The sequence below is a fragment of the Nocardia sp. NPDC051981 genome, from assembly GCF_040680715.1.
Taxonomy (GTDB): Bacteria; Actinomycetota; Actinomycetes; order Mycobacteriales; family Mycobacteriaceae; genus Nocardia.
Window position 1 is genome coordinate 343,015 of record NZ_JBFAXK010000003.1, and the last position, 56,930, is coordinate 399,944.

The following is a 56,930-nucleotide window of genomic DNA, read 5'->3' on the forward strand; positions in this document are numbered from 1 at the left end:
TTCACGCCAGATGTTGCAGCGCAGAAAAAGCGCTTCGCCGTCTTTCCATTCATTGGTATTACGGTCGAACACGCGGGGAGTCGACGCGACGGTGAAATTCGCGACGGCCGCTCCCGCGGGCGTGAATCGAAGCTCGGGGTCAGCCGTCAGATTGCCGATGACGGTGATGACCGTGTCGCCTTGGGCCATGGTTCCTCCTGCTTTCCGGTGCAGTCCGCAATGCGCTCGCCCGTGCACGCCCGATCATGGGCTCGGTGCACGGTTTGCCAGTCAGCCTAGAGATAGGCACCGACGGTTACGAGCGACGTTGCGGGAGGACTGGACTACTTCTTGTCGAGGCGCAGCACCTTGGTGCGCAGCACCGACTCGTTCAGGCCCAGCTGGCGATCGAGTTCGCTGACGGTCTCGGACTTGGCGGTCAGGGTGACGACCGCGTAGATGCCCTCGGCCTGCTTGGCGATCTCGTAGGCGAGACGACGGCGGCCCCAGATGTCGACGTTGTCGACCTTGCCGCCCTCGGCACCGACAACACCCAACATGTTGTTCAGGTTCGGGCCGACGGTGCGCTCGTCCATTTGCGGATCGAGAATAACCATCACTTCATAATGACGCACGGACCTCATCACCTCCTGTGGACTGTGAACGGCCCACGGACTGTCCGTGGGCAGGAGGGTTCGTTGCGTCAGCAACCCGACAAGGCTACATGAGGGACTGCGGTGCCCAACGCCGGGGTATCGCGGCTCTTGCTCGCGTGTTCACGCCGGCGGCGGCCGGACGATAGATAGGCATGGCCTGCGAAATCGGGCCAGTCCCGAGCTTGAACACGCGGACACGCCGAAGAGAGTCCTATGGTGGTGCGCATGCCGAACCGACCCGTCGCCAGCGCAGCGGTCGCTCGCCGCCGCGAGGCGGGCCGGTCGATGATCGCGGTCACATCGACGCTGGTGTGCGGGGTCACTTTGCTGATCGCGTATGTGAACAAGGCGCGATGTGCCGGTGGGCCGTTCGAGGAGTCGGGTCGCAGCGCCATTTTCGATGTCATCAAGGACTCGAATGTCTGCTATTCCGATATTCAGTACCTGTGGCTGGGCCGCGGCATCAATGAACACGTCTTTCCGTATATAACGGGCGGCATCACACCCGACGGCCAGTTGACCGGCGGCGCGGTCGAGTATCCGGTGCTGAGCGGTCTGTTCATGTGGATCGGCGGCATCGGCGCGCGCACCGATGCGGACTTCCTGCTGCGCTCGGCGTTGCTGCTGGCCCCGTTCGCGTTGCTCACCGCGTATCTGCTGGCCCGGATGGCGGGTCCGGCGGCGCTGCTGTGGGCGGCCGGTCCGCCCCTGGTGCTCTACGCCTTTCACAATTGGGAACTGCCGGTGGTGGCCACCGCGGTGGCCGCGTTCTACGTGATGACCGTGCTGACGCGATATTCCCTGCGGGACCGGGCGATAGCCGCGGCGGTATTCCTGGCGATCGGCTTCTGTTTCAAGCTGTATCCCGGAATCTTCGTGCTGCCCTTGCTGATCTACGTGCTGCTCGGTGAGAACCCGCTGCGGGAGCGGCGATTCGATGTGCGCGGCGCGCTCATGGTGGCCGGCACCGCTGTCGGCACGGTGGTCGCGATCAATCTGCCGTTCGCGCTGGCGGGTTATGACGGCTGGCGGGCGTCGATCACCTTCCAGCAGCTGCGGCAGGCCGACATCACCACGAATTCCATCTGGTACTGGGGCTTACGCCCGTTGTTCGCCCAGACCAGCGAGGGCGAGTCGACGTTCCAGGCCGTGGTGTCGGCGGCCTCGCCGCTGCTGGTGCTGGGCTCCTTCGGGCTGGCCTGCTGGCTGGGCTGGCGGCGGTATCAGCTGGCGGGGGTGTATCCGTGGATCGGTGTCAGCGGCGCCATGCTGTGTGGATTCCTGTTGTTCCACAAGGTGCATTCGCCGCAGTACACGCTGTGGCTGATCCCGTTCCTGGTGCTGCTGGAGGTGCCGTGGAGCTTGACCGTCACCTACTTGATGGCGGACGCGTGTATCGGGATCGGTGTCTTCCGCTACTTCTATGCCCTGGGCGCGGGCCGTGATGCCGGATTCGAGCAGAACATCGTGCAGATCGGCGTATGGGGCCGGGCCGCGCTGCTGGTGGCGTTCTTCTTCCTGTTCGTGACGGCGCGGGCGCGGTCAGCCGGCCGGCTCGGTGTTCCGGGCGCGGAACGCCTTGCTCTTGGCCCGGTTTCCGCAGACCGCCATATCGCACCAGCGGCGCGAACCGCCGCGTGAGGTGTCGATGTAGAGGCGGGTGCAGGCGTCTCGCCCGCATTCCTTGATGCGGTCCCGATCGGGGCTGCCGAGCAGTTCGATGGCGGAGCGCGCGACGGCCGCGAGCGCGGAATCGATTGTCCCGCTACGGTGCACGCTGCCGTCGGCGCGCAGGGTCAGCTCTGGCGGGGTGTCATGAGCGTGCCGGTTGACGAGTCGCCGATCTGCGTCGGCGGCGGGTTCGCCGTCGAGGGTGGCAAGCATCAGCCGCCAGGCGGCCTCACGTAGCTTCATGGCCCGCGTGAGGGCGCCGGTGCAGTCCGGCGCGGTGTCGAGGATGCCTGCCGCCGTTACCCATTCGCCGAGTTCGTCGTCGGTGCTGAGCCGGTCGATGAAGGTGGTGCGTCGTTCCTGAGCCGTACCGATGAAGTTCAGCGCGAGATTGCCGCTGACGAACAGGTGCGGATCGGCGAAGGTGGACATGTCCTCATAGTAACCCCCTTGACAGGTTATTCAAGCAGGTGCCACGGTATAACCACCTGAACCGGTTAGCGGCGTGGAGGAATCATGGACAACCGGCTTTTCGAAGTGGCGGGCCCGCCGGCCCTCATCCTCATGTGGAGCAGCGCCTTCATCGCCGGCATCATCGGCGTGGGCGCCGCGCCGCCCATGCTGGTGCTGTTCGCCCGCTTCGGCATCGCCGGCCTGCTGCTCATCGCGTATGCCCTACTGGCGCGGGCGGTCTGGCCGCGCGGCAAGGTCCTCGCGCACACCCTGGTGGCGGGCCTGCTCATGCAGATGGTGCAGTTCGGCGCCTTCTACACCGCCATGCACGAGCACGTCACCGCCGCCGTCATCTCCCTGATGCAGGGCCTGAGCCCGGTGGTGATCGCCGTATTCGCCGGTGGCCTGGGCGAATCCGTGAGTGCCCGGCAGTGGCTGGGCTTCGGGGTCGGCGGTCTGGGGGTGGGCCTGGCGGTGGTCGATCAGTCCAGCTTCTCGCTGGTGGGCCTGCTGCTCTGCGTGGTCGGCCTGCTCGGCCTCAGCCTCGGCACCGTGTACCAGAAGCGCTTCACCCCCGCGATCGATCCGCGCGCCGGCACCGCCCTGCACGTGGCGGTCAGCGCGCCCTTCGCGGGCGCGATGGCCGTGGCGGGCGGCGGCTTCCACATCGCGGATCCGGCCCGCTTCGCCGGTTCCATGGTCTGGATGGTGCTGGTGAATTCCATGGGAGCGTTCCTGCTGCTGAACACCATGCTGCAGCGCTGGGACACCACCCGCGTCAGCCGCTTCTTCTTCGCCATTCCGGCGGTGACCGCGGTGATGGCCTGGCTGGTCATCGGTCAGCCGTTGCGCCCGTTGACAGTCGCGGGCCTGGGCGTAGGACTGGTCGGCATGGTCCTGGCCTCCCGTCGCGCCACCCCGAATCCCACCCCGGCCGAGCCCGAGACTGCCCGTCGACTCTCGATGCCGCAGCCTGCGCGGGTGTGACCACCGGCAGACTGGGCGCATGCTGCATCTGCGGATTCTCTCCCCCGCCACCATGACCGACGAGGTCCTCGAGGTTCTCGGGACCGATGACGCCGTGACCGGGCTGGTCGCCCTCCGCGGTGCGGCGCTGCGCCCGCCCGGCGACCTGATCACTGCGCAGATCGCCCGCGAGGCCGCCAACGACCTGGTGCAGAAGCTGCGCGAGATGCGGGTGCACCAGCAGGGCAGCATCGAGATCGAGCAGGTGGGAACCTGGTTGTCGCGCAGCGGCTTCGAGGCCGAGATGCGCACGCCGGGCAGCAGTGCCGACGCGGTGGTCTGGGCGGAGGTGGCGCAGCGGGCGTATGACGACACCGAGCTGAACTGGACCTATCTCAGCTTTCTCACGCTGGCCACCGTGATCGCCGGCATCGCCATCATCACCGACTCGCAGATCCTCACCGTCGGCGCGATGGTGCTCGGCCCCGAGTTCGGCCCCATCGCCGCGCTCGGGATCGCGCTGGTGCGCCGGCGTTTCGTACTGCTGCGACTGGCCTTGCGCACCTTGGTGATCGGTTTCGCGACGGCCATCGGTATCACCATCCTGCTGGCGCTCGCCGCCCGGGCGCTGGGCTGGCTCACGCTGGCCCAGGTGACCGGTCCCCGTCCGGCCACCCAATTCATCTACACGCCGGACAAGTGGTCGTTCATCGTCGCGGTGGTGGCGGGCGCGGCCGGGGTGCTGTCCATCACCTCCGCGAAGTCGGTGGGCCTGGCGGGTGTGTTCATCTCGGTGACCACGGTGCCCGCGGCGGGCAATATCGCCCTCGGCGTGGCCGTCGCCGACAGCGGGACGGTGTGGGGCAGTACGGCGCAGCTGCTGGTGAACATCGCCGGGATGGCGTTCGCGGGCTGGCTGACCTTGGCTTTGCAGCAGAAGCTCTGGTCCCGCGTCTCGGTGCGGCGCGCCAAGCACATGTCCGTGCCGCGCCGCATGCTGTGACTCCCGGCTGGTGACAGGAAAAGCCCGCCACACGCTCTGGTGTGTGGCGGGCTTTCGGTTTCGGTGGATCAGCCGACGGGGGTGGGCTCCTCCAACCCCGCGGGTTCGTCGTCCTCGTCCTCGTCGGACTCGGCCTTCTCGCGCCGGTTGCGGATCACGCTGGTGATGAACGCCGCTCCGATGAAGGCCACGCCGACCAGGCCGCTGATCACCTCGTTGACGTGCACGCCGATGGTGATGAGCAGGATGACCGCCAGTGCGCCGATGGCCCAGAACGCGCCGTGCTCGAGGTACACGTACTCCGAGAGGGTGCCCTTGCGCACCAGGTAGACGGTGATGGACCGGACGAACATGGCGCCGATCAGGCCCAGGCCCAGGGCGATCAGGATCGGGTCGGAGGTGATGGCGAACGCGCCGATCACGCCGTCGAAGGAGAACGAGGCGTCGAGCACTTCCAGATACAGGAACAGGAAGAACGCCGCCTTGCCGGTCGCCTTGATGACGGCCGAGGGCCCCGCCGCGGCCTGTTCTTCGGCGTGCTCCTCGGCATGGAACAGGGAGCCGAGCCCGTCGACCAGGATGTAGGTCATCACGCCGAGGATGCCGGCCAGCAGCACGGTGGACCGGTCGTCGTCGGCCGCGATGAATTCCGCCGCGATGACGATGCCGCCCAGGGTGAGCACCACCGCGAGCATGTCGAGTTTGCCGAGCTTGGCCAGCGGGCGTTCGATCCAGCCCAGCCAGGTGACCTCGCGCTCCTCGAGGATGAAGTTGAAGAACAGCAGCAGCAGGAACGCGCCGCCGAAGGCCGCGATCTGCGGGTGCGCGTCGGTGAGCAGCTTCTCGTAGGAGGGGCTGCCGTCGGCGAAGGTGAGGGCCCCGTCGGCGGGCGGGTTCATGGCCAGGTCGAAGGCACGAACCGGGTTGAGGCCCGCGGTGATCCACACGATGGCCAGCGGAAACACCAGGCGCATACCGAAAACCGCGATGACGACGCCGACGGTGAGGAAGATCCGTTGCCAGAACTCGCTCATCCGCTGCAGGATGCTGGCGTTGATCACCGCGTTGTCGAAGGACAGCGAGACCTCGAGGACGCCGAGGATGGCGCACAGCAGCAGGGCCGTGGGACCGCCGTACACGAGGGCCGCGAGCAGCGACAGTACGGTGACGATGATGGAGAGGCCGAATATTCGCACCGCAGCGGGCCTTTCGTTGTGCCGGGTCGTGGACGGGGGTGGGCGGACACACGAAGAGGGCTCGTGCGACCGAGCCCTCTTCGTGTCGCTAGTTGTTCGATTCAGACATTGACGCCGAAGTCGCGAGCGATGCCCGCGAGGCCGGAGGCATAGCCCTGGCCGATCGCACGGAACTTCCACTCACCATTGTTGCGGTAGAGCTCGCCGAACACCATGGCGGTCTCGGTGGACGCGTCCTCGGAGAGGTCGTAGCGGGCCAGTTCGGCGCCGTTGGCGCGGTCCACGACCCGGATGTAGGCGTTGCGGACCTGGCCGAAGCTCTGGCCGCGCGAGTCGGCGTCGTAGATCGACACCGGGAAGAAGATGGACTCGATGGCCGGCGGGGTGTTCGCCAGGTCGACATTGATGACCTCGTCGTCGCCCTCGCCCTCACCGGTCAGGTTGTCGCCGGTGTGCACGATGGTGCCCTCCGGGGACTGCAGGTTGTTGAAGAAGATGAAGTGCTTGTCCGACAGCGCCTTCTTCTCCGCGCCGGTCGCGATGGCGCTGGCGTCCAGGTCGAAGTCGGTGCCGGTGGTGGTCCGGACGTCCCAGCCGAGGCCGACGGCCACCTGGGTCAGGTTCGGAGCCTGCTTGGTCAGTGAAACGTTGCCGCCCTTGGACAAACTGACACCCATTGCGGGAATCCTTCCGTTGTAGCGCGTTTGAAGTGTTTCTTGGCTAACGGCGTGTCCTGCGTGTCGGTTCCGCCGCCTCGACAGTAATGGTTTTCCCAAGTCTTCGGTAGGGAAGGGTCAACTCTGGCGTGCGGAAGCAACTGTCATATGACAGATTTTCACAACCCCTCGCCGTTGTCGCCCCGACGAGCCGCTTCTCCTACCATCGGGGGCGTGGCAGGCCGTCGACGCGGATGGTTCCGGGCACCCCGGAACAACGAATGGGTGCAGCAGGCCCGGCAGGTACTGACGACCGCATTCCTGGATATGGACCAGCGGCAGACCATTGCCGAGGCCGCCGTCACGGCATCCGCCGCGCTGTTCCCCGAGCGCGGCATGGCCGCGCGCTGGGAACCGGTGCGCGCCCGCTGCTATGACGCCTCGGGCGCCTATCTCGCCCTCAACGACCGCCTGGAGCAGGCCGAACGCGAGGACGGCGGCCCGGTCGCCCAGCCCGAGATCGACACCGTCATCCGCAGACTCGCCGACGCCGCGCGCGGGGTCGACGAGTTCTACCGGGGCAATCAGCCCCACCTCGAGCATGCGGTCGCGGTGTACGGCTCGGTGCCGCAACTGGTCTCGCAGGTGCGGGCACAGGCCGCACAGCTGCGGCAGGCCGCCGACGCCTCACCCCAGGCCACCTATCCCTCGATCCGGCAATGCGCGGCCGCCGTGGATGAGGGACTGCTCACACTCGAGGCCGCGGTGGCCACCGGCGCCGGCGGCGCCACCCGCGACGCCGCCACCCGGCTCGAGACGCTGAACCGCGACCTGTCCACCGCCCTGGAAGCCGCACCCGGCAAACAGCATTCGGCCACCACCGCCCTCGCCTCCGCCGCCACCCGGCTCGATGCCGCTCGCAACCGCCTGGACCGCGTCGCTCCGGCCATGTCGGCGCTGCTGCGGGAATTCGCGGCTGCGTCGTCGAACGATTTGGCCAACAATGAGCGACAAGCCCGGGAGGCCGTCGCGGCCGCCGACGCGGATCTGGCCCGCGCCCGGGCCGCCCTGGCCAACCACGACCCGGAGGACGCTCTCGACCTGACCACCACCGCCCGCGCCCACCTCGCCACCGCCGAGGAGCGCGCCGAGACCGTGACCGATCGGCTCGCCCTGCTGCGCGCGGTCCGCGACCAGCCGGCCGAGCGCGCCAAGGCCGTTCGCTTCAAGCTGCGCGACGCGCAGATGCTCGCGGTCAACAAAGGCGTGGTCCCGCAATGGGGTTCGGTACTCGACGCCCAGGCCGAACGCCTGGATCGCGCGAGCGCGGGCCTGACCGGACGCCACCCCGACTACTGGGCCTACGTGTCCGAACTCGACGCCATCTCCGCGTTCGTCGCCGGAGTGGTCGAGCGCATGCGAAATACCGACAGATAGACCGAAAGTCAGCAGGAGGACGACCGCGACGATGACCGCGATGATCACCAGCGATCCGGATGTCGCCCCGGTCTCCCTGCGGAAACGCTTTCCGCTGCGGCATTTCCGGCAGGTGCCGGGCCCGGAGCTGCGGCGGCTGTTCCACCGGCTGCCCGAACCCTTCGGCGGCTCCGTCGACCGCCACCTGCTGGCCATGGCGCTGGGCGCGACCCTGTACGTGCCCGCCACCCGGCCCGATCTGACCGCCACCATCCTGCGCCGCGCCGAACGCGGCGTGTGCTCGATGGTCATCGACCTCGAGGACGCGGTCGCCGACCACGCCGTCGAAGCCGCGAAATGGCGGGCCGCCCGGACCGTCGACGAACTGGCCGGCAGCGGCGAGGCCTACCCGCTGCTGTTCGTGCGGGTCCGCGACCCGCACAGCATCGGCGAGATCGCCGACCGGCTCGGGCCCGGGGCGGCGGCGCTCACCGGCTTCGTGCTGCCCAAATTCGACAGCTCCTGCGCGGCCGACTATCTGCACGCGCTGGCCCTGGCCGCACAGCGCCTGGGCCGCACCGTCTTCGGGATGCCGGTGCTGGAATCCCCCGCCCTGGTCCATCGCGAGACCCGCGACCGTGAACTCCGCCGCATCGGCGCGCTGCTCGCCGAGCACCGCGAACGGATTCTCGCCGTGCGGATCGGGGCCACGGACATGTGCTCCACCTTCGGGATTCGCCGCGACCGCGACCTCACCATCTACGACGTGCGCGTGGTCGCCGACGTCATCGCCGACATCGTCAACTACCTGGGTCGCGCCGACGGCACCGGCTTCACCATCACCGGACCGGTCTGGGAGTACTTCGCCGACCACGCGCGCATGTTCCGGCCGCTGCTGCGCACCTCGCCGTTCGCCGAGGTGGACGCCGTCCCCTTCCGGCAGTCGCTGGTCAGCCGCGACATGGACGGACTGCTGCGGGAGATCACCCTGGACCGCGCCAACGGGATCCAGGGCAAGACCGTCATCCACCCCTCGCATGTGGCCGTCGTGCACGCCCTCTCGATCGTCACGCACGAGGAATACGCCGATGCCGTCGACATCCTGAGCACCGCCGCGGGCGGTGTCGCCGCCTCCGAGTACCGGAACAAGATGAACGAAATGCGCCCGCACCGCAGCTGGGCGCACCAGATCATGCTGCGCGCCAAGGTCTTCGGCGTCGCCAATCAAGGAGTCTCCTTCGTGGACCTGCTCAAGGCCCTGGTCGAATCGTGACCGCCGATCCCGCCCTACCCTGGGCCACCCGGCACCTCGGGCTCGCCCTCCGCCACACCGATTCGGCACTGCTGGAACCCGACTGGCGCATCGACACGCTCGTCGAACCCGGTCTGCGCCGCAATCCCCGCCGCGCGCACCTGCTGGTCTCGACCGTGCTGGGGAAACACCTCCCGACCGACCCGCATCGCGTGCTCGACGCCGGCAACCGGCTCGGCGACCTGGTGCGCGAGCTGCTCGCGGGAGCTGCTGCGCCGCAGCCGAATCGGCCGGTCACCGCCGCGGTGGTGCTGGGGTTCGCCGAAACCGCGACCGGACTCGGCCACACCGTGGCGGCCCGCCTCGGCGCGCGCTGCTACCTGCACTCCACCCGTCGCGACGTGCCCACCGCCGAGACCCTCGCCGGTTTCGAGGAGGGCCACTCGCACGCCACCTCCCACCTGCTGCAGCCGATGCCGGCCGCGATCTTCCGCAACGACCTGCCCATGGTGCTCGTCGACGACGAGATCTCCACCGGCGCAACCGCTCTGGACGCCATCCGGGCCCTGCATGCGCACACTCCCCGCGGCCACTACATCCTGGCCTCGCTGGTGGACATGCGCACCGAGGCCGACCGCCGCGCCTTCGACACGGCGGCCGCCGGACTCGGCGTCCGCATCGACACCGTCTGCCTGGCCAGCGGCAGCACCCGCCTGCCGGCGGGCCTGATCGACGCCGTCACCGCGCTGCCCGAACCGGTACTCAACCCCGTCGCGCACCGGACCGGCGCCTGCCACCGCATCGAACTGCCCTGGCCGCACCGGGTTCCCGAGGGCGGCCGCCACGGCTTCCTCGACACCGACGCCGCACCCTTCGACACGGCGCTCGACCGCACGGTGGCCGACCTGACGCGGGCGCTCGCGGCCATGACCGAGGACGCGGACCCCCGACGCCCGGTGATCGTCATCGCCCACGAAGAACTCATGTACCTGCCGCTGCGCATCGCCGCGGCTCTGGCCGACAGCGGAATCCCCACCCGGTACCAGACCACCACCCGCTCCCCCGCCTATGTCCTGGACGTAGCCGGTTACCCGCTGCGCCGCGGATTCCGTTTCACCGCACCGGAACTCGGTGAGGAAGCCCCGCGCTACCTGTACAACGCGCGCTGGCCCGAAACCCGGCCCGGGTGGGACCCGATCCTGCTCGTCATCATCGACCGACCCGCGGACACCGAAATGCTCACGGCTGCAGGTGGACTCGTCGACGTGCTGACCGCGTCGGGCGCAGACGTGCTGCTGGCCGTGCTCCCCGGCGCGGACCCACGCGCCCTCGCCGCCGCTCGATCGGACACTACGAAGATTCCGCCTCATGCCCGGACCGCAGTATCGCCCTCCGTTGACCGCCTTGGGAGGGAACCCCGCCACCCCATCGGATTCGAAGTCGGTACGGCTCTGCCGGGCGGAGAGAGGCTGCCGGAACCGCTGCACGGGACCGAATTCGGGTCGTACGCGCGGGACGAGGTGGCGTGGTTGCTCACCGATCTGTCCGGGGTGGCGCTGGAAGCCGATGTGGCGGAACGCGAGCGGCGGATTCAGGCCGGAGTGGCGCATTACGCGGAGTCGCTGCCGGTGGAGTATCAGCCGGACGCGGAGTACCGGGAGCTGTTCGAGCGGGTGCTGGCCGAGAGTGCCGAGCGGCTGGCGCTCGCTGTAGCAACGGTGTCGGAGTTGGTGATCGCCGAGCGCGGCAGCGAGGCGGTACTGGTGTCACTGGCCCGGGCGGGGACGCCGGTGGGGGCACTCATGCGGCGGTGGCTGGCGACTCGGGGCATCGAGGTGCCGCACTACGCGGTGTCGATCGTGCGGGATCGGGGGATCGATACGGTCGCACTGGATTACCTTGCCCGGCACCATGATCCGGCGCAGATCGTGTTCGTGGACGGGTGGACGGGCAAGGGCGCGATCACCAAGGAGCTCGCTGCCGCGCTGGACGCGTACGCGGCCGCGGGCGGGGCGCGGTTCGACGCCGATCTCGCGGTGCTCGCCGATCCCGGCGGCAGCGTGCGGACCTACGGCACCCGGGACGACTTCCTCATCGCCTCCGCCTGCCTGAATTCGACTGTGTCGGGGCTGGTTTCCCGGACCGTGCTCAATGCCGACCTGATCGGGCCGGGGCAGTTCCACGGGGCCAAGTTCTATCGCGAGCTCGCCGATCAGGACGTGTCCAACCACCTGCTGGACGCGGTCAGCGCGTGTTTCGACCGGGTGCGGCCGCTGGTGGACGCCCGGGTCCAGGCCCTGCTGAACGCCGACCGGACCCCCACCTGGGCGGGCTGGGCGTCGGTGGAGAAGGTGCGCGCCGAATACGGGATCTCCAGCGTGAATTTCGTGAAACCCGGTGTGGGAGAGACGACCCGGGTGCTGTTGCGCCGGGTGCCGTGGCGGGTGCTGGTGCGGGATCCGCACGCGGCGGAACACGGCCACATCCGCCTGCTCGCCGCGGCACGCGGCGTGCCGGTCGAGACGGTGCCGGATTTGGCGTATGCCTGTATGGGCTTGATCAAGGAAGTGAAGGGGTAGCCGGTGCGGCAGCACGGGATGATGGTGGCGACGGATCTGGATCGCACGGTGATCTACACACGGGCGGCCTTCGGGAACACCGAACCGGACACGGTGTGCGTGGAACACCATGAGGGACAGCCGCTGTCGTACATGACGGTCGTCGCGGCGCAGCGGCTGAGCAGGCTCGCCTCGGCGGCGGCCGTGGTTCCGGTCACCACCCGCACCATCGAGCAGTACCACCGGGTCCGGCTGCCCGGCGGGCCGCTGCCCTACGCGGTCACCAGCAATGGCGGCACCATTCTGCGCAACGGGCTCCCCGACCGGCGCTGGCGTTCCGCGCTGGATGCGCGGGTGCGCGCCGAATGCGCCACCCTGGTCGAGGTGCGCACCGAACTGCGTGCGCGCGTGGACGAATCCTTCGCCCTGCGCCTGCGCGAGGCCGACGACCTGTTCTGCTACCTGGTGGTGGACCCGCAGCGGGTGCCCGCCGGCTTCCTCGCCGACTGGGACGCCTGGTGCCGCCCGCGCGGCTGGACGGTCTCCCAGCAGGGCCGCAAGATCTACACCATGCCCGCACCGGTCTGTAAGAGCCGCGCGGTGCAGGAGGTGCGCCGCCGCCTGCTCGACGCCGGCGAACTGCATCCCGAATCGCGCCTGCTGGCCGCGGGCGACGGTGCGCTCGATGCCGAGATGCTGCGCACCGCCGACGTCGCCATCCGGCCCCGCCACGGTGAACTGGAACAGCGGAACTGGAACCACCCGCGTGTGGCCGTCACCGCGGCGTCGGGCATCCGCGCCGCGGAGGAGATCCTCGACTACTTCCTGCGGGTCCGGTCCTGATCAGCGCCAGCCGGCCAGCAGGGTGTTCGCCGCCTCGGTGAGGGCGCGCTGCAGGAACGGGCCGAAACTGACTCGCGCCACGCCGAGTTCGGCGAAGTAGGCGGGCGAACCCTGATCGGGCAGGCCGATCGCATTGACCGGCAGCGGCAGTTCCGAGGTCAGCGTGCGCTGCACGTCCGGCTCGTGCCGGCCCACCGGGTACAGCACGTCCGCACCCGCCTCGGCGGCCAGCCGCAGCCGGGTGAGGGCGCTCTCCAGCCGCTCCTCCGGAGCGCCGGTGTCCGGGCGCAGGAACACGTCGGTGCGGGCGTTGATCACCACGTGCACGCCGGTGGCGTCCGCGGCGGCGCGCAGCTCGGCGACCAGGTCGGCATGTTCCTGTGGGGTGCGCAGCCGCCCGCCCTCGCTGTGCACGGAGTCCTCGAGGTTGAAGCCGATCGCGCCCGCCTCGAGCAGGCCCTCGATGATCCGGGAGGGCTTCTCGGCGTAGCCGGACTCCAGGTCGACCGAGACCGGAATGTCTACGGTGGCGGTGATCTCCCGTACCCGGCCCAGCACATCGGCGAAGGTCATGCCCTCCTGGTCGGGCTTGCCCATGGAATCGGCGAGCGGGTGGCTGCCGATGGTGAGCGCCCCGAATCCGGCGTCCTGCACCAGCTTCGCGGACCAGGAATCCCAGACCGTCGGCAGGATCACCGGATTTCCGGGCTGGTGCAGGGAGAGGAACGTCGTGGCTTTCTCAGCGAGGCTGGTCATGATCTCGATTCTCGGTCAGGGCGCGGACTTTGGCGACCGCCCGCGCCGCTTCGGGCCCGGTCGCGCTGACTTCCAGCCGCTGGCCGGGATGCACGCCGAGGGTGAGCACCCGGGTCAGGCTGTCGCCCGGGACCGGACCGGCGCCGGTGGTGGCATTGCGCAGGGCCACCACCGCCTCGACCTCGCGCAGGGCCGAGACCAGCTCGGCGGCCGGGCGGGCGTGCAGGCCGTGTTCGTTCGTGACCTCGATGATTTCGGTGATCGCCGAATCATCCACAGGCTGCACAGCTGTGGATGACTGTGGATCGCCGGCCGGACCGGTGCCGACGGAGTCGCCGAGCTGCGCGCGTTTGGCAGCCAGCGCGTTCCCGGCCTCCCGCGCGACCGCGTCCAGATCGCCGCCACCACCGGCCGCGGCCAGCGCCGACACCAGGCCCTCGACCAGCGGTCCGGCGGAAAGCCGCACGGCGACGGGGGATTCGAGCAGATCCAGCGCCGTCTCGGCGGACAGCACCGCGCTGCCCAGATCCAGCAGCACCAGGACACCGTCCCCGGAATCGGCGGCGGTGATCGCCTCGGCGACAGCGACGGCGTCGGTACCGAATTCGGTATCGGACAGTCCCGCCGCGATCCGGACGGGCACACCCTGATCGGGCAGCAGCCCGGCGGCCAGCGCCACCGCCGCCTCGGCCAGCGCCCGGCTGTGCGAGACCACCACCAGGCCGATCATCGCAGCGCCTGTCCGGCGGCCCGGACCAGCAGCGCCGCACTGGTGGCACCCGGATCCTGGTGTCCCGCACTGCGTTCGCCCAGATACGAGGCCCGCCCCTTGCGCGCGACCAGCGGCGTGGTGGCGTCCCGCCCGGCCTCCGCGGCGGTCACGGCGGCATCGAGAGCCTGCTGTGCCGATCCGCCACCGGCGACTTGTTGCTCGAGGGCGTCGGCCGCGGGTCCCAGCGCGTCCACCATGGTCTTGTCGCCGGGCTCGGCCTTGCCGCGCGCGATCACACCGTCCAGCCCGGCCCGGAACGCGCGCGCGAAATCGGCTATATCGGAACCACTTTCGATCGCGGCGGCGACGCGAAGGAAGAACGTCCCGAACAGGGGACCGCTGGCGCCGCCGATGGTGCGGATCAACACCATGGCGGTCTGCTTGCAGATCTCCCCGGGGCTGCCCGGAGTCGAATCATCCAGTGCCGCAACGGCGGCCGCCATGCCGCGCTGCATATTCGTGCCGTGATCGGCATCGCCGATCGCCGCGTCCAGCGCGGTCAGCTCGGTGGCGTTCTCGTCGATCAGCGCCGCGAAATCGCGGACCCACGCGGCCGCGTCCACCGCCGCCATCAGATCCCCCACCGCAGCGCCGGAGTCCGCACGGGCGCGTCCCACAGCGCCGTCAGCTCCTCGTCCAGCCTGGTCAGCGTGATCGAACAGCCCGCCATTTCCAGCGAGGTGATGTACGGGCCGACCAACGAGCGCTCGACGTGGATCCCGTGCCCGCGCAGGATCTGCGACACCTCGTCGAACATCACATACAGCTCGATGAGCGGCGTCCCGCCCATCCCGTTGAGGAAACACAGCACCCGATCACCCTGTGCGAAGGGCAGATCCGCGAGAATCGGCTCCAGCAGCAGCTGCGCCACATCCCGCGCCGGGGCCAGCGGCAACCGCACCCGGCCGGGCTCGCCGTGGATGCCGACGCCGATCTCCATCTCGTACTCGCCCAGCTCGAAGGTCGGATGCCCGACCGCCGGGACCGTGCACGAGGTCAGCGCCATGCCCATGCTGCGCGACCGCGCGTTCACCGCCTCCGCGACGCGCGCCACCTCCGCCAGCGGCCGGCCCTGTTCGGCGGCCGCGCCCGCCATCTTCTCCAGGACCACCGTGGCGCCCACCCCGCGCCGCCCGGCGGTGTACAGACTGTCCTGCACGGCCACATCGTCGTTCACCACCACCGACCGCACCTCGGTACCGGTCTCGGCGGCCGCCAGCTCGGCGGCCATCTCGAAGTTCATGACATCGCCGGTGTAGTTCTTCACGATGTGCAGCACGCCCGCCCCGGCGTCCACCGCGGCGGTGGCGGCCTGGATCTGATCGGGCACCGGCGAGGTGAAGATCTCCCCCGGACAGGCCGCGTCCAGCATGCCGAGCCCGACGAACCCGCCGTGCAGCGGCTCGTGACCGGAACCGCCGCCCGAGACCAGGCCCACCTTGCCCGGAACCGGCGCGTCTCCGCGCACCACGATGCGCTGTTTCACATCCACCCGCAGTTCGGGATGCGCCGCGGCCAGTCCGCCCAGCGCGGCAGCCACCACCTCGGCCGGATCATTGATGAGCTTCTTCACCGAATTCTCCCCTCGGAAGGCCGGTTCGGTTCCCTGCGAGCCAGACTCCCACCGCCGGTGCGGCTTTGGTGGCATTCCGGCTAATGCTGTGGCTCGGCCGGCTCCTCCAGCGTGCGGGCCAGCTCGATATCGGTCACCAGCTGCACCATCAGATCCCGCAATTCGCAGTCGGGCAGGTGCTCGGCCGCGAACTCGAACGGCTCGGACACGTCCAGCCCGCCCCGGGTGGCGGCCAGGATCACCCAGGGAATCCCCACCTCGGCCACCCCGAGCCGCTCCCGGATCAGGTCGGTGGTGTCGTCCACCAGGTCGGCCCGGGCGGCCACCGCGGCCCTCATCTGCTCGTCCAATTCCGCTCGGCGGCGCTCCAGCAGCCCGGCATCGGCGCCCGCCTCCTGCATGGGCGTGGTGCGCACCGACCCGTCCTCGTAGACCTGGAAGCCCTCGTTCACGCAGATGGTGCCCAGCTTCACCTCGGCGTCGGCCAATTCGGGCAGGGTGCGCAGGCAATCCAGCACCGCGTCCAGGGCCGCCACCAGACGATCGCGAATATCGCGGCGGCGCACCAGCTCCCGATCGGCGTCCTCCCGCTCGGACAGCACCTGCTCGACCGCGCGGCCGATCTGAAAGGCCATGGCGGTGGACTCGGGGGCCCAGCCGCCCCTGGGGACGTACTCGCCACGTTTGGGGGTGATGGTGTCCAGGAAGGCGTTCACGGCATCGAGCAGGTCGCGCAGCTGGTCTCGGGACACGGCGGGGTGCCGGAAGGCTCGCAGATACTGTTCGTGCGCTTCCGCGGGATCGACCTCACCGTCGCTCACCCAGCCGATACTGCCACGCCGTCCGGGCATCCCCGGACACCACCGCACCCACGCCGCGGGTCCGTGTCGCCATGTTCTCGTAGAGTGGCAACGACAGCACCGACAACGAAGGGTCGATCTTGTCCGCAGTTTTGGTGAAGGGCCAGAACGGCCCTCTGAGCGTCCATGATCTGGTGATCAGCGTGCAGGTGGCCGCGCCGGCCGACCTGTCCGCACTGTTGGTCACCGCCGCCGGCACGGTGCGCTCCGATGCCGATTTCGTGTTCTTCAACCAACCCTCCGGGCCCGGCGTGACCCTGCGGCCGGGCCCGCCCGGTCAGCCCGCCGTCCTCGCCGTGTCGCTGGACGCGATTCCCGCTGATATCGAACAGCTTCGGGCCGTCATCACCCTCGACGACGCCACCGCCAGCTTCGGGCAGCTGTCCGTGCCGGTCGCGCAGATCAGCGATGCGGCCGGAAACGCGCTGTACGAGTACCGGATCGAGGGCCTCAGCAGCGAATCCATCGTCATCGCACTGGAGTTGTACCGGCGCCAGGGCGGATGGAAGGCCCGCGCCGTCGGACAGGGCTACGCGGGCGGATTCGCCGCGCTGGTCACTGACCACGGCGTCCAGGTGAACGAGGCCCCGCAATCCCCCGCGCCGTCCCCGGCCCCGCCGCCCCCGCCCGCCCCGGAGCAGGTCGCGCCCGCGCCGCAGCAATTCACGTCCCCGCCACAGCAATTCGTGCCCGCGCCCGAACAATTCGCGCCCGCGCCGAACGGATACCCGGCCCCCGCGCCCACCGGCAACTACGCGCCGACCGGCGGCTATCCGCCGCCCGCGCCGGGACAGGGTTATCCACAGCCCACCGACCAGTACCCGCCGGCCGGGGGCTATCCGCCGCCCGCGCAATACGCGCCCACCGGCGGCTATCCGCCGCCCGCACCGACCGAGCAGTACCAGCCCACGGGCGGCTACCCGCCGCCGGCGGGCACGGGGTATCCGCCTCCGGGACAGTCGTATCCGCCGCCGCCCGCCTACCAGCAGCCCGCCGGCGACTATCCCCCGCCGGCCGGCGGTTACTCGCGGCCGGCGCAGGAGGACCGCGATCTGCCGGTCGGCCACGCCGTCAGCCTGGTCAAGGGCCAGCGCATCAACCTGCGTAAAGAAGGCGGCAGCGCACTGGGTTACGTGAAGATGGGCCTGGGCTGGGATCCGGTCAAGCGCGGCGGCATCTTCGGCAATAAGTCCGTCGACGTGGACCTGGACGCCTCGGTGGTGCTCTTCGCCGACCACAGCCCCGTCGATGTCGTCTACTACGGCAGCCTCAACTCCAAGGACGGGGCCATTCGCCACCAGGGCGACAACCTGACCGGCGAGGGCGACGGCGACGACGAGGAGATCATGGTCGATCTCTCCCGCGTCCCGGCCCAGGTCACCACGCTGCTGTTCATCGTGACCTCCTACAAGGGCCACACGTTCGAGCAGATCGCCAACGCCTACTGCCGCCTGGTCGACGCCGCCACCAATGCCGAACTCGCCCGCTACACCCTCGCCGGCGGCATGTCCTTCACCGCTATGGCGATGGCCAAGGTGTATCGCCCGGCCCCGGGTGCGGACTGGAAGCTCCAGGCCCTCGGTGAGGGATTCCAGGCCAAGCACCCCGGCGAGGCGGTGCCGCAACTGGCCCGCTTCCTCTAGGGCGCCGGCATCGGCTGCCTGGGCCGCAGCAACGGCGGCAACCAGGCATGCGAAGGATCCGGGGCGCGGTCGACGATGCCGCCCCCCGGATCGTCGGCGCCGTCGCGGCGCACCGGATCCTCATCCGGCCGGTAGATCTGCCGGATCACCAGGACGCACAACCCGATCACCGCCAGATCGCGCAGCACCACCGTGCCGGTGAACCACTGCTCGGGCAGGCCCTTGTGGTCCTGGCCCAGGTAATAGAACATGCGCGGCACCCAGACCAGGGCGTCGATCGTCATCCACGCCAACAGGATTCGCCGCTCCGGCAGCGCCAGCACCGCCAGCGGCACCAGCCACAGCGAATACTGCGGGCTCCACACCTTGTTGGTCAGCAGGAACGCCGCCACCACCAGGAATGCCAACTGCGCCAGGCGCGGCCGGCGCGCCGCGGTCAGGCCGATCCAGCCGATGCCCGCGCAGGCCGCTAGGAACAGCAGCAGCGACACCGCGTTCAGCACCGTGGGCGCCTGCTGCGCGGTCAGTATCCCGTCGAAGCCGGTCCAGCCGGTGAACGAGGTGATCACGTTGTAGACCGAATCCGGGTCGGCATGCCGTTCGGTATTGAGCCGGAAGAACTCCCACCAGCCGTTCGGGTACAGCGCCGCGATGGGCGCGTTCACCGCCAGCCAGGTGATGGCCGCCGCCGCGATGGCCCCGCCCGCCGCGCGCAGCGGGCGGATGCCGCCCCACACCGCCTCGTCCTCACCGAGTCGCTCGGCGCGGGCGCACAGGATCAGGATCGGCCCCAGCAGCAGCAGCGGATACAGCTTCGCCGCCCCGCCCAGGCCCAGCAGTATGCCCGCCAGCACCGGCCGCCGCCGCGCCCAGGCCAGCAGCCCGCCCGCCGCGAAAGCCGTTGCCAGCGTGTCGAAATTGGTGAACGCATGCACCAGCACCAGCGGCGACAGCGCCATCAGCGCGGCGTCCCAGACCCGCCGCCCGGCCGTCAATGCCGTCGCCCAGATGGTCACCAGCCAGGCCAGCGACAGTCCGATGGCCACCACATCGAAGTAGATGACCACCTCGAGCGCCTTGTGCCCCGGCAGCGGAGACAGCTTCCACGCCTTGGCGATTCCCATGGACACGTACTGGTACAGGCCCGACACCACCGGATACTCCATGTACCGGACCTGCGGGCGGCCGTCGGGGAACTCCACCCACTGTTTCTTGTACGGGAAGGCGCCCTCGTTGAGATGCTCGGCCCCGTACAGCGGCACGGTGTCGGAGTAGCACATGGCGATGTACTGGCGGCCGTTGTTCCAATCCAGGCCCATCAGGCCGTTGGCGTCGGGCCGCTGCTGGATGCAGCCCGCCTTGCCGAACCAGCTGAACGCCAGGAACAGCACCGCGAACGCCATCAGCACCCGCATGGGGGTCCAGAAACGCACCCGGCCGATCACCGCGTGGTCGCCGACCGGCCCGCCGATCAGATCGCAGAGCTGCGCGGTCAGCGTATCGGTGCGACTGGGCTTGTCCCGGTCGTCGGCCGACCGCAGATCGGCCGCCAGCGGTTCCGGCGACTCGTAGACCACCGGCGTATCGCGCTGTGCGCCAGCATGTTCCACTCCAGCTGCCTCCCCCGGCTTCAGCGCGTCACCGGCCGGCGCGCCCGAGGCGCCCGGCCGGTGCAGCAGTTCCTGCTCGATCACGGCAGCAGGCTACCGAGTCTGCTGCCGTCCGTTGCCGTTGCCGGTCCCATTGCCGTTTCCATAGCCGCCATTCGGTGCGGTCGTCGGTGTCGAACCGTCGGCCGGCGCCACCGGCTGACCCGGCATCGGACCGGTCCCATTGCCGTTCCCGTTCCCGTTGCCATTGCCCTGGTCCTGGGTCTCCGGCTGGGATTGCCGCTGGTTCTGTGGATTCGGCGCCAGCCCCGGAACCGGAATCGACCACGGCAGACCCGGAATCGGCATCTGGCTGGTGGTGATCACCGGCGGCGCCACCGGCTGCTCGGTGGTCGAGGTCGCGGTGTACGGCGCCGACCACGACGGCACACCGGCCTGACCGCCGATCACGCCCGGCTTCGGGAAGTTCTCGTTGGGGGTGCCCTTGAGGGCGCCGTCCATGGTGGCCTTCCAGATGTCGGCCGGCAGACCCGAGCCGTAGATCATGCCGCCGTTGGCATTGCGCAGCGCGTCACCCTGATCGGTACCCACCCAGACCGCGGTCGACAGCGACGGGGTGAAGCCCACCATCCAGGCGTCGCGGTTCTCGTTGCTGCCGTCCTTCTGGTTGGTACCGGTCTTGGTGGCCGAGAGGCGGCCGCCGGCGAGCTGGTGGCTGCGCGACCACGCCGCGATGGGCTTCATCGCGTCGGTCACGTTGTCCGCCACCGCCGCCGAGACCCGCTGCTCACCCGCGGTCTCGCCGCGATCCAGCAGCACGGTGCCGTCGGAGGCGACGACCTTCTGCACGAAGTGCGGCGCGTGATACATGCCCGAGGCGGCCAGGGTGGCGTACGCGGAGGCCATGTCCAGCGTGCGCACCCGGTACTGGCCCAGCACGATGCCGTTGTTGGGCGGGCTGCCGTCCGGCTCGACCAGCGTCTTGCCCACGCCCGGAATGGTGTCCGGGATACCGAGCTTGTGCGCCATGTCGGCGATCTTCTGCGGGCCGTTGCCCGGCATGTCCAGCTCCATGCGGTAGAAGCTGGTGTTCAACGAGCGCTTGAGCGCCTCGGCGATGGTGCACATACCGCACTGCTCGCCCTCGACGTTGGTGATCGTGATGCCGTGCACGGTGACCGGCGAGGAGTCGTACAGCGTCGAGAGCGGCTTGCCCATCTCCAGGTTCTCGGCCAGGCCGAACACCTTGAACGAGGAGCCCGGCGGCAGACCCTGATTCGCGTAGTCCAGGCCCTGGCCGTCGGAGCCGCCGTAATAGGCGCGCACCGCACCGGTCTTCGGATCCACCGACGACAGCGCGGCGCGCAGCTTGTCGGGTTCGCCGTCCATCACCTTGGTGACCGCGTCCACCGCCGCCTGCTGTGCCTTGGGATCGATGGTCGTGGTGATCTGCAGGCCCTCGGTGTTCAGATCGTGCTCGGTGATGCCGGCGGCCTCGAGCTCCTTGAGCACCTGGGTCTTGATCAGGCCTTCCGGACCGGAGTCCAGCGTCTTGTCCTTCTGCGCCTGCACCGCGGGAATCACGGTGGGGTACTGCATGTTGGCGCGGTCCGTCGCGGGCAGGTTACCGCCGTCGACCATGCCGTCCAGCACGTACTTCCAGCGTGCCTGCGCCCCTTGCGGATTCTTCTCCGGATCCAGGTTCGACGGCTGCTGGATGGTCGCGGCCAGCACCGCGCCCTCGGCCACCGACAGGTCTTGGACCTTCTTGTCGAAGTACGCCTTGGACGCCGCGTCGATACCGTAGGCGCCGCGGCCGAAGTAGATGGTGTTCAGGTACGCGGCCAGGATCTGATCCTTGGACCACTGCTTGGCCATCTTGGCCGAGATCACCAGCTCGCGCAGCTTACGGGTCAGCGAGTGCTCGTTACCGACCATCGCGTTCTTCACGTACTGCTGGGTGATCGTCGAACCACCACCGGCGTCGGTGTTGCCGGTGAGCTGACCGACGAACGCGCGGCCGAAGCCCTGAATGGAGAAGCCCGGGTTGGTGTAGAAGGAGCGGTCCTCCGCGGCGATCACGGCATTGCGCACGTGCGGCGGAATCTGGTCGATCGTCACATCGGTGCGGTTGCCCTCCGGCGGAATGACTTTGGCCAGCACCGAACTGCCGTCGTTCATGAACATGGTGGCCACCTGATTGTTCTTCAGGTCGCCGGGCTGCGGCACGTTCACCGTCGAATACGCGTACAGGAACACCGAACTCGCCAGCCCGAGCACCAGCGCCATACCGATGTAGACCAGGCGCCGGGCCAGCCGCCAATACGAGGTCTTGCGGGAGCCCTTGCCGCCCTTGCCGCCGCCTCCGCCGGAGCCGCCACCGGGTCGCCGCGGCGGCGGACCCGAGGGGGTGCCGCCCTGCGCGCGCCGGGTCGTGGGCTGCGCGCCCGACGGCGGCCGGGTGCGGTCCTCGGCCGGGCGCGGCCGGGTCCCGGTGCCCGCGCCGGAGCGCACCGCACGATCGTCGATCCGCTGGGTGCGGTCGGAGGTGGCCGCCCGCGAGATGTGATTCGGAACCGCCTGGCGCGCTCCGGTATTCACCCGCTCGTTCGGGCCGGAATTGCCAGGATTGGGAAGCCTGCGTGCCGCATCCGGATTGCCGGGACGCTGGGGCGGCGGCCCCGGACGCCGCGGCGGCTGACCGCCCTGCGGCGCGGGTCCGCGCTGCGGCTGCCCGTTGGGTCCGCGCGGTGGCATACCACCGGGTCCGCGCTGCGGGACACCATTCCCCGGCGCGGGACGTCCCGCGGGCTGACGTGCCCCAGGCGGCGGTCCTGCCGGTCTCGCTCCACCTCCCTGCGCTTGCGGCGGGTAGCCACCGGGGCCGGGTTGCGAACCGCCACGGGGGCGGCCGCCGTGCGGTCCGTCGTCATAGGGCGATGTCACAGCCTGGCTCTCCAATAACTAGGTCGATACGGTCCGGGTGGCTCGATGCGGTCACGCGCGTGCACCGCGGCGGGCAGGCTCTGCCCGCTGTTCAGCAGTCGACGTGGCCTCTCACTCGGCGGCCGTGCGCCTGGCGCTCGTGCGCCGGCGGCGTGTCGGCGCCGGGGCCAGCCCCAGCACATAGGACTGCACCAGATGGTTCCAGCTACAGGTCCGGCACACCTCGACCACATGCACCGAGAACTCTTCCCGAGTCTCGGCCAACCGGACCAGTTCCTCCGGCGTGCGGGCGGAGCCCGCGACAGGACCGAGCCCGTCGCCGTAGACCCACGATACGAGAGTCAGCTGCTCCTTCCTGCAGATAGGGCATGTGACCTCGCTCCCCCGCCCATGGAACTTCGCCGCACGCAATAGGTACGGATTCGCATCGCACACTTCGGCGACGTCCACCCGGCCCGCGTAGACGTCGGCCAGCAGGGACCGGCGCCGGAGCGCATAGTCCACCACCTGCCGCTGTATTCGCACGGGACCCAGAGTACTTGCGGGCCCCCGGAGCCCGCACGTGCTGTTCCGCCTCCCTGGAACTGGCGCGTGCAAAATATATCGGCGCGATATAGTTTGGAACTGCATCCATCGGTTAGATCTGAACAGCACAGTCAGGAGGTGAAGCCCGTGCTCGAGTTGGCAATCCTCGGGCTGCTCCTCGAATCACCGATGCACGGCTACGAGTTGCGCAAGCGGCTCACCGGTCTGCTGGGCCCGTTCCGGGCCTTCTCCTACGGGTCGCTGTATCCGACCCTGCGGCGCATGCAGTCCGACGGCCTCATCGCGGAGGAGAGTCCGCAGGGCTTGGCAACGCGCCGTGCGCGGCGGGTCTACAACCTGACCGACACCGGGCGGGAGCGGTTCGCCGAACTGCTCGCCGACACCGGACCACAGAACTACACCGACGACGGCTTCGGCGTTCATCTGGCCTTCTTCGGCCGCACCCCCGCGGAAGCGCGGATGCGAATCCTGGAGGGGCGGCGGAGGCAGGTCGAGGAGCGCCGAGAAGGACTGCGGGAAGCGATAAAACGCGCCAGCGGGCAACTGGACCGCTATACCCGCCAGCTCCATCAACTCGGTCTCGAATCAAGCGAGCGCGAAGTGCGCTGGCTCAACGAGTTGATTGCTGCGGAGCAATCGACGAAGGCGGCACCACAGAAAGAGGGAAATATCGGCCATGAGTGAGATCAACACCGAAGTTCGGGTGGCCATCGTCGGCGTGGGTAACTGCGCATCTTCCCTGGTTCAGGGCGTGCAGTACTACAAGGACGCGGACGAGAATTCGACCGTTCCCGGGCTTATGCATGTGAAGTTCGGTCCCTACCACGTCCGCGACGTGAAGTTCGTCGCCGCGTTCGATGTCGACGCCAAGAAGGTCGGCTTCGACCTGTCCGACGCGATCTTCGCCAGCGAGAACAACACCATCAAGATCTCCGACGTGCCGCCGTCGGGCATCACCGTGCAGCGCGGTCCGACGCTGGACGGCATCGGCAAGTACTACGCGCAGACCATCGAGCTGTCCGAGGCCGAGCCGGTCGACGTCGTCAAGACGCTGAAGGATGCCAAGGTCGACGTCCTCGTCTCCTACCTCCCGGTCGGCTCCGAAGAGGCCGACAAGTTCTACGCCCAGTGCGCCATCGACGCGGGTGTGGCCTTCGTCAACGCGCTGCCGGTGTTCATCGCCTCCGATCCGGAGTGGGCCCAGAAGTTCGTCGACGCCGGCGTGCCGATCGTCGGTGACGACATCAAGTCCCAGGTCGGCGCGACCATCACCCACCGCGTGATGGCCAAGCTGTTCGAGGACCGCGGCGTCGTGCTGGACCGCACCTACCAGCTCAATGTCGGCGGCAACATGGACTTCAAGAACATGCTCGAGCGCGAGCGGCTGGAGTCCAAGAAGGTCTCCAAGACCCAGGCCGTGACCTCCAACCTCGAGGGCCCGCTCTCGGGCAAGGTGTACGACCGCAACGTGCACATCGGCCCGTCGGACTACGTCGAGTGGCTCGACGACCGCAAGTGGGCCTACGTCCGGCTCGAGGGTCGCGCCTTCGGCGACGTGCCGCTGAATCTGGAGTACAAGCTCGAGGTGTGGGACTCGCCGAACTCGGCCGGCATCATCATCGACGCCGTGCGCGCGGCCAAGATCGCCCGCGACCGCGGCATCGGCGGCCCGGTCCTCCCGGCGTCGGCCTACCTGATGAAGTCCCCGCCGAAGCAGCTCGCCGACGACGTCGCCCGGGCCCAGCTCGAGGCGTTCATCATCGGGGCCGAGTAGCAACCCCGCAACGCAAAGGGCGGCATCGCGAATCGCGATGCCGCCCTTCGTCGTTCGACGTCAGTCGAGGGAGACGTAGACCTCGACCGAGGTGGGGCCGGTGTAGCGCTCGATCTCCGCGGTGTGGGAGCGGGTGATGGTGCCCGCGTTCTCGGCCTTGGCGACCTTCGCCCACGCGGTGCGCAGCAGGTCGTAAGGCTTGTCGGAGACTACGAATTTCGCGTAGCGGCCGGACGGGATACGGGTCATCACATCGCCGGTGTCGAGGTCGGCCATGCTCGAAAGCTCGTATCCCAGAACGGCTACCGCGTGGTCGTTCTGGCCGATGTAGGCCGCGACGCGTTCGACGCTCTTCTCGCGGGCCAGGTAGCGGTCCCAGGTGAAGTTGACCAGGTCCAGGTCGCGGGCGGTGACCTCGCGGCCCGCCAGGGGAATGGTCAGCCCGCCGACCAGGAACTCATCCAGGGTGACGATTTCGAAGTCCACAGCTCCCCTACCCCTCCGCGCTCAGATCCAGCGCGACGAAAACCTCCACCGTCCGGTTGTCCGGATAGTGCTCGAAATCCCCGGTGTAGGCGCGCACCAGGGTGCCGGCCGCCTCCAGGTCCCAGACCGTGCGCCAGATCGACACGATGGTGTCGCCGAGATTGTCGCCAGTGCGATTGAAGCGGGCGAATTTTCCGGCCGGGATACGGGCGAGTACATCGCCGGGCAATAGGTCGTCCGCCTTGTTGCATTCGTAGCCCACGATATGTGTCAGATACGAACCGATCTCGGGTGCGTGATCCACATAGGCGGTCGCCGGCGGGCCGGGCAGATCGCGTGCCAGATTACGTTTCCAAGCCTCCTCGACCTTCGCGCGGCGCGGCCCTTCGACCGCGAGTGCCGGACTGCGTAGCACCGTTCCGGCTACCAGCGTTTCGTGGCGTTCAACGACATTGAATTCCACCGGCGTCGCCCCTATGTCTCGTGCTGTCTCCGACCCCACCCTGCTCCCAACCCGCATCCTGCCACCGGCATTCGGAGTCGCTGAATCCGGTGGCGGCTTCCACAATATCCGCGGCCGCACGGAGATGGGCAAGGAGGCGCGAAACATGATCAACGGGAAGCCTGCGACCCCGGGCGCGATGCCTCGCAGACGTATGCCAGGGGCGCAATTTATTTCGTGGCGGTGGGGCAGGCGGGGAAGTTCAGCCCGGGACGGGGACGCTGAGGCCGGGGAAGATTTCTACCTGTTTGGGGGTGGGGGCCGGGGGGATGACGAGGACCGGTTGCTGTTGGGGGGACGGGGTGGGTGGGTTGAGGATGTCGTAATTGCCGTTGCTGGGAGGTGTTACGGAGGTGGGGTCCGGGGGCTGGTTGGGGATCAGGTTGGGACTGGAGTTGGGGGTGGGGTTGGGGAATTGGTCGATGGGGGTGCCGTCGAGGGCGGCGTCCATGGTTTGTTTCCACAGGTCGGCGGGGAGGCCGGCGCCGTAGATGGGGGCGCCGCGGGCGGTACGGATGGGCTGGGACTGTTCGGTTCCCATCCAGACGGCGGTGGAGAGGGTGGGGGTGTAGCCGACCATCCAGGCGTCCTTGTTCTGGCCGGTGTCGCCGAGCTGGGTGGTGCCGGTCTTGGCGGCCGAGGGGCGGCCGCCGGCCAGGGTGTGGCCGTTGGAGTAGGCGGCGATGGGGAGCATGGCCTGGGTGACGGTGTCGGCGATCGAGGACTGGATGCGCTGTTCGGGTTTGTTCGGGTCGGCGCCGCGGTCGAGGAGGACGCGCCCGTCGCCGGTCACCACCTTCTGGACGAAATAGGGGGCGCGGTAGATGCCGGAGGCGGCGAGGGTGGCGTAGGCCGAGGCCATGTCGATGGGGCGCACCGAGTAGGCGCCCAGCACGATGGCGGGTAGCGGCGGGCCGCCGTCGTCCTCGGTGAGGGTCTTGCCGGGCACGCCCGGGATCTGGTCGGGGATGCCGGCCTGATGTGCCGCGTTCGCAATGGCTTTCGGGCCCTCGAACAGGGATTGGGCCAGCCGGTAGAAGCTGGTGTTGAGGGAGCGCTCGAACGCTTCGCCGAGCGAGCAGATGCCGCAGGACTCGCCGTCCACATTCTGGATCTTCTCCCCATTGACGGTCAGGGGTGCGCTGTCGAGCCGGTACGACAGGGAAATGCCCTGCTCGAGTGCGGCCAGCACGGCGAAAGTCTTGAAGGCCGAACCGGTTTGCAGCGGGGCCTGCGCGAAATCGAAGCCGGTGCCGTCGGGTCCGCCGTAGTAGGCGCGCACCGCCCCCGAGCGCGGGTCGATCGACACCACGGCGGTGCGTAGTTCGCCCGGCTGCCCGCCCAGTACCTTGCCGACCGCGTTCAGCGCGGCCTGCTGTGCTTTCGCGTCGATGGTCGTGATGATCTGCAGCGCACCGGTATTCAGCTCGCGTTCGCTGATGCCGGAGGCGCGCAGTTCGCGCAGGACCTGCGCACGGATCAGCCCCTCGGGGCCGTGCGGGGTGCTGTCGTCGACCTGGGCGACCGGGACGATGGCCGGAAACTGGGTCGCGGCGCGGTCGTCGCGGTTCAGTACCCCCATCTCGACCATGCCGTCGAGGACGTATCCCCAGCGTGCGCGCAGCTGATCGAGGTGGGTCTCCGGATCCAGCAGCGAGGGCGTGCGGATCACCGAGGCCAGGACCGCGCCCTCGGCCAGGGTCAGTTCGGGTGCGGGTTTGCCGAAGTACGCCTTGGCCGCGGCCGAGATGCCGTAGGCGCCGCGACCGTAGTAGATGGTGTTGAGGTAGGCCGCGAGGATGTCGTCCTTGCTCCATTCGCGGGCCATCTTCGCGGAGATGATGAGTTCGCGCATCTTGCGGCTCAGCGTGCGTTCCGAAGTCAGGAAGGCGTTCTTCACATACTGCTGGGTAATGGTGGAGCCGCCGCCCGCGTCGTCGCGGCCGAGCAGGTTGTCGCGGGCCGCGCGCAGGAACGCGGAGGTGGAGAAGCCCGGATTGCGGTAGAAATTGCGGTCCTCGGCCGACAGCACGGCCCGGCGCACCGGCAGTGGCACCTCGGACAGCGGCACCGGCACCCGATTTCCTTGCGGCGGAACGACCTTCGCGATCACCGTGGTGCCGTCGGAGCCGAGGACGGTGGCGATCTGGTTGGTCTGCACCGTATCCGGGTCCGGGATCTCGGCGCTCCAGTAGGCGATGCCCAGCAGGGTGGTCGGCATGATCACCAGGACCAGGAACAGCGCCAGCAGCAGCCGCCGGATGCGCTGCCCGCGGGTGCGGGGTGGTTTCGGCGCGGGTTCGGGCTGGTCGGGATCCCGGGGCGGTTTCGGGCGGCGCCGGGGCCGGCTGTGCGCGTGCGGACGCTGTCGATACGCGGCCGCGGTGGCCAGCTCGTCCCACCCTGCGGTGCTGGTCGATGACGCCCCGGCGGTGCCGGTCGATGACCCGGATCTTCCGCGCCGCCTGCTGCGGGACGAGCTCACGAGCATCTCCTTCCGGAGCGTCGACAAAGCTTTCGAGACGGCCGCGACCACCCCGCGCGGCGGGACCAATGCTAATCGACGCGCCCGGACGGAGCGGGTAAGTGATTCGGGGACAACGGCCCCGAACCACCTACCCGAACACTCAGCTCTTGACGCCGCCGGCGGTGAGTCCGGAGATGATGCGGCGCTGGAACAGCAGCACCATGATGACCAGCGGGATGGTGACGATGGTGCCCGCGGCCATGATCGCGGTGTACGGCGGCACCAGCGGATCATTGCCGGAGAAGCGGGCGATCGCCTTGGTCACGGGTTCGGTCTTGTCGCTGGAGAGCAGGGAGGCCAGCAGGTACTCGTTGACCGCGGCGATGAACGCCAGGATCGCGGTGGTGAACACCGCCGGCGCGGCCAGCGGCAGCATGATCAGCCGGAACGCCTGGAAGCGGGACGCGCCGTCGATGCGGGCGGCCTCCTCCAATTCCCATGGCAGTTCGGCGAAGAACGAGGCCAGGATGTACACCGTCATGGGCAGCACGAACGAGATGTTCGGGATGATCATGGCCTGGTACTGACCGATCCAGCCGATATTGGTGAACAGCTGGAACAGTGGCGTCACCAGCACGACGGCCGGGAACATGGAGGCCGAGAGGACCAGCCCGGACACCAGGTACTTGCCCTTGAAGGTCAGCCGCGCCAGCGCGTAGGCCGCCATCACGCCGAGGATCAGCGCGGCCGCCGTGGTGGCGCTGCCGATGATCACACTGTTGACCAGGGCCCGGCCGAAGTTGTTGCCGCGACTGGTGTCGAAGGCGTTGCGGAAGTTATCGAGGGTGACGTGGGTGGGCCAAGGGGTGTTGTCGAAGGTGTAGGCCGGATCGCGCAGGGCGGTGACGACCATCCAGTAGAAGGGGCCGAGCCCCCACACCAGCACGATCAGCGCGCCCACGTACACGCGCCCGGAGGCCAAGCGTTTGGTCCACGAAACCGACTGCCGGATCGGCTTTTTCGGCTCGGCCACGACATCCTTCGTGAGTTCGATGCTCATCAGTGCGCCTCCCGCTGCTCTTCCTGGGTGCGAACGGCGTTCGCCCCCAGCACCTTCACCAGGAAGAACGCGACGGTGAAGATGAGCAGGAAGGTGATGACCGACAGCGCGGAGGCGCTGTTGGGCAACGATTTCGATTCCGTCACCAGCATCGAGACGGTGCGGGTGGCGGCCAGGTTCCGCGTCATGATGGCGGGCAGGTCGTACAGGCGCAGCGCGTCCATGGTGCGGAACAGGATCGCCACCAGCAGAGCGGGTTTCAGCAGCGGCAGCGTGATGTTGACGAAGCGCTGCCAGGCGGACGCGCCGTCGACCCGGGCGGCCTCGTAGACGTCCTCCGGGATCACCTGCAGGCCGGCCAGAATCAGCAGCGCCATGAACGGGGTGGTCTTCCACACGTCGGCGATGATGACCGCGAAGCGGGCGGGCCAGGCGTCGGCGGTCCACAGGATGTGGGTGCCGAGCACCCGGTTCACCACGCCGTTGTACTGGAACATGAACTCCCACAACCGCGCTGTGACCGCGGTCGGGATGGCCCAGGGGATCAGCACAGCGGCGCGCAGCAGCGCGCGGCCCTTGAAGGTCTTGCCCATGATGACCGCCATGCCCAGGCCGATGGTGGTCTCGAGCGCCACCGTGACCACGGTGAACAGCAGCGTGACCCCGACGGCGGCCCAGAACTGGGAGCCGGTGTTGCCGGGCGGGCAGGACACGGTCTCGCCGAGCGAGTTGGTGCACTGCTGCAGCAGCCAGTGGCTGTAGTTGCCGAATCCGGCGCTGCCGCCTTCGACGAACATGCCGGTGGACTTGTCCAGGCCCGCGTCCTTCTGGAAGGACATCCACACCGCCCGGCCCACCGGATACCCGATGACGACCGTCAGTGCGAGCAGCACCGGCGTGACGAACAGCCACGCCCGTGCCGAAACCCCGAGGGCGGCCCCGCGGCGTTTCGGTCGTGGCTGTTCGTTTCGCATTGCTTGTTCCGTCAGGTCGGGTGGCGGCGCGACATCGGTCGCTCCCGAAGGACGTGACACCTTTTCTTCTCTCCTACGGGGCTACGCGATGGATCGTGGTGCGCGCATCGGGTGTGAGCGCGGCTCAGGATCCGGCGGTTTCGATGCCCTTCTGCATGGCATCGATCGCGGCGTCGACAGATTCCGTTCCGGTGATCGCAGCATAGGCGTTGTCCTGGATGGCCTTCGACACCGCCGGGTAGAACGGGGTCACCGGCCGCGGCACCGCGGAGGCGATGGAGTCCTTCAGCGCGGACAGGTACGGCATCTTGGCGATCAGGGCCGGATCGTCGTACACGGAGGCCCGCACCGGCGGCAGCGCGCCGGCGGCCACGATGTGCTGGGCGTCCTCGCTGATCAGGAAGCGCAGGAAGTCCAGCGCGGTGGCCTTGTTCTTGGAGAAGGCGCTGATGGCGGCGTTGTAGCCGCCGAGGGTGGACGCGCCGATGCCGTCCTTGCCGGGCAGCGGGGCGACCGCGAACTTGTCCTTGACCGCGGAGGCGTCGGAGCCCGCCTCACCGAAGGAGGACGGCCAGCCACGCATGAACATGACCTTGCCGGTGACGAAGGCGTTCTGCGACTCCGGCTCCTTGAAGGTAATGACTTCCTTCGGCATGTCGCCGTTCTTGTAGGCGTCGACCAGGGTCTGCAGGCCCTGCTTGGCCTGCGGGCTGTTCACGGTCGGGGTCTTGCCGTCGGAGCCGACGAAGCTGCCGCCGAAGGCGTTGATGACCTCCGCGGTGTTCACGGTCAGACCCTCGTACTGTGCGAACTGTCCTGCGTAGCAGCCGATTCCGGCGTCCTTGGCCTTCGGGCAGTCGGCCAGCAGCTCGGTCCAGGTCTTGGGCGCCTCGGGCACCAGGTCCTTGCGGTAGAACAGCAGGCCGCCGTTGGTGTTGCGCGGGGCCGCGTACAGGGTGCCGTTGTAGGTGGCCGACGCGACCGGCGGCGACAGCAGCGTGGAGGTGTCGATGGCGAAGGAGTCCTTCAGCGGCTGGATCCAGCCCTTGGCGGCGAACTCCGCGGTCCACGGCACGTCGAGTGCCACCACGTCGTAGTCGGATTCCTTGGCGCGCAGGTGCTGCACCAGGTCGTCGTACTGCTGGGAGGCGTCGTTGGACTGCTCCTTGAAGGTCACCTTCTCGTCCGGGTGGGCGGCGTTCCAGCGCTCGATGAGCTGCTTGACGGCGCCGGTCTCGGTGGTGTCCTTGCCCTCGACATAGGTGATCGGCCCACGGCCGGTGAGGTTTTCGGCGGTGGAGTTGCTGCCGCTGTTGCTGCTGGAGCAGCCGCTGGCGAATGTCGCCGTCAGCAATGCCGCCGAGGTCACGGCCAGCACGGCACGCGGAACCAGCGTCGATCGTAGGGACGACACCTTCTTCAAAGCCATCGCGGATACTCCAGGGTTGATGAGTGACCAGTGGCACACTCAGCCGGGGGTGCACAAGGCAAGATACATGGTGACGCTGTCGTCCGCCGGAGCTACCTTGTTGATCATCCCAAAGGTTCGCGGCCGTCTCGATTCTGGACTGACTTGGCGGGGAAGCAGGGAAGGGAAGTATCGAGACCTCCGCTACCTTGTTGATCATCCCAGTGGTTCGCGGCCCGGCTCGATTCTGGACTGACGGAGCGGGGGAGCGAAGCGGAGGAGCGGAGGAGGGAAGAATCGAGCTTGCAGGGCCGCGAACCGGCCCGGAGCGAAGCGGAGGGCAATTGAACACAGACAAGATGCTCACCCGGATCGGCGGACTGCTGAGGCAGGCCGAATCGACCGACAACGAGCACGAGGCCGAGGCCTTCCTGGCCGCCGCGCAGCGGCTCGCGACCAGCTCGTCGGTGGATCTGGCGGTGGCGCGGGCACATATCGCGAATCGGGAGCGGCGGCCCACCCCGGCGCAGCGGGTGATTCCGATCGGCGAGGCCGGAAAGCGCGGGCTGCGAACCTATGTGCAGTTGTTCGTGGCCATCGCCGCGGCCAATGACGTGCGCTGCGATGTGGCCCGATCGTCGACGACGGTGTACGCCTACGGATTCGACACCGATATCGACACCTGCGAGGCGCTCTACACCAGCCTGCTGATCCAGATGGTGCGTGCCTCCGACCAGTACATCAAGTCGGGCGCCTACCGTTCGGCCACCACCGAGAAGGTCGTGATCGAGCGCCGCTACGGCCGCACCTTCCACCGGCCGGTGGAGGTGCCGGTGGCCGCGGTGACCGCGCGCCTGAACTTCCAGATGGCCTTCGCCGCCCGCATCGGCCGCCGCCTGGCCGAGGTCAAGGCGGATGTGGAGACCGAGGCGGTGCGGGCCGACGCCGCCGAATCCGTGCCCACCGGAACGGCGCTCGCCCTGCGCGACAAGGAGCTCGCGCTCACCGACTTCTACACCCGGACCTCCGAGGCGCGCGGTACCTGGCGCGGCCCGCAGGCCTCGGCCGGGTACTCGGCGGCCGCGCGGCGGGCCGGTGACCGGGCGGGTAAGGCCGCGCGGCTGGGTGATTCGCCGGAGCTGGGCGGCGTGCGGGGGCAGCTGCCCCGCGGCGTGGGCGAATAGCGAACGCGCGCATGGCCGTCCGCGATGCGCAGCGGTCCCGGGTGTACGACGCCGAGGGGCTGGTGCGCGGAATGTTCGATCGCGCCGACGAATTCGGCGCACGGACCGTCGAAGTGCACGGGTCCCATCTCACGCTGCCGATCGAGCGGCGGTTCGCTTCGGTGGAATCGGTACAGGCGTACGTGGATCGGGTACTCGCGCTGAACTGGGTGCGCGCCCGGTGGGACGGGGCGGCGCGGCCGGTCACGGTGCGAGCGCGCGCCGGGGCGCAGGCGGCGCACTACGAGACGGCCGGGTCGGTGCTCGCGGTGCCGCTGCACGCCCATGGAACCGCCTGGGCCCTGCGCGAATTGGTGATCCTGCACGAACTCGCCCACCACCTCGAGCCGGAGCGCAGCGGGGTCGCGCCGCACGGGCCCGAATTCTGCGGTCGCTACCTCGAACTGACGGACGGGGTCATCGGGCCGGAGGCCGCGCTGTTGCTGCGCACCACCATGTATTCGTGCGGCGTGCGAATTGCCTGATCAGGGCAGAAGTTTCCGGACCCGGGCCAGGCGCTGCCGCCACCAGTCGGTCCGTTCCGGGTCGGGGTGCCGGTAGCGCTCGAGCAGGTCCGGATCGGGTGCCGGCGCGGTGCGCGGGACGGGCAGGTAGCCGTCCACCGGGCGCAGCGGCTCGGTCACCACATCGCCGGTGAGCAGCGACAGGGTGTCGAGGCCGCAGGCGAAGTCGAGGTGGGGCAGGGCGCCGGCGAGGGCGGCCTGGGCGGCCAGGCCCACACTGGTTTCCAGGGCCGAGGACACCAGGCAGGGGAGTCCGGCGGCCGCGGCGACCTCCAGTGCGCGCCGGACCCCGCCGAGCGGAGTGCATTTCAGCACCGCGACGTCGGCCGCACCCGCCACCGCCACCCGCAGCGGGTCCTCGGCGCGGCGGATGGATTCGTCGGCGGCGATGCGCACGTCCACCCGTTTGCGGACGGCGGCCAGCTCCTCGACGGTCCGGCAGGGCTGCTCGACGTACTCCAAACCGCCTGCGGCGCGGTCGATCAGCCGGATCCGGTCGACCGCGGTGTCCACATCCCAGACCGCATTGGCGTCGACGCGCACCGCGCCGTCCGGCCCGAGCGCCTCGCGGACCGCCATCACCCGCTCCAGATCCTCGGCCAGGGAATCCGGATGGTCGGCGACCTTCACTTTGGCGGTGCGGCAGCCTGATCCGGTCACGATCTCGCGCGCCCGTTCCGGGCCGACCGCGGGCACGATGCAGTTCACCGGAATCCGATCCCGGACCGGTTCCGGCCATCCGGCCGCGGCCTGCTCGACCGCGGTGGCCAGCCAGGCCGCCGCCTCGCGGTCGTCGTACTCGGGGAAGGCGCAGAACTCACCCCAGCCGGCGGGACCGGGAATCAGCATGCCCTCGCGAACAGTGATCCCGCGGAACCGGGTTCGCAGGGGAATCGCGTAGACCACCGCCGACTCGAAGTCCACCGCATCGCCGCTGTCGCTCATCCACCGCACCCTACTCACCGCCTCGGTCCGGTGAGAGGTGGCGGCGCGGCCCGGCCCCGGCGACAATGCCGAATGAAGCCGATCCCGGCTCCAGAGACCTGCGCCTTGGGGGAGAACGCAAACATGAACCCGCCCAACGAGCCCCGCCGTCCGGGCCGCGACGATCATCCTCCGTCCGATCCCGGTTTCTCCCCGGCTCCGCCGCGTGTGCCGGGCCAACCGCACGCGCCCACGCCGCCGGGGGGACCACGGAATCCCGCGGGTCCCGGATCGCCGCAGCGACCCGGACGTCCGCAGCCACCCACGCCGGGCTCGCGGTCCGGGGAACCGATCGATGCGGCGGGACCGACCCTGCCCGGCGGGAGCCGCCAGGGTCCGCCGCCACCGCCCGCGCCACCGCAGCCACCCGCCGGTGCGCCGCGGCCCGGCGCGATGGACCCGGCCGGACCCACCGTGCCGAAGGGCGGGCGGCAGAGTCCGCCGCCGCCGGTGCCGCCCCAGGCTCCCGGGAATGCCGGTGCCCCGCCGCGGCCGGGCGGCGCACCACGATCGCCCGCCGTTCCCGGCTATCCGGGCCAGGCACCCGTGAGCTCCCTTGGGCCGCAGCAGCATTCCGCTCGCCCGCCGAGCGGGAACTACTCGCCGCCCGGCGGAGTGGTCCCGCCGCCCATGGGTACCGAGGTGCTCCCGGAGCCGTGGGCTTCGGGTCCGCAGTACGTGGTCGGCGGCGGTTCCGCGCAGGCGCCCGGGGAGACCGATCGGACCATGCCCGCCGCGCTGCCCCCGGCGGAGGCGGCCGCGGCGGCGCTGCCGAGTGCAGCGCCGGAGCGTAAGCCGCTGCGCCGCAAGGACATTCTGATCTCAGCGGTGCTGTATCTGGCGGGAGTCGCCCTGGCCTTCGGCTGGGCCTACGACCTGTTCGCGAAGCTGTTCGACCTGATCCACAATCGCTGCACCGCGAAGAAGGACTTCTCGGTGCAGTGCGTGGTGATCCGCCCACCCGCATCGGCGCTGTGGGGCCTGCTGATCGGTGGTGGGGGCATGTTCCTGGCCCTGGTCGGCGCGCTGGTGCTGGCCTCGGTGGCGGCGATGACGGGCCGCCGGGGCTGGATCTGGACCGCGATCGCGCTGCCCGTGATTCTCGTCGCGGGCGGTGCGGGGCACATCCTGGTGGCCACCGCCGTCAGCTGATCTCCACCACTGCTGCCGAGCACCCGGCATCCTGGAAGGGGGGCCGGGTGGCGGCGGCCGCCGATCACGGCCGCGGATTGCATTGTCACCCTGCTGATCTACACCGCAGCGGGTGGTTCGGCCCGGGTGCTGGCGGGTTTCGTGTCCGAGTACTGCGTGCTCGCGGGCCCGGGCGATGACACCCGTTTCTCCCTTTGGCTTTCGTCGTGGCCCGGCAGGGCATCGGCCTGACCCTGCTGCTGGTGCCGCTGTGGACCCTGCGCGCCGTCCGGTTGCGGCAGCGCGCATGGTCCACGGCCCTGGCGGCCTTTCCGCTACTGGCCGAGTCGTGGGTGCTCGGCCTGCTGGCGGCGGTCGTGGCGGTCTCCTACCAGGCCGCCCGGACCGGGTCAGAGGCGCTCGTAGATGGTGGCGTTGGCGAGACCGCCTGCCTCACACATGGTTTGCAGGCCGTAGCGGGCGCCGCGCTCGTGCATGGCGTGCACGAGGGTGGTGGCCAGCCGCGCGCCGGAGGCGCCCAGGGGGTGGCCCAGGGCGATGGCGCCGCCGTTCACATTGACCTTCGACAGGTCGGCCCCGGTCTCCTGCGCCCAGGCCAGGACCACCGAGGAGAATGCCTCGTTCACCTCGAACAGGTCGATGTCGGAGAGTTCGAGTCCGGAGCGCTGCAGGACCTTCCGGGTCGCGGGGATGACCGCGGTGAGCATGAGCAGCGGGTCGTCGCCGGCGACGGAGAAGCTGTGCAGCCGGGCCAGCGGGCGCAGTCCGAGCTGGGCGGCGCGTTCACTGGTCATGATGAGGGTGGCGGCGCTGCCGTCGTTGATCTGGCTGGCGTTGGCGGCGGTGATGTTCCAGCCGATCTGCGGGAAGCGGGCCGTCATCTCCTCGCTGTAGAAGGCGGGTCGCAATCCGGCCAGCGCCTCCAGCGTGCTGCCGACGCGGATGCCCTCGTCGTGCGAGAGCCCGGCGTAGGGGGCGAGCTGGGCCTCGAACGAGCCGTTCTTGGTCGCGGCGGCGGCCTTCTCGTGGCTGGCGAGGGCGAACTCGTCGAGCTGGGTGCGGCTCAGGTCCCACTTGGCGGCGATGAGTTCGGCGCTGATGCCCTGCGGTACCAGGCCCTCCGGGTAGCGTTCGGCGAAGCCGGCACCCGCGATGTCCTCGGCCCCGATCAGGTTGGCGCCCATGGGAACCCGGCTCATGGACTCCACGCCCGCGGCGACCACGATGTCGTAGGCCCCCGCGATGACGCCCTGGGCGGCGAAGTGGATGGCCTGCTGGCTGCTGCCGCACTGCCGGTCCACGGTGGTGGCCGGGACCGATTCGGGATAGCCGGCCGCCAGGGCCGCGCGGCGGGTGAGATTGGAGCCCTGCTCGCCGACCTGGGTGACCACGCCGCCGATCACATCGTCGATCAGGGCCGGATCGATCTCGGTGCGCCGCACCACCTCCCGCAGGCTGTGGGCGAGCAGATCGGCGGGGTGCACACCGTGCAGGGCGCCGGTGGCCTTGCCCTTGCCGATGGGGGTGCGGACCGCTTCGACGATGACAGCGTCTCTCATGACGTTCCTTCCAGGCGCGCCGCCCCGGATTCGAGCCCGACAACGGCGTCTGACTTGATCGCTCTAAAGTCAAGGTAGGAGCTGACCATAGTGAAAGCAAGTCAGCGTTGTATGATGTGTGTCATGTCGGCAGTACTGGAGGGAAAACTCAGCGATCTGGGCTCGTGGAAGCCCGAGGCCTGTTCGATCGCGAAGGCGATGGACATCGTCGGGACGCGCTCGGCGATCCTCATCCTGCGCGAGTCGTACTACGGCACGACGCGGTTCGACGGCTTCGCGGCGCGGATCGGCATCACCGACGCGGCGGCCTCCAGCGCGCTGCGCAAACTGGTCGATGCGGGACTGCTGGAGAAGCGGCCCTACCAGGAAGAGGGCAAGCGCACCCGCAACGAATACGTGCTCACCCCGATGGGTCTGGACCTGCTGCCCGCGGTCGTGGCGCTGTGGCAGTGGGGTGACAAATACCTGCAGGACGGCACCGCGCCACTGGAGCGGCTCGAGGATGCCACGGGCGAACCCGTGCGCGCGGAACTGCGCAGTGCGTCGGGAAACGAAGTCCCCCTGGAGAATCTGCGCATCCGGGTGAACGACGAATGGCGGCGGAAGCAGGCGCGGAGCTCCCGGGCCCGCAAATAAGGGGCCCCGCGCCCGCAAATAAGGGGGCCCGCGCCCGTAATAAGGGGGCCCGCGCCCGTAATAAGGGGGCCCGCGCCCGTAATAAGGGGTTCCGGGGGCCTCGGCCCCCGGAACCCCTTGGAACTGACCGAAGGTCAGTGCAGGCGGCGTCCGTTCTCGGGGTGGAAGAAGTATGTGTGGTCCGAGTCCGCGACCAGCGCGAGCTTGGTGCCCTTCGCGGGCGGGTTGCGCCAATCCGCGCGCGCCACAATGGTTTCCCCGTCACCGAGGGTGCGGCCGTAGATGTAGGCGTCGGAGCCCAGCTCCTCGACCACATCCACCTCCATGGCGATCCCGGCCCCGTCGCCGACCGAGTCGAGGTGCTCGGGCCGGATGCCGACCACCACCCGCTCGCCGGTGGCCGCCGCCACCGACCGCGGCAGCGGCAGCGGGCAGCCGCCCAGCGTGACCGAGCCATTGCCGACCGGCAGCGTGAACAGGTTCATGGCGGGCGAGCCCATGAAGCCCGCGACGAACAGGTTGGCCGGGTCGCGGTACAGATCGCGCGGGGAGGCGCACTGCTGCAGCAGCCCGTCCTTGAGCACTGCCACCCGGTCGCCCATGGTCATGGCCTCGACCTGGTCGTGGGTGACGTAGACGGTGGTGGTGCCGAGCCGGCGCTGCAGCTGGGCGATCTGGGTGCGGGTCTGCACGCGCAGCTTGGCGTCCAGGTTGGACAGCGGCTCGTCCATGAGGAAGACCTGCGGCTGGCGCACGATGGCGCGGCCCATGGCCACGCGCTGGCGCTGACCGCCGGACAGGGCCTTGGGCTTGCGGTCCAGGTAGGGCTCGAGGTCGAGCAGCTTGGCGGCCTCGAGCACCCGCTGCTGCCGCTCCTCCTTGGCGACCTTGGCCATCTTCAGCGCGAAGCCCATGTTCTCCGCGACGCTCATGTGCGGGTAGAGCGCGTAGTTCTGGAACACCATGGCGATATCGCGTTCCTTGGGCTCGGCGTGCGTGACGTCCTTGTCCCCGATCAGGATTCGGCCGTCGCTCACCTCCTCGAGCCCCGCGAGCATGCGCAGCGAGGTGGATTTGCCGCAGCCGGAAGGGCCGACGAGAACCAGGAATTCGCCGTCGGCGATCTCCAGGTTCAAGGCGTCGACGGCGGGGTTGGCCGCGCCCGGGTAGAGCCGGGTGGCCTGGTCGAAAGTCACCGTTGCCACGGTTTCACACTTCCCTTCACCGGCAGGAACGTGCCGGACGATCCGTAGTAGAGGGTCGGCCCAGAGCGTAGCGGAGGGGCAGAATGGGGCGCAGTGATCACCGACGGAGGAGCACCTCATGAGCCGACCGATTCGTATCGGAGTTCAGTTGCAGCCGCAGCACGCGCCCACCTACGGATTGATCCGGGACGCGGTGCGGCGGTGTGAGGACATCGGCGTCGACATCGTCTTCAACTGGGACCACTTCTATCCGCTGTACGGAGACCCGGAGGGCGCGCACTTCGAGTGCTGGACCATGCTGGGCGCCATCGCCGAGCAGACCGAGCGGGTGGAGCTCGGCGCGCTGGTCACCGGCGGCGGTTACCGGAATCCGGATCTGCTGGCCGATATGGCCCGCACCGTGGACCACATCAGCAACGGGCGCCTCATCCTCGGTATCGGCGCGGGCTGGTTCCAGAAGGACTACGACCAGTACGGCTACGAATTCGGCACGGCCGGAAGCCGGCTGGCGCTGCTGAAGGATTCCATGGCCCGCCTCACCGACCGGCTGGCCAAGCTGAACCCGCAACCGGTGCGCGACATCCCCATCCTGATCGGTGGCGGCGGCGAGAAGAAGACGCTGCGGCTGGTCGCCCAGTACGGCGATATCTGGCACAGCTTCTCCGACATCGACGTGCTGCAGCGCAAGATCGGCATCCTGGGCGAGCACTGCGCCGAGGTCGGCACCGACCCCTCCGCCATCGAGAAGTCCGTGGCCTGGCCGGGCCTGGATCAGGTGGAGGGCTATGCGGACGCCGGCGTGACACTGTTCACCGTGAGCTCGGGCGGGCCGGACTACGACATGAGCCGGATCCAGGAGGCCGTGGCCTGGCGGGACGGCTTCAACCAGCGGTAGGGACGCGCCTGAACTGTGATTTCCGCTGTGATTTCCGCCGAATCGGGCCGAGGCTGACTCTGGCCTGGCAGACCACCCGCACTAGGGTGGTCTGCCATGGTTTCCTTCCGGCGGCGCCCAGATCGTCCCCCGCGCTTGCTGGCATTGGCGGGAGTTGTGCTGGTCGGTCTGCTCGGCATCGCGACGCTCGCGGGCAGTGCCGGTGCCGATGATCGCGATCTGTGTTCGCCGCCCGGCCAGGCCGCGGCCAGCGCCGCACCGACCAATCTGGCCTCCGGGCAGCAGAACGCGGGCGCGGACCGGTTCACCACCGCCACCACCGAGCCGCCGGCCACGATCGATATCAGCAAGCTGGGCCTGCTGACGCCCGGCAAGCTCAGCGTCGGCACCCTCTCCGACGCGCCGCCGAGCATCTGCGTCAATTCCAAGGGCGTGTTCACCGGCTTCGACAACGAGCTGCTGAAGGCCATCGGCGCGAAGCTCGGCTTGCAGGTGGAGTTCACCGGCACCGAGTTCGCCGGCCTGCTGGCCCAGGTCGCCAACGGCCGCTTCGACATCGGCTCCTCCAGCATCACCACCACCGACGCGCGGCGGCAGCTGGTCGGCTTCACCAATGGCTACGACTTCGGCTACTTCTCGCTGGTGGTGCCGAACGGCAGTGCCATCAAGGGTTTCGCGGATCTGCACCGCGGCAATCGGGTCGGCGTCGTGCAGGGCACCGTGCAGGACGAGTACGTCGTCAACGAACTGCACCTGGACCCGGTGAAGTTCCCCGACTACAACACCGCCTACGCGAATCTGAAGACCGGCCAGATCGACGCCTGGGTCGCGCCGTCGCAGCAGGCCATCGGCGCCATCAAGCCGGGTGACCCGACCTTGATCGTGCAGAACACCTTCAGCGTCAACAACTTCACCGCCTGGGCGGTGCGCAAGGGGAATCAGCCGCTCACCGACGCGCTCAATGCCGGGCTGGACGCGGTGATCGCCGACGGCACCTACGCCAAGCTGTACGAGGACTGGGTGCCGCGGGAGCTGCCGCCGGGCTGGAAGCCGGGCTCCAAAGCCGTTGCGGCGCCGCGGCTGCCGGACTTCGCCAAGATCGCGGCCGAGAACGCGGGCAACCGGCCCGACAACAGCGCGGTGCAACCGAAATCCACCGTGCAGCAGCTGAAGGACACCTTCTTCGACTGGTCGCTGTACCGCAAGTCCTTCCCGGACCTGATCAAGACCGGTCTGCCCAATACCTTGATCCTGGCGCTGGTCTCGGGCCTGCTGGGCACCGTGCTCGGCATGCTGCTCGCGGTGGCGGGCATCTCCCGCACCCGCTGGTTGCGCTGGCCCGCACGGGTTTACACCGATATCTTCCGCGGCCTGCCCGCCGTGGTGATCATCCTGATCATCGGCCTGGGCGTGGGACCGGTGGTCAAGAACGTCACCGGCAACAATCCCTACTGGCTGGGCGCGATCGCGCTGGCGCTGCTGGCCGCCGCCTACATCGGTGAGATCTTCCGCGCCGGCATCCAGTCGGTGGAAGCCGGACAGCTGGAGGCCGCCCGCGCCATCGGTTTCGGCTACCGGCAGGCCATGACGCTGGTGGTGATCCCGCAGGGCGTGCGCCGGGTGCTGCCCGCGCTGATGAACCAGTTCATCGCGCTGATCAAGGATTCCTCGCTCATCTACTTCCTGGGCCTGCTGGCCACCCAGCGCGAACTGTTCGCGGTGGGCCGGGATCTCAACGCGCAGACCGGGAATCTGTCGCCGCTGGTGGCGGCGGGCCTGATGTACCTGCTGCTCACGGTGCCGCTCACCCACCTGGTCAACTACATCGACAAGCGCATGCGCGAGGGCCGTCCCCAGGGCGGGCACGATCCCGCGGACCCCGTCGAACAGGCCGTCATCACGGAAGGGCGTGGAGCATGAGTGCCTCCCTCACCGGCACCGGCCTGCGATTGACGCTGGGCCGCAACGAGATTCTGCGCGGCGTGGACGTACACGTGGATGCCGGCAAGACCACCACGGTGATCGGGCCGTCCGGCTCCGGCAAATCCACGCTGCTGCGGGTGCTCAACCGCCTGCACGAACCCGATTCGGGCGACATTCTGCTCGGCGGTAAGTCGGTGCTGAGCGAGAACCCGGACCGGCTGCGGCAGCGGATCGGCATGGTGTTCCAGCACTTCAATCTGTTCCCGCACATGACGGTCGCGGACAATATCGCGCTCTGCCCGCGCAAACTGCACGGCCTGTCCAAGGCCCAGGCGCGCACGCTGGCGGTTCAGCAGCTGGAGGCGGTCGGCTTGGCCGGCAAGGCGGATGTGCGCCCGGCCAACCTGTCCGGCGGTCAGCAGCAGCGGGTGGCCATCGCGCGGGCGCTGGCCATGAAGCCGGACATCATGTTCTTCGACGAGGCCACCTCGGCCCTGGATCCGGAACTGGTCAAGGGCGTGCTCGCGCTCATGTCCGAGCTCGCCGGGGGCGGGATGTCCATGATCGTGGTGACCCACGAGATGAGCTTCGCCCGTTCGGTTTCCGACCAGGTGGTGTTCATGGATCACGGTCAGGTGGTCGAAACCGGCAAGCCCGAGGCGCTTTTCGAGAACGCCGAAACCCCGCGGCTGCGCCAGTTCCTGTCGCAGGTGCTGTGAACGACGCCCGGGGCGGGGATCATCCCGCCTGCGGGCGCGGCTAACCGCTGCCGCTGAAGGGCATGTTCGCGAAGCGGGCGAAATCGCCCTGGGCGCCGCTGTAGACATTGAGGTCCACGGCTCCGCCAATGCCGGGGATATTGCCCGAGCTGGAGGTTTGCCAGAACGTCCAGGTCGGCCAGCCGCCCGGCACCTCGGGCTTGTCATTACCCCGGTAGTCGGCGATCCACAGCGGGTAGTTGGTGAACTGGTTGGTGTCGGCCATGGCCGTCTGCCAGAAGCGGGGATAGGTGTAGATGATCGGCATGCGTCCGGTCAGGGCCCGGACCGTATCGAGATAGCGGTGGGTCCAGTCGATGAGCGCGGCGGGCGGCAGCCCGCCGGAGTCCTCGAGGTCCAGCACCGGCGGTAGGTCGAGCATCCCGTTCTGGCCGAGCACCATCGTCGAGTAGAAGGCGGCCTGGGGTTCCGGCGGCAGGTTCGGGCGCGCGAAATGGTATGTGCCGCGCGCGACTCCGGCCACCCGCATGGCCAGACTGTCCTGCACGAAGAACGGGTTCACGTAGCTGAGGCCCTCGGTGGCCTTGAGCATGGAGAACTCGTATCCGGCTCCGCGTACCGCGAACCAGTTGATGCCCTCGCCTCCCGGGTGTTGCCAGGAGGCCACATCCGGGCCGTCGATATCGGCGGCGGCCACCCCCACCGGGGTTGCCATGAGGATGCTTGTTGCTGCGACTGTGAGCGCTTTCATCAGGCTGCGTCCGGTCATGCCCCGAAAGGCTAGGCCGATCGCCCGCTATGACCGGGAAGGCAGGGCGGTGATGTTTGCCAATCGTTAACTCGAATCAACCCAGCCAGTCCAGCACCGACGCGGCGGTCCAGGACTGCTGCATGCTGCCCAGCGGCTCGCCGGTGAAGGGCTCGTAGTACTCCGCGAAACTGCCGTCGCTGGCCTGCCGCAGCCCCTCGGCGCGCAGCATGAACGAGCGTTCCGCCCAGCCGCGGCGGGCGAAGACCCAGGAGAACAGCCAGCTGATCACCGGCCACACCGGCCCGCGCCAGTACTCGCGTGGGCGAAAGTCCCTGGACACCGGGGAGGTCGAGGGCGGCAGCGCGTAGCGCAGGTCCGGATGCCCGCACCAGCGCGGGCCCTCGAACAGGCGCAGCAGCCGCCGTTCGGCATCGCGCGGCAGCCCGCCGCTGAGCAGCGGCGCGAAGAGGGCCAGGGTCTCGGTGTCGATCCACTGGTCCGCGCGCACATCGAAGTCGCGCGCCGCGCCGGTGCGGGCATCGGTGGTGGCGACCACGCCCGCGCGGAAGTAGTCGGCCCACTCGTAGAGCTCGCGCACATCCGCGTGCGGCTGCTTGTAGTCCTCGCCGATATTGGCCAGCACATCGCAGGCCAGCGCGAAGATGGCGGTCACGAACACGTCCTCGACCGCGAAGCTCATGGTCGAGGCCAGCTGGTAGTCGTCGTAGCCGGCCCGGCGCATCTGCTCGACCAGCCATAGGTAGCGGTCGTACTCGCGGTCCGAGGGCCGCTGTGTGGGATCGCCCACCACCTGGGTGTCGGCGCGCTCGTAGGGCGGCAGGTCCGGACCGGGAATCACGTTCTCGTAGGCGCGATCCCAGCGCGGCGAATTGTCCATGCCGGATTCCCACCCGTGGTACAGCGTGATCCGGCCGTGCTGCTTGGGGTCACGGGCGTAGGCCAGCCAGCGGTGCCAGCGCATGAGATCGGGCCAGCGCCGGTTCAGGAAGTCCTCGGCGACCGCGCGGGTGCTGCGGCCGTGCCGGCGCGAGTGATCCAGAATCCGTTGCACCGCAATGGCATGCACGGGCGGCTGGGTGATGCCCGAGGTGTCCGGGCCGTCGGGGGCGTCGGCGGCCAGGCGGCGGCATTCCCAGCGCGCGGGTCCGGGGAAGTAGCCGTCCACGCCATTGGCGAAGACGATGTGCGGGATCATCCCGTTGCGCCACTGTGCCGAGAGCAGGGTGTCGAGTTCGAGCGCGGCGCGCTCCACGCTGAGCGGGGCCAGGCCGACCGCCACGAAGGCCGCATCCCAGCTCCACATGTGCGGATACAGCTTGGGCGCGGCGCTGGTCATGGTGCCCAGGTCATTGCCGCGCAGCAGGTAGGCGGCGCGGGCCGCGAGCTGGGTGGGCGTGAACCCCGGGTGTGTCATCGCCCTATTCTGCGCCCCCACCCGCAGGTATGCGCGATGGACGGGTGGGTCCTGATCGCCAGATTGCACTTCGTTCGCCTTCTTGTGGATCAGCTAGCGGTGGTGTGCCCGACCGGAGCATCGCAGGCCGAGGTAACGCGGTTACGGTCATCACATGGCGAATTCCGCGAAATCCAGCACCGACCAGCCGACCGCGCTGATCACCGGAGCCAGCCGGGGGCTCGGCGCGGCCATTGCCCGCGAACTGGCGCCCACGCATCGGCTGCTGCTGGGTGCGCGCACGCCCGGGGCCCTGGAACCGATACTGCGTGAACTGCCCGGCAGCGCCGGATGGCCGGTGGATCTCACCGACTACACCGCGGTAGCGCGCGCTGTAGCGGGCATCGAACGGCTGGATGTACTGGTGCACAATGCCGGAATCGCCGATCTGGGAACGATAGCCGATTCCTCGGTGGCGCAGTGGCGGAATACGTTGGAAGCCAACCTGATCGCGGTCGCGGAGTTGACCAGGGTGTTGCTGCCCGCGCTGCGCGCCGCCAACGGCCATGTGGTGCTGATCAATTCGGGAGCCGGGCTGCGGGCCAATCCGGGCTGGGGCGTGTACGCGGCCAGCAAGTTCGGGCTGCGTGCCTTCGGCGACGCACTGCGCCTGGAGGAGCCCGCGCTGCGGGTGACCTCGGTGCATCCCGGGCGCATCGACACCGACATGCAGCGCGAGATCATCGCGGGGGAGGGCCGCGAGTATCGGCCGGGCGAATTCCTCAGGGCCGAAACGGTTGCCCGTGCCGTGCGGCAGGCCGTCGAGACCCCGCGTGACGCGCATCCCACCGAAATCGTGCTGCGCCCCATCCCACACTGAGAGCAGCCTTAAATTCCGTCCTGAATTTCAATCATTTCGCACAGAATTGGTGCTCAGTTCACGGCGCGTAGATATAACGGGTAGGCCTTGCGAGGGAGGCGAGGCAGAGAAATGTATATCTTCGGAGTGAACGACAGAGATGGATAGACGACAGCTGCTCGTGATGCTCGCGGCGGGCACTGCGGCGGCGCTGACCGGCTGCTCCGCGGAGTCCGGCCCCTCCCACAAGGTGACGCCACGCATCAGCGGACCCGCCGGGACGCCGTCGGCGGCACCGACTCCCAAGGCGCTCGCCGCGCCGCCGGCCGCGCAGAAATCCCGCATTCCCGCCGGGACGATAACCGGATTGCCCGGCACCGGCAACGATTTGGCACTCACCGTCGACGACGGCGCCGATCCGGCCGTGGTCGGCGCGTATATCAAATTCGCCAAGGACACCGGGGCGCGGTTCACCTTCTTCGTCACCGCGAATTACGACTCCTGGACCACGCACCGGGCCGAGCTGCGGCCGCTGGTGGACGCCGGGCAGATCCAGCTGGGCAATCACACCTGGGACCACCCGGATCTCACCAAACTGTCCGCCACCGAGGTGGCCACGCAGCTCACCCAGGCAAAGACGTTTCTGCGCAACACCTTCGGCGTGGACGGGACACCGTATTTCCGCCCTCCCTACGGCCGCCACAATGCTACGGTCGACAAGGTGGCAGCGGATCTCGGATACACCGTGCCCACCATGTGGTACGGCTCGCTGTCCGACTCCGGTGTCATTACCGAGGACTATCTGATCGAGTGTGCGCGAAAGTACTTCAACGCTCAGGCCATTGTCATCGGACATGCCAATCATCCCGCCGTGACGCACTGTTACGACCGTCTGGCCGAGATCATCCGGGAGCGCAACCTGTCCATGGTGACGCTCAACGATGTGCTGGTCTCGCCGACGTAGCCGGTTTTCGCTGGGGGAGCGGAAGTTTCAACCGTAGTGAATTGAATGAGGGTCGCAATGGACAGACGACGGCTGCTGACGATGGTGGCGGCGGGCACGGCCGCCACCCTGCTGGGCACGGGCGGATCGCGCGCCGACTTCCCCTTCGACACCGGATCCGGCAGCGGAATCATTCCCCAGCTGCCCGGGATACCGCAGGTGACACCGGATTTCGGACCCAGGACGCCGATCGGGCCGGGCACCATCACCGCGCTGCCGGGCGCCGGAAACCATATGGCGCTCACCATCGATGACGGCGCCAGTTCCGAAACCATCCGTGGCTTCATCGATTTCGCCCGGGACACCGGGGCCCGGCTGACCTTCTTCGTGACCGCCTACTATCCCGGCTGGCTCGACCACCGGGATGTGCTGCGCCCCCTGGTCGACTCGGGGCAGGTGCAGCTCGGTAACCACACCTGGGACCATCCGGACCTGACCAAGCTGTCCGGTGGCGCCATCGCCGGCCAGCTCGAGCGGTGCAAGGACTTCCTCTGGAACCAGTACGGCACCGACGGCACGCCCTACTACCGCCCGCCCTACGGCCACCACAACGGCAGCGTCGACGCCGTCGCCGCCGACTGCGGCTACACCGTCCCGACCATGTGGTACGGCACCCTGAACGACACCAATCCGGTGATCAACGACGGCATGCTCCTCGATGCCGCGCGCCAGTGGTTCCGGGCCCAGTCCATCGTCATCGGTCACGCCAACCGGCCGACGGTCACCCACCTCTACGACCAGCTCACCGACATCATCCGGGAACGCAGCCTGCAGCTGGTGACCCTCAACGACGTCCTGATCCCGCCCCAATAGGACTGCGCCGCACATGCGTTCGGCCCGATGCGCGGTGCGCACCGGGCCGAACGCCGGTCACCTCAGGCGACGATGTTCACCAGGCGGCCGGGCACCACGATGATCTTGCGCGGCGCCTTGCCGCCCAGCAGTTCCGCGATCTTCTCGTCCGCCAGCGCGGCGGCCTGGACCGCGGCCTGGTCGGCGTCGGCGGCGACGCTGACGCGGCTGCGGACCTTGCCGTTGACCTGGATCGGGTACTCGACCGAATCCGCCACCAGCAGTGCGGGATCCGCGACCGGGAAGGGGCCGTGGGCCAGAGCCGTGGTGTGGCCCAGGCGTTCCCACAGTTCCTCGGCCACGTGCGGGGACATCGGGGCCAGCATCAGGACCAGGGGTTCCACCAGCGCGCGGGGCGCACCGTCGCCGTAGTTCTTGGTCAGGAAGTTGGTCAGCTCGATGAGCTTGGCGCCCGCGGTGTTGTCGCGCAGGTTGGCGTAGTCGTCGTCGACACCGGCAATGGTCTTGTGCAGCATGCGCAGGGCCTCGGCCGACGGCTCGCCGTCGGTGACCTTCACCGCGCCGGTCTCCTCGTCCACCACCAGTCGCCACACGCGCTGCAGGAAGCGGTGCGCGCCCACGACATCCTTGGTGGCCCAGGGCCGCGAGGTGTCCAGCGGGCCCATCGCCATCTCGTAGAAGCGGAAGGTGTCGGCGCCGTACAGATCGCACATCTCGTCGGGGGAGATGGCGTTCTTCAGCGACTTGCCGATCTTGCCGTACTCCTGGAAGACCTCCTCCTCCACGCCGGAGGCATTGGTCCAGAAGAACTTTCCGTCCCGCTCCACGATCTCCGCGGCCGGCACGTAGGCGCCGCGCGCGTCGGTGTAGGCGTGGGCCTGGATGTAGCCCTGGTTGAACAGGCGGCGGTACGGCTCGGAGCCGGACACGTCACCCAGGTCGAAGAGCACCTTCTGCCAGAAGCGCGCGTACAGCAGGTGCAGCACCGCGTGCTCCACGCCGCCGACGTACAGGTCCACGCCGCCCGGATCCTTCGGGCCGTGCTCGGCCGTGCGCGGGCCCAGCCAGTACCGCTCGTTCTCGGGGGCGCAGAAGGTTTCGGTATTGGTCGGGTCCGCGTAGCGCAGCTGGTACCAGGAGCTGCCCGCCCAGTTGGGCATGACATTGGTGTCGCGGCGGTACTTCTTGACCCCGTCGCCCAGGTCCAGTTCGACGTGCACCCAGTCGGTGGCCTTGGCCAGCGGCGGGGACGGCTCGGAGTCGGCGTCGTCCGCGTCGAAGGTGACCGGCGCGAAGTCGTCCATCTCGGGAAGACGCACCGGCAGCATGGATTCCGGCAGCGCGTGCGGCGCGCCGTCCTCGTCGTAGACGATGGGGAACGGCTCGCCCCAGTAGCGCTGACGCGCGAACAGCCAGTCGCGCAGCTTGTACTGGACGGTGCCCCTGCCGTGGCCGTTGGCCTCCAGTTCGGCGATCACCTTGGCCTTGGCGGACTCGATGTCCATGCCGTCGAGGTAGCCGGAGTTCACCATGACACCGTCACCGGCGTGGGCCCCCTCCGCGACATCGCCGCCCGCGACGACCTCGATGATGGGCAGGCCGAACGTGGTGGCGAAGTCCCAGTCGCGCGGGTCGTGGCCGGGGACGGCCATGATGGCGCCGGTGCCGTAGCCGCTCAGCACATAGTCGGCGATGAAGATCGGCACGCGCGCGCCGTTGACCGGGTTGGTGGCGTAGGTGCCCAGGAAGACGCCGGTCTTGTCCTTGTTCTCCTGCCGCTCCAGATCCGACTTGGCGGCGATCGACTTCCGGTAGGCCGCAACGGCTTCCACGGGGGTGTCGGCGTTGCCCAGGGTCCAGCGCGCGTCGGTGCCGGACGGCCAGGTGGCGGCGGTCAGCTTGTCGACCAGCTCGTGCTCGGGGGCCAGCACCACGTAGGTCGCGCCGAACAGGGTGTCGGGGCGGGTGGTGAAGACCTCGATCAGATCCGCGCCGGCCTCGAACTTGACCTGCGCGCCCCGCGAGCGGCCGATCCAGTTGCGCTGCATGGCCTTCACATTCTCCGGCCAGTCCAGCTCGTCCAGGTCGTCGACCAGGCGATCGGAGTAGGCGGTGATGCGCATCATCCACTGCCACAGGCGCTTACGGAACACCGGGAAGTTGCCGCGCTCGGAGCGGCCGTCCGCGGTGACCTCCTCGTTGGACAGCACGGTGCCCAGGCCCGGGCACCAGTTGACCATCGAATCGGTCTGGTAGACCAGGCGATGGGAGTCGATGGCGGCATTGCGCTCGGACCGGGACAGCTCGTTCCAGGCGCGGCCCGCGACGGCTTCCCGCTTGCCGGCCTCGAATTCGGCGATCAGATCGGCGATCGGGCGGGCCTTGCCCAGGCCCGTGTCGTACCAGGCGTTGTAGATGCGCAGGAAGATCCACTGCGTCCACCGGTAGTACTCGGGATCGGTGGTGGCGAAGGTGCGGCGGCGGTCGTGGCCCAGGCCCAGGCGATCCAGCTGCCGCTGCATGGTGGCGATATTCGCCATGGTGGTGTCGCGCGGGTGCGCGCCGGTCTGCACCGCGTACTGCTCGGCGGGCAGGCCGAAGGCGTCATAACCCAGGGCGTGCAGCACATTCCGGCCATGCATGCGGTGGTACCGGGCGAAGACGTCGGTGGCGATGTAGCCCAGCGGGTGACCGACGTGCAGGCCCGCACCCGACGGGTACGGGAACATGTCCTGGATGAACAGCTTGTCGGCCGGTGTCTCGCCCTGCAGCGGACCGACCGGGTTGGGCGCGAAGAAGGTACCGCGCCGCTGCCAGTTGCCCTGCCACTTCTGTTCGATGCGGCCGGCGAGGTCGGCGTTGTAGCGGTGTGCGGGAACGTCGCCGCCCCCACCCGCGGTCGCGGTGGGCGTTTCGGATGCACGGGTGTCCTGCACGGTCCTGCCTTCTTTGTCCAGCCAATCCCCGATAAGGTCGCTCACCAGGGTAAAACGTCGCCACTGCCGTGCCCAAAAAGGGTCCGTTCAGTCCCGCTGCCCAGGAAAACCGCGCCGCGTACCCGCCCGGAGCGAAGCGGAGGGCAAATTGACCACGGAGGGCAGGTTGGGCGCTTGGTTCGCGGCGCGTCTCGTTCTGGACTGAGCGGAGCGGGGGAGCGAAGCGGAGGAGCGGAGGGAGGGAAGAACGAGACTTTCAGCGCCGCAAACCCGCCCGGAGCGAAGCGGAGGGCAAATTAGACGCAGTGTACCGTGAGCCGGGTGTTCGTCGTGGCGCTGATCCTCTTTGTCCTCGCGGTTGTGGCCGTGGTCACGGGCGTGCTCGGATTCACCGGGACGCTGCCGGGCAACCGGTATTTCGGGGTGCACTCCGAGGCCGCGGTGAAGACCGAGGAATCCTTCAAGCTGGCCAACCGGGTGGCCGCGCCGACCTCCGTGGTGGCGGGGCTGCTGCTCGCGGCCGCCGGTGCGGTCGCGCTGGTCGCCGGCGGCATCGCGGCCCTGGTGGTGGCGGTGGTGGCCGTGGTCATCGCGGTGTTCACCCTCGGCGCCGGTGCGGCCGCCGCCGAGAAGGCGCTCGCCACCGCGTTCCCGGAGGAGAAGGTCGGCGGCTGCGGCAGCGCCTGCGGCGCCTGCTCGCTGCGGGACGCCTGCGAGACCGCCTAGGCCTCAGTTCGCCAGCGACCTGCGCATCCAGATGTGCGGGATGCCCGCGTCCATGCCGATCTCGCCGTACGCCTCGTACCCGAGCTTCTCGTAGAAGCCCTGCGCGTGGGTCTGCGAATGCAGTTCGACCGCGCCCAGGCCGCGTTCGCGCACCCGCTCCTCGATGGCGCGCACCAGCGCCACGCCGAGCCCGGTGCCGCGCGTGTCCGCCAGCACCGCCAGCCGCCCGAGCACCCCGACACCGTCCCGCACGATCAACCGCCCGGCCCCGGCCGGCCTGCCGTCCAGCCGGGCCAGGAAATGGTCGGCCGTCTCGTCGAGTTCGTCGATCTCGATGTCCGCGGGCACGCCCTGCTCGTCCACAAAGACCTTCATGCGCACCGCGTAGGCGTCGGCTAGCTCCTGCTCGGTGCTGACGGTGACGACTTCGATCATGTGCCCAGCTTGCCTCAATGATCCGGATCACTTGCCGAGGGTTCGCCCGCGCACGCGGGCGGCGGGATGCTGCGCGCGAGCGGGCTCTCCTTCGGATTCACGTACAAGACGGTCAGTTTCACCGGTCGCGGGCCGCTGTTGCGGGCCAGGTGCGCGTGCCCGGGACCGCTCGGCTCCCGGAAGACCCGCCACGGCCGGATGGTGACCGGGGTGCAATCGGCCTTCGGATGATCGAGCGCACCGCCGGTGACCAGCACGAACAGGGGCCCGTCGTGGTAGTGCCACCCGGACTGCCCGCCGGGCGCGAGGACCGTCTGCCGCAGCACGAAATCCCAGCGCGCCACCCTGAATCGAAGCAGGATCCGGCTGGCCGTCCGGGTCGCCGGGGCCGGATTCGGCCGGTAGCCGTGGTGTGGATCGCGCGTGAGAAAGGCCACCTACGCATCATCGTCCAGGGCGGCCGGGCCACCGTGGCCGCCTGCCGGGTTGCGGCCGCGGATCGGGTAGTCCGAGGTCGCGGGCGAAGGCGGCGGCGTCCTCGGTGGTGGTGGTCTTCGGCCGGGTGCGCGCCCAGTCCAGGTAGCGGGCCCGGAAGTCGGGCCCGGCGGCCTGCGCCAGGCGCGGGAACCGCCGCGCCACCTCCTCGGCCCGCTTGTGCAGCAGGCCGTGCGTGGTGACGGCGAGATCGTCCGCGTCGAAACCGGGCGGCGGTTGCGCGCCGGCGACCAGCGCGCGCACCACGGCCGCCTGCTGCTCGGCGAGTGTCCCTGCCGTCCGGGCCGATTCGATGGTCATGCCGGGATCGCCTCCGGGCGCAGGGTGATGGGCGGGCGGCCGGAGGCGGTGGCGATGGCGTTCAGTTCGGCGGTGAGTTCGGCTGCGGGCGGGTAGTTTCCGTCGCGTTCCAGCATGAGGGGGACGGCGCGGTCGGCCGTGAACTCGGCGACCAGGGCCAGCACCTCGGCGGGGACGGGATGGACATGGGTGTCGATATAGCGGCCGCCGGACTCGTGGCCGCCCGCGATATGGCAGTAGGCCACCCGCTCGGCGGGCAGGCGCGACAGCTCGGTGAGCGGATCACGTGACGTATTGCGGGCATTGGCATAGACATTCGCGATGTCGAGCAGGAGATGGACGCCGGTGCGCTCGACGAGCTCCTGCAGGAATTCCGCCTCGGTGTACTCGGCGTGCGGCCATTCGAACAACGCCGCGATGTTCTCCACCGCCAGCGGCACATCCAACTGCCGGCTCGTACGAAAGATATTGCGCTCCAGGGCGTCCAGCGCCTCGCGGGTGCGCGGCACCGGCAGCAGGTGCCCGGCCTCCAGGCCGCCCGCGCGCACGAAGGCGATGTGCTCGCTCACCAGCGGCGAACCCAGGGCCCGAGCGCAGTCGGCGAGATGGGCGACCCGCCGGTCGTCCACCGCCTCCGCACCGCCCAGCGACAGCGAAATGCCGTGCGGCACCGCGGGAATGCCCCGGGCCACCAGCTCGGCCAGCTCCTCGGGCACATCGACACCGGGCCGGGACCCGCGACCGCGCCGGAGGAACGCGCCGCCTCGGCCGCCGGAATGCCTGGGCGCCAGCGTTTCCGCGATGACCTCGCAGAATCCGATGCCCTCCAGCGCCGCCACCAGACCGCAGATCTCGCGCCGCCAGCCGATGCCCAGCGACCCCTCGGGAAGCGGTGAACCGGTCATCCCCCGCAGCCTCCTCCGCAGCTGCTACTGCTACCGCAACTGCTACTGCTGCCGCAACTACTGCCGCTGCTGCAACTGCTACCGCTGCAGGTGCTTCCGCTGTCGCTGCCGCAGGAGCTGCCGTCACTACCGCCACCGCCACCACCTGCGACCACGCTGGCCGCCCCCGCGAGCGCCGGGTCGAGGGTCCACAACACCAGCCCGCCGTAGAGCGCGACGGCGAGCGCGGCACTGTCGGGTCCGTAGGCGGAATAGGCGGGCGAGTTGGCGGGCCGCAGGTGCCGGTTGCCGGCCTGGGCGGCGGCGAGGGCGTCCCGGCCGCGCTGGGTCAGGCGCGGCGGCCGGCCCACCGCGACGGTGAGGACCGCCAGCACGATCATGGCGAACACCAGGAAGCCGACCGCATGATGGGTGGCCGCGCCCGCGATCAGCCGGACAAGTCCGAGCACGAGCAATGCGAAGAGCGGAAACCGCGCTGTCCGCAAGGCTTTTCGCTGCTTCTCGCCGAACAGATAGCCGCGCTCGGTGAGGTCGCCGCGCATGGCCGTCGACACCCCGGCGGTTCCCACGAGCATGCCGGGCATGCGCGCCTGCCCGGATCTGTGCAGGTGCGCATGCAGCGCGCGGGAGATCGGATCCAGCTGCTGTTCCTCGGTGGCGGTCAGCGGCCGGACCGGCGTGCCGGTGGAGTCGATGATCTGATGGCCGCGCAATTGCGCCAGCCCGGCCAGCACCGGACGCCGGTCGTCGACCAGCATGGCGGTTTCGCTGGGGCGCAGCGGCCCGGCCGGCGGCCAGGCCGGGTCGATCGCGCGCATGACCGCCGCGCGCCGTGCGTAGCCGAACGCGATGGCCGAAAGGCCGGCGAGGACATAGAACAGGAGGAAGGCCGGGCCGGATATCCCCCACGTATCGGTTGCGGCCGCGGCCGCGTCGGTCCGAAGGACCATGGCGATTCCACCTCGGGAGTCGTCGTGACTGTCGATCACCACCAGTATCGCGGCAGCGCGGGTGCTGTGTTATCCCAAACAAGCATGGTGTTTAGCCTGTTTCGGTGCGATTTCTCAGCAAGTTCTACATAGACGGGTTCATCCTGTCGATCCTTGCGATGGTCGTCCTCGCCAGTATCTTTCCGGCTCGGGGCGAGGCGGCCGAGGTCGTGAGCTGGCTGACGAAGATCGCCATCGGTTTTCTGTTCCTGCTCTACGGCGCGCGCCTGGCTCCGCAGGAGGCGATCGCGGGCCTCAAACACTGGCGACTGCACCTGACCGTACTGGTCTGCACCTTCGTGCTCTTCCCCGTGATCGGTCTCGCCGCCCGGGTGCTGGTGCCGCACGTGCTGACCAGCGATCTCTACACCGGTGTGCTGTTCCTGTGCCTGGTGCCGTCCACGGTGCAGTCCTCGATCGCCTTCACCTCCATCGCCAAAGGCAATGTGGCGGGCGCGATCGTGAGCGCCACGGTGTCGAACCTGCTGGGCGTCTTCCTGACTCCCGCACTCGTGATCCTGCTGATGAACACCACCGGGCAGGCGAGCGTGGACCCGTCCGCGGTGGTGGACATCGTGCTGCAGCTACTGGTGCCGTTCTTCCTGGGCCAGCTGATCCGGCCGAAGGTCAAGGGTTTCCTGGCCCGCTACGCCGAGCCCACCAAGCTGGTGGATCGCGGGTCCATCCTGCTGGTGGTCTACAGCGCCTTCAGCGCGGGCATGGTCGAGGGCATCTGGCATGCCATGTCGCCGTGGCGGATTCTGCTGCTGGCCGTGGTGTGCTGCGCGATTCTGGCCATCGTGCTGGTGGCGACCGGATTCCTCGGCGAGGCGGTGCGATTCGATCGCGCCGACCGGATCGTGGTGGTGTTCTGCGGATCCAAGAAGAGCCTGGCCACCGGGCTGCCCATGGCGACGGTGCTGTTCGCGGGGCACTCGGTGGGCCTGGTCGTGTTGCCGCTCATGATGTTCCACCAGATTCAGCTGATCACGTGTGCCGCCCTTGCGCAGCGGTGGGCTCGTAGCGCGCCGTGAGCGAGAGCAGCCGGCTGTCCTCGCGCCGCAGCGAACGGGCGCCCGCCGAGGGCCGGGCGGCCAGCGCGTGCAGCACGGCCCGGTCCGAACCCGGATCGCCCACCGCGATGCGGGCGCTGCCGTCCGGGTAGCGCTTGGCCACGATCCCGGCGCGCGCCAGCGCGGGCGCGATATCGCGGCCGGGCAGGTACAGGAAGTTGGCGCTGCTGCGCGGCACCCGGATGCCGCCGCGCCGCAGTTCGGTGCGCAATAGTTCGCGCTCGGTGGTGATGCGCAGAATCCGTTCGCCCAGTTCGGCTGCCGCGGCATAGGACGCGCGCACCGCGGCGACCGCGAGGGTCGGCACCCCGAACGGCAGTTGCAGCCGATGCACCCGGTGCACCAGTTCCGCCGCACCGAACGCGTAGCCGATACGCAGCCCGGCCAGTCCGTAGGCCTTGGAGAAGGTGCGCAGCACCAGCACATTGGGGTGCCGGTCGACCAGCTCGACGGCGTCGAGAGAGTCGCTCGCGCCCAGGAATTCGACGTATGCCTCGTCCAATATCACCGGCACCCGGGACGGGACCGAACACAGGAACGCCTTCACTTCGCTGGCCGGGAGCACGGTTCCGGTCGGATTGTGCGGACGGCATACCGCGATCAGCCCGGTGCGCTCGTTCACCGCGCGGGCCATGGCCCACAGGTTCTGGCGGCCGTGGCCGTCCAGCGGCACCGGCACCGGCCGCAGCCCGGTCATGGTCGCCATGATCGGGTAGCCGTCGAAGGTCGGTGTGGCGTAGACGAATTCGGTTCTGGCGCGGGGGAGGGTCTGCATGATCTGCATGGCCACCCCGGTCGCGCCGGAACCGACCACCACCTGGTCGGCCGAGACGCCGAGGCGGTCGGCGATCAGCCGCGGCAGCCGCCGGGGCAGGAATTCCGGATACCGGTTCGCCTTGCCGAGGCAGTGGTCGAGCGCGGCGACCACCGAAGGCAGTGGCGGAAACGGGTTTTCGCTCAGGCTCAGGTCGTAGCGGATGGTGTCCGCGCCGTGCGGGTCGGCGGTGGCGGGATGGCCCGCCACCTCGGAGCCGCGCAATCCCGTCGGCCAGGACAACGGCGCCACGATCCGCGCCACGGGCCGCCTGTGCTCCCCCGTACCGGGGCGGGTCATCGGGCCGCGCCCCAGCGGACGGCCGCCGCCCCCGCGAAGTCCCCGGCGTGCGCGAACGCCGCCATCAGCACCACCGAGCCGTTGCGCAGCCGCCCGGCCCGGTTCTCGGCGTCCAGGGTCACGGGAATGCCCGCGGCGAACAGGTTTCCGCAGCTGTCGAAGGTGTCCGGATGCCGTTCGGGCGGCAATTCCATCGCCTCGTTCCAGTTGCGCAGGAACAGCCGGTTGGGCTGGTTGGTGACGAAGGTGTCGATATCGCGGGACTTCACCC

At 69.0% G+C, this 56,930-nt stretch carries 54 protein-coding genes (2 of these 54 only partly in view); 22 read left to right on the forward strand and 32 right to left on the reverse strand.

Features of this window, described 5'->3' with window-relative positions:
- Window positions 1–189, reverse strand: partial view of a single-stranded DNA-binding protein gene (locus AB0L60_RS08645; RefSeq protein WP_364609364.1) — the 5' end (the start) only. It extends 363 nt beyond the left edge of the window; only the first 189 of its 552 coding nucleotides appear in the window; it begins with the start codon at window positions 187–189; the stop codon falls past the left edge of the window.
- Between the two features lie 134 nt (window positions 190–323).
- A complete protein-coding gene (rpsF, locus tag AB0L60_RS08650) occupies window positions 324–614 on the reverse strand; it encodes a 30S ribosomal protein S6 (RefSeq protein WP_083869414.1) in 291 nt (96 codons plus the stop codon).
- Window positions 615–920: 306 nt separating this feature from the next.
- Between rpsF and AB0L60_RS08655 the strand changes: the two genes are divergently transcribed.
- Window positions 921–2,276: a hypothetical protein gene (locus AB0L60_RS08655; protein WP_364609742.1), complete on the forward strand. Its 1,356-nt coding sequence runs from the start codon at window positions 921–923 to the stop codon at window positions 2,274–2,276.
- Here AB0L60_RS08655 and AB0L60_RS08660 read toward each other — a convergent pair.
- Window positions 2,178–2,738: an ABATE domain-containing protein gene (locus tag AB0L60_RS08660; protein ID WP_364609369.1), complete on the reverse strand. Its 561-nt coding sequence runs from the start codon at window positions 2,736–2,738 to the stop codon at window positions 2,178–2,180. The two genes, AB0L60_RS08655 and AB0L60_RS08660, sit on opposite strands and share 99 nt — an antisense overlap.
- An 84-nt stretch (window positions 2,739–2,822) precedes the next feature.
- Between AB0L60_RS08660 and AB0L60_RS08665 the strand changes: the two genes are divergently transcribed.
- Together AB0L60_RS08665 and AB0L60_RS08670 are read left to right on the forward strand one after the other, a co-directional pair.
- Window positions 2,823–3,746, forward strand: a complete 924-nt coding sequence (locus AB0L60_RS08665) for a DMT family transporter (RefSeq protein ID WP_364609372.1) — start codon at window positions 2,823–2,825, stop codon at window positions 3,744–3,746.
- Window positions 3,747–3,765: 19 nt separating this feature from the next.
- On the forward strand, window positions 3,766–4,728 hold the full coding sequence (locus AB0L60_RS08670; RefSeq protein ID WP_364609375.1) for a DUF389 domain-containing protein: 963 nt from the start codon (window positions 3,766–3,768) through the stop codon (window positions 4,726–4,728).
- Between the two features lie 68 nt (window positions 4,729–4,796).
- Here the strand turns inward: AB0L60_RS08670 and AB0L60_RS08675 are convergent, their stop codons facing one another.
- Together AB0L60_RS08675 and AB0L60_RS08680 are read right to left on the reverse strand one after the other, a co-directional pair.
- On the reverse strand, window positions 4,797–5,924 hold the full coding sequence (locus AB0L60_RS08675; protein ID WP_364609378.1) for a DUF475 domain-containing protein: 1,128 nt from the start codon (window positions 5,922–5,924) through the stop codon (window positions 4,797–4,799).
- Between the two features lie 101 nt (window positions 5,925–6,025).
- Window positions 6,026–6,601 carry a TerD family protein gene (locus AB0L60_RS08680; protein ID WP_354841014.1) on the reverse strand — a complete coding sequence of 192 codons (576 nt, stop codon included), beginning with the start codon at window positions 6,599–6,601 and terminating at the stop codon, window positions 6,026–6,028.
- A 213-nt stretch (window positions 6,602–6,814) separates the two neighbouring features.
- Between AB0L60_RS08680 and AB0L60_RS08685 the strand changes: the two genes are divergently transcribed.
- The 4 genes from AB0L60_RS08685 to AB0L60_RS08700 all read left to right on the forward strand — a co-directional run bounded on the left by AB0L60_RS08685 (window position 6,815) and on the right by AB0L60_RS08700 (window position 12,649).
- A complete protein-coding gene (locus AB0L60_RS08685) occupies window positions 6,815–8,017 on the forward strand; it encodes a hypothetical protein (RefSeq protein ID WP_364609382.1) in 1,203 nt (400 codons plus the stop codon).
- Between the two features lie 94 nt (window positions 8,018–8,111).
- A complete protein-coding gene (locus AB0L60_RS08690; protein WP_364609745.1) occupies window positions 8,112–9,269 on the forward strand; it encodes an HpcH/HpaI aldolase/citrate lyase family protein in 1,158 nt (385 codons plus the stop codon).
- Entirely contained in the window at window positions 9,266–11,827 is a 2,562-nt protein-coding gene (locus AB0L60_RS08695) for a phosphoribosyltransferase (RefSeq protein WP_364609385.1), read from the forward strand. Before AB0L60_RS08690 ends, AB0L60_RS08695 begins: the two co-directional genes overlap by 4 nt.
- 18 nt (window positions 11,828–11,845) lie before the next feature.
- Complete coding sequence (locus AB0L60_RS08700) at window positions 11,846–12,649, forward strand: HAD family hydrolase (protein WP_364609748.1); 804 nt, start codon at window positions 11,846–11,848, stop codon at window positions 12,647–12,649.
- Here the strand turns inward: AB0L60_RS08700 and AB0L60_RS08705 are convergent, their stop codons facing one another.
- From AB0L60_RS08705 to AB0L60_RS08725, 5 genes are all read right to left on the reverse strand, one after another.
- Entirely contained in the window at window positions 12,650–13,408 is a 759-nt protein-coding gene (locus AB0L60_RS08705; protein WP_364609751.1) for an isocitrate lyase/phosphoenolpyruvate mutase family protein, read from the reverse strand.
- Window positions 13,389–14,135 carry a dihydroxyacetone kinase phosphoryl donor subunit DhaM gene (dhaM, locus tag AB0L60_RS08710; protein ID WP_364609388.1) on the reverse strand — a complete coding sequence of 249 codons (747 nt, stop codon included), beginning with the start codon at window positions 14,133–14,135 and terminating at the stop codon, window positions 13,389–13,391. Before dhaM ends, AB0L60_RS08705 begins: the two co-directional genes overlap by 20 nt.
- On the reverse strand, window positions 14,132–14,749 hold the full coding sequence (gene dhaL, locus AB0L60_RS08715; RefSeq protein WP_364609754.1) for a dihydroxyacetone kinase subunit DhaL: 618 nt from the start codon (window positions 14,747–14,749) through the stop codon (window positions 14,132–14,134). The genes dhaM and dhaL overlap by 4 nt, the downstream gene beginning before the upstream one ends.
- Window positions 14,749–15,750: a dihydroxyacetone kinase subunit DhaK gene (gene dhaK / locus AB0L60_RS08720; protein WP_364609391.1), complete on the reverse strand. Its 1,002-nt coding sequence runs from the start codon at window positions 15,748–15,750 to the stop codon at window positions 14,749–14,751. The genes dhaL and dhaK overlap by 1 nt, the downstream gene beginning before the upstream one ends.
- Before the next feature lie 80 nt (window positions 15,751–15,830).
- Window positions 15,831–16,571: a hypothetical protein gene (locus AB0L60_RS08725; RefSeq protein WP_364609394.1), complete on the reverse strand. Its 741-nt coding sequence runs from the start codon at window positions 16,569–16,571 to the stop codon at window positions 15,831–15,833.
- Window positions 16,572–16,690: 119 nt separating this feature from the next.
- Between AB0L60_RS08725 and AB0L60_RS08730 the strand changes: the two genes are divergently transcribed.
- Window positions 16,691–18,253, forward strand: coding sequence for a TerD family protein (locus tag AB0L60_RS08730; RefSeq protein WP_364609397.1), 1,563 nt, complete (start codon window positions 16,691–16,693; stop codon window positions 18,251–18,253).
- Here AB0L60_RS08730 and AB0L60_RS08735 read toward each other — a convergent pair.
- The 3 genes from AB0L60_RS08735 to AB0L60_RS08745 form a co-directional block, all read right to left on the reverse strand.
- Window positions 18,250–19,830 (reverse strand): glycosyltransferase 87 family protein, encoded by a 1,581-nt coding sequence (locus AB0L60_RS08735; RefSeq protein ID WP_364609757.1) that lies wholly within the window; start codon window positions 19,828–19,830, stop codon window positions 18,250–18,252. The genes AB0L60_RS08730 and AB0L60_RS08735 overlap by 4 nt on opposite strands.
- A gap of 126 nt (window positions 19,831–19,956) precedes the next feature.
- Window positions 19,957–22,620 (reverse strand): transglycosylase domain-containing protein, encoded by a 2,664-nt coding sequence (locus AB0L60_RS08740; RefSeq protein ID WP_364609400.1) that lies wholly within the window; start codon window positions 22,618–22,620, stop codon window positions 19,957–19,959.
- A 300-nt stretch (window positions 22,621–22,920) separates the two neighbouring features.
- The gene (locus tag AB0L60_RS08745) at window positions 22,921–23,334 is read right to left on the reverse strand and encodes a DUF5318 domain-containing protein (RefSeq protein WP_354841034.1); all 414 of its coding nucleotides are present in this window, start codon (window positions 23,332–23,334) and stop codon (window positions 22,921–22,923) included.
- A 147-nt stretch (window positions 23,335–23,481) separates the two neighbouring features.
- On the opposite strand from AB0L60_RS08745, the gene AB0L60_RS08750 reads away from it, so the two are divergent.
- Window positions 23,482–24,039, forward strand: coding sequence for a PadR family transcriptional regulator (locus AB0L60_RS08750; protein WP_040862623.1), 558 nt, complete (start codon window positions 23,482–23,484; stop codon window positions 24,037–24,039).
- The gene (locus tag AB0L60_RS08755) at window positions 24,032–25,129 is read left to right on the forward strand and encodes an inositol-3-phosphate synthase (protein WP_364609404.1); all 1,098 of its coding nucleotides are present in this window, start codon (window positions 24,032–24,034) and stop codon (window positions 25,127–25,129) included. Before AB0L60_RS08750 ends, AB0L60_RS08755 begins: the two co-directional genes overlap by 8 nt.
- Window positions 25,130–25,189: 60 nt before the next feature.
- Here AB0L60_RS08755 and AB0L60_RS08760 read toward each other — a convergent pair whose 3' ends face one another.
- From AB0L60_RS08760 to AB0L60_RS08785, 6 genes are all read right to left on the reverse strand, one after another.
- The gene (locus AB0L60_RS08760) at window positions 25,190–25,615 is read right to left on the reverse strand and encodes a GyrI-like domain-containing protein (protein ID WP_354841040.1); all 426 of its coding nucleotides are present in this window, start codon (window positions 25,613–25,615) and stop codon (window positions 25,190–25,192) included.
- 7 nt (window positions 25,616–25,622) lie between these two features.
- A complete protein-coding gene (locus AB0L60_RS08765; RefSeq protein ID WP_354841042.1) occupies window positions 25,623–26,078 on the reverse strand; it encodes an effector binding domain-containing protein in 456 nt (151 codons plus the stop codon).
- A gap of 241 nt (window positions 26,079–26,319) precedes the next feature.
- Window positions 26,320–28,608, reverse strand: coding sequence for a transglycosylase domain-containing protein (locus tag AB0L60_RS08770; protein ID WP_364609409.1), 2,289 nt, complete (start codon window positions 28,606–28,608; stop codon window positions 26,320–26,322).
- Between the two features lie 136 nt (window positions 28,609–28,744).
- Window positions 28,745–29,566 carry a carbohydrate ABC transporter permease gene (locus tag AB0L60_RS08775; protein ID WP_364609761.1) on the reverse strand — a complete coding sequence of 274 codons (822 nt, stop codon included), beginning with the start codon at window positions 29,564–29,566 and terminating at the stop codon, window positions 28,745–28,747.
- Between the two features lie 77 nt (window positions 29,567–29,643).
- Window positions 29,644–30,618, reverse strand: a complete 975-nt coding sequence (locus tag AB0L60_RS08780) for a sugar ABC transporter permease (protein WP_364609412.1) — start codon at window positions 30,616–30,618, stop codon at window positions 29,644–29,646.
- A 124-nt stretch (window positions 30,619–30,742) separates the two neighbouring features.
- The gene (locus AB0L60_RS08785; protein WP_364609415.1) at window positions 30,743–32,047 is read right to left on the reverse strand and encodes an ABC transporter substrate-binding protein; all 1,305 of its coding nucleotides are present in this window, start codon (window positions 32,045–32,047) and stop codon (window positions 30,743–30,745) included.
- Between the two features lie 323 nt (window positions 32,048–32,370).
- Here AB0L60_RS08785 and AB0L60_RS08790 point away from each other — a divergent pair, with 323 nt between their 5' ends.
- Together AB0L60_RS08790 and AB0L60_RS08795 are read left to right on the forward strand one after the other, a co-directional pair.
- On the forward strand, window positions 32,371–33,210 hold the full coding sequence (locus AB0L60_RS08790) for a DUF2786 domain-containing protein (RefSeq protein WP_364609418.1): 840 nt from the start codon (window positions 32,371–32,373) through the stop codon (window positions 33,208–33,210).
- An 11-nt stretch (window positions 33,211–33,221) separates the two neighbouring features.
- On the forward strand, window positions 33,222–33,734 hold the full coding sequence (locus AB0L60_RS08795; protein WP_364609421.1) for a TIGR04338 family metallohydrolase: 513 nt from the start codon (window positions 33,222–33,224) through the stop codon (window positions 33,732–33,734).
- Here the strand turns inward: AB0L60_RS08795 and AB0L60_RS08800 are convergent, their stop codons facing one another.
- Window positions 33,735–34,718 carry an o-succinylbenzoate synthase gene (locus AB0L60_RS08800; RefSeq protein WP_364609424.1) on the reverse strand — a complete coding sequence of 328 codons (984 nt, stop codon included), beginning with the start codon at window positions 34,716–34,718 and terminating at the stop codon, window positions 33,735–33,737.
- 669 nt (window positions 34,719–35,387) lie between these two features.
- Between AB0L60_RS08800 and AB0L60_RS08805 the strand changes: the two genes are divergently transcribed.
- Entirely contained in the window at window positions 35,388–35,909 is a 522-nt protein-coding gene (locus tag AB0L60_RS08805; protein ID WP_364609427.1) for a hypothetical protein, read from the forward strand.
- Window positions 35,910–36,298: 389 nt separating this feature from the next.
- Here AB0L60_RS08805 and AB0L60_RS08810 read toward each other — a convergent pair whose 3' ends face one another.
- Complete coding sequence (locus tag AB0L60_RS08810; RefSeq protein ID WP_364609430.1) at window positions 36,299–37,468, reverse strand: thiolase family protein; 1,170 nt, start codon at window positions 37,466–37,468, stop codon at window positions 36,299–36,301.
- 123 nt (window positions 37,469–37,591) lie between these two features.
- Here AB0L60_RS08810 and AB0L60_RS08815 point away from each other — a divergent pair, with 123 nt between their 5' ends.
- A complete protein-coding gene (locus AB0L60_RS08815) occupies window positions 37,592–38,104 on the forward strand; it encodes a helix-turn-helix domain-containing protein (protein ID WP_364609433.1) in 513 nt (170 codons plus the stop codon).
- A gap of 134 nt (window positions 38,105–38,238) precedes the next feature.
- Here the strand turns inward: AB0L60_RS08815 and ugpC are convergent, their stop codons facing one another.
- The gene (gene ugpC / locus AB0L60_RS08820) at window positions 38,239–39,309 is read right to left on the reverse strand and encodes a sn-glycerol-3-phosphate ABC transporter ATP-binding protein UgpC (protein WP_364609436.1); all 1,071 of its coding nucleotides are present in this window, start codon (window positions 39,307–39,309) and stop codon (window positions 38,239–38,241) included.
- A 118-nt stretch (window positions 39,310–39,427) separates the two neighbouring features.
- Here ugpC and AB0L60_RS08825 point away from each other — a divergent pair, with 118 nt between their 5' ends.
- From AB0L60_RS08825 to AB0L60_RS08835, 3 genes are all read left to right on the forward strand, one after another.
- Window positions 39,428–40,204 carry an LLM class F420-dependent oxidoreductase gene (locus AB0L60_RS08825; RefSeq protein WP_364609439.1) on the forward strand — a complete coding sequence of 259 codons (777 nt, stop codon included), beginning with the start codon at window positions 39,428–39,430 and terminating at the stop codon, window positions 40,202–40,204.
- Between the two features lie 96 nt (window positions 40,205–40,300).
- On the forward strand, window positions 40,301–42,124 hold the full coding sequence (locus tag AB0L60_RS08830) for an ABC transporter substrate-binding protein/permease (RefSeq protein ID WP_364609442.1): 1,824 nt from the start codon (window positions 40,301–40,303) through the stop codon (window positions 42,122–42,124).
- Window positions 42,121–42,846, forward strand: a complete 726-nt coding sequence (locus AB0L60_RS08835) for an amino acid ABC transporter ATP-binding protein (protein WP_364609445.1) — start codon at window positions 42,121–42,123, stop codon at window positions 42,844–42,846. The genes AB0L60_RS08830 and AB0L60_RS08835 overlap by 4 nt, the downstream gene beginning before the upstream one ends.
- Window positions 42,847–42,886: 40 nt before the next feature.
- Here the strand turns inward: AB0L60_RS08835 and AB0L60_RS08840 are convergent, their stop codons facing one another.
- A complete protein-coding gene (locus AB0L60_RS08840) occupies window positions 42,887–43,561 on the reverse strand; it encodes a glycoside hydrolase family 25 protein (RefSeq protein ID WP_364609764.1) in 675 nt (224 codons plus the stop codon).
- Window positions 43,562–43,691: 130 nt separating this feature from the next.
- Entirely contained in the window at window positions 43,692–45,032 is a 1,341-nt protein-coding gene (locus tag AB0L60_RS08845) for a glycogen debranching protein (protein ID WP_354841085.1), read from the reverse strand.
- 154 nt (window positions 45,033–45,186) lie between these two features.
- Here AB0L60_RS08845 and AB0L60_RS08850 point away from each other — a divergent pair, with 154 nt between their 5' ends.
- The 3 genes from AB0L60_RS08850 (at window position 45,187) to AB0L60_RS08860 (ending at window position 47,686) form a co-directional block, all read left to right on the forward strand.
- Window positions 45,187–45,891, forward strand: a complete 705-nt coding sequence (locus AB0L60_RS08850; protein ID WP_364609449.1) for an SDR family oxidoreductase — start codon at window positions 45,187–45,189, stop codon at window positions 45,889–45,891.
- Between the two features lie 139 nt (window positions 45,892–46,030).
- Entirely contained in the window at window positions 46,031–46,834 is an 804-nt protein-coding gene (locus AB0L60_RS08855) for a polysaccharide deacetylase family protein (protein WP_364609452.1), read from the forward strand.
- A 57-nt stretch (window positions 46,835–46,891) separates the two neighbouring features.
- On the forward strand, window positions 46,892–47,686 hold the full coding sequence (locus AB0L60_RS08860; protein WP_364609455.1) for a polysaccharide deacetylase family protein: 795 nt from the start codon (window positions 46,892–46,894) through the stop codon (window positions 47,684–47,686).
- Between the two features lie 62 nt (window positions 47,687–47,748).
- Here AB0L60_RS08860 and leuS read toward each other — a convergent pair whose 3' ends face one another.
- Window positions 47,749–50,622, reverse strand: a complete 2,874-nt coding sequence (gene leuS / locus AB0L60_RS08865) for a leucine--tRNA ligase (RefSeq protein ID WP_364609767.1) — start codon at window positions 50,620–50,622, stop codon at window positions 47,749–47,751.
- A gap of 321 nt (window positions 50,623–50,943) precedes the next feature.
- Here leuS and AB0L60_RS08870 point away from each other — a divergent pair, with 321 nt between their 5' ends.
- Window positions 50,944–51,348 (forward strand): SdpI family protein, encoded by a 405-nt coding sequence (locus AB0L60_RS08870; protein ID WP_364609458.1) that lies wholly within the window; start codon window positions 50,944–50,946, stop codon window positions 51,346–51,348.
- Window positions 51,349–51,351: 3 nt separating this feature from the next.
- Here AB0L60_RS08870 and AB0L60_RS08875 read toward each other — a convergent pair whose 3' ends face one another.
- The 5 genes from AB0L60_RS08875 to AB0L60_RS08895 are packed head-to-tail and all read right to left on the reverse strand — an operon-like array spanning window position 51,352 to window position 54,433.
- Window positions 51,352–51,783, reverse strand: coding sequence for a GNAT family N-acetyltransferase (locus tag AB0L60_RS08875; RefSeq protein WP_364609461.1), 432 nt, complete (start codon window positions 51,781–51,783; stop codon window positions 51,352–51,354).
- Window positions 51,784–51,797: 14 nt separating this feature from the next.
- Entirely contained in the window at window positions 51,798–52,220 is a 423-nt protein-coding gene (locus AB0L60_RS08880) for a hypothetical protein (protein ID WP_364609464.1), read from the reverse strand.
- Window positions 52,221–52,227: 7 nt separating this feature from the next.
- A complete protein-coding gene (locus AB0L60_RS08885) occupies window positions 52,228–52,578 on the reverse strand; it encodes a hypothetical protein (protein WP_364609467.1) in 351 nt (116 codons plus the stop codon).
- The gene (locus tag AB0L60_RS08890) at window positions 52,575–53,483 is read right to left on the reverse strand and encodes a DUF692 domain-containing protein (protein ID WP_364609470.1); all 909 of its coding nucleotides are present in this window, start codon (window positions 53,481–53,483) and stop codon (window positions 52,575–52,577) included. Before AB0L60_RS08890 ends, AB0L60_RS08885 begins: the two co-directional genes overlap by 4 nt.
- The gene (locus AB0L60_RS08895; protein WP_364609473.1) at window positions 53,480–54,433 is read right to left on the reverse strand and encodes a TIGR04222 domain-containing membrane protein; all 954 of its coding nucleotides are present in this window, start codon (window positions 54,431–54,433) and stop codon (window positions 53,480–53,482) included. The genes AB0L60_RS08890 and AB0L60_RS08895 overlap by 4 nt, the downstream gene beginning before the upstream one ends.
- Before the next feature lie 104 nt (window positions 54,434–54,537).
- Between AB0L60_RS08895 and AB0L60_RS08900 the strand changes: the two genes are divergently transcribed.
- Entirely contained in the window at window positions 54,538–55,506 is a 969-nt protein-coding gene (locus AB0L60_RS08900; RefSeq protein ID WP_364609476.1) for a bile acid:sodium symporter family protein, read from the forward strand.
- Here AB0L60_RS08900 and AB0L60_RS08905 read toward each other — a convergent pair.
- Both AB0L60_RS08905 and AB0L60_RS08910 read right to left on the reverse strand, forming a co-directional pair.
- A complete protein-coding gene (locus AB0L60_RS08905; protein ID WP_364609479.1) occupies window positions 55,460–56,623 on the reverse strand; it encodes an aminotransferase class I/II-fold pyridoxal phosphate-dependent enzyme in 1,164 nt (387 codons plus the stop codon). The two genes, AB0L60_RS08900 and AB0L60_RS08905, sit on opposite strands and share 47 nt — an antisense overlap.
- 32 nt (window positions 56,624–56,655) lie before the next feature.
- On the reverse strand, window positions 56,656–56,930 hold the 3' portion of the coding sequence (locus tag AB0L60_RS08910; protein WP_364609482.1) for a 3-oxoacyl-[acyl-carrier-protein] synthase III C-terminal domain-containing protein. 769 nt of this gene lie beyond the right edge of the window; only the last 275 of its 1,044 coding nucleotides appear in the window; its start codon lies off the right edge, out of view — the gene reads right to left on this strand; its stop codon occupies window positions 56,656–56,658.

Coding starts and splice junctions, on each gene's coding strand:
- AB0L60_RS08875 (WP_364609461.1), bottom strand. CDS start 51,783: ATGATCGAAGTCGTCACCGTCAGCACCGAGCAGGAGCTAGCCGACGCC.
- AB0L60_RS08740 (WP_364609400.1), bottom strand. CDS start 22,620: ATGCCACCGCGCGGACCCAACGGGCAGCCGCAGCGCGGACCCGCGCCG.
- AB0L60_RS08895 (WP_364609473.1), bottom strand. CDS start 54,433: ATGGTCCTTCGGACCGACGCGGCCGCGGCCGCAACCGATACGTGGGGG.
- AB0L60_RS08805 (WP_364609427.1), top strand. CDS start 35,388: ATGGGTACCGAGGTGCTCCCGGAGCCGTGGGCTTCGGGTCCGCAGTAC.
- AB0L60_RS08860 (WP_364609455.1), top strand. CDS start 46,892: ATGGACAGACGACGGCTGCTGACGATGGTGGCGGCGGGCACGGCCGCC.
- dhaL (WP_364609754.1), bottom strand. CDS start 14,749: ATGGCGGCGGTGGACGCGGCCGCGTGGGTCCGCGATTTCGCGGCGCTG.
- AB0L60_RS08700 (WP_364609748.1), top strand. CDS start 11,846: ATGATGGTGGCGACGGATCTGGATCGCACGGTGATCTACACACGGGCG.
- AB0L60_RS08835 (WP_364609445.1), top strand. CDS start 42,121: ATGAGTGCCTCCCTCACCGGCACCGGCCTGCGATTGACGCTGGGCCGC.
- AB0L60_RS08780 (WP_364609412.1), bottom strand. CDS start 30,618: ATGCGAAACGAACAGCCACGACCGAAACGCCGCGGGGCCGCCCTCGGG.
- AB0L60_RS08825 (WP_364609439.1), top strand. CDS start 39,428: ATGAGCCGACCGATTCGTATCGGAGTTCAGTTGCAGCCGCAGCACGCG.
- AB0L60_RS08785 (WP_364609415.1), bottom strand. CDS start 32,047: ATGGCTTTGAAGAAGGTGTCGTCCCTACGATCGACGCTGGTTCCGCGT.
- AB0L60_RS08830 (WP_364609442.1), top strand. CDS start 40,301: ATGGTTTCCTTCCGGCGGCGCCCAGATCGTCCCCCGCGCTTGCTGGCA.
- AB0L60_RS08795 (WP_364609421.1), top strand. CDS start 33,222: ATGGCCGTCCGCGATGCGCAGCGGTCCCGGGTGTACGACGCCGAGGGG.
- AB0L60_RS08810 (WP_364609430.1), bottom strand. CDS start 37,468: ATGAGAGACGCTGTCATCGTCGAAGCGGTCCGCACCCCCATCGGCAAG.
- AB0L60_RS08800 (WP_364609424.1), bottom strand. CDS start 34,718: ATGAGCGACAGCGGCGATGCGGTGGACTTCGAGTCGGCGGTGGTCTAC.
- AB0L60_RS08680 (WP_354841014.1), bottom strand. CDS start 6,601: ATGGGTGTCAGTTTGTCCAAGGGCGGCAACGTTTCACTGACCAAGCAG.
- AB0L60_RS08885 (WP_364609467.1), bottom strand. CDS start 52,578: ATGACCATCGAATCGGCCCGGACGGCAGGGACACTCGCCGAGCAGCAG.
- AB0L60_RS08840 (WP_364609764.1), bottom strand. CDS start 43,561: ATGGCAACCCCGGTGGGGGTGGCCGCCGCCGATATCGACGGCCCGGAT.
- AB0L60_RS08855 (WP_364609452.1), top strand. CDS start 46,031: ATGGATAGACGACAGCTGCTCGTGATGCTCGCGGCGGGCACTGCGGCG.
- AB0L60_RS08655 (WP_364609742.1), top strand. CDS start 921: ATGATCGCGGTCACATCGACGCTGGTGTGCGGGGTCACTTTGCTGATC.
- AB0L60_RS08660 (WP_364609369.1), bottom strand. CDS start 2,738: ATGTCCACCTTCGCCGATCCGCACCTGTTCGTCAGCGGCAATCTCGCG.
- AB0L60_RS08845 (WP_354841085.1), bottom strand. CDS start 45,032: ATGACACACCCGGGGTTCACGCCCACCCAGCTCGCGGCCCGCGCCGCC.
- AB0L60_RS08670 (WP_364609375.1), top strand. CDS start 3,766: ATGCTGCATCTGCGGATTCTCTCCCCCGCCACCATGACCGACGAGGTC.
- AB0L60_RS08815 (WP_364609433.1), top strand. CDS start 37,592: ATGTCGGCAGTACTGGAGGGAAAACTCAGCGATCTGGGCTCGTGGAAG.
- AB0L60_RS08755 (WP_364609404.1), top strand. CDS start 24,032: ATGAGTGAGATCAACACCGAAGTTCGGGTGGCCATCGTCGGCGTGGGT.
- dhaM (WP_364609388.1), bottom strand. CDS start 14,135: ATGATCGGCCTGGTGGTGGTCTCGCACAGCCGGGCGCTGGCCGAGGCG.
- AB0L60_RS08850 (WP_364609449.1), top strand. CDS start 45,187: ATGGCGAATTCCGCGAAATCCAGCACCGACCAGCCGACCGCGCTGATC.
- AB0L60_RS08770 (WP_364609409.1), bottom strand. CDS start 28,608: ATGCTCGTGAGCTCGTCCCGCAGCAGGCGGCGCGGAAGATCCGGGTCA.
- AB0L60_RS08665 (WP_364609372.1), top strand. CDS start 2,823: ATGGACAACCGGCTTTTCGAAGTGGCGGGCCCGCCGGCCCTCATCCTC.
- AB0L60_RS08890 (WP_364609470.1), bottom strand. CDS start 53,483: ATGACCGGTTCACCGCTTCCCGAGGGGTCGCTGGGCATCGGCTGGCGG.